This window comes from Agrobacterium sp. Ap1 (assembly GCF_017313375.1).
Lineage (GTDB): Bacteria > Pseudomonadota > Alphaproteobacteria > Rhizobiales > Rhizobiaceae > Neorhizobium > Neorhizobium cellulosilyticum.
In genome coordinates this window covers 1-54590 of record NZ_JAFLMY010000015.1, presented here as the reverse complement: position 1 = coordinate 54590, position 54590 = coordinate 1, and the positions used below count along the sequence as shown (strand labels likewise).

Annotated in this window: 62 protein-coding genes and 6 pseudogenes (1 of these 68 running past the window's edge); 26 read left to right on the top strand and 42 right to left on the bottom strand. The window is 57.7% G+C overall.

What is annotated here, in order from left to right; genetic code table 11:
* The 7 genes from iolD to iolG all read right to left on the bottom strand — a co-directional run.
* On the bottom strand, positions 1-370 hold the 5' end (the start) of the coding sequence (iolD, locus tag JZX87_RS23065) for a 3D-(3,5/4)-trihydroxycyclohexane-1,2-dione acylhydrolase (decyclizing) (protein WP_206828232.1). 1463 nt of this gene lie to the left of the window's left edge; the window shows 370 of its 1833 coding nt (coding positions 1-370); it begins with the start codon at positions 368-370; the stop codon falls past the left edge of the window.
* A complete protein-coding gene (locus JZX87_RS23060) occupies positions 367-2292 on the bottom strand; it encodes a bifunctional 5-dehydro-2-deoxygluconokinase/5-dehydro-2-deoxyphosphogluconate aldolase (RefSeq protein ID WP_206828231.1) in 1926 nt (641 codons plus the stop codon). Before JZX87_RS23060 ends, iolD begins: the two co-directional genes overlap by 4 nt.
* Before the next feature lie 5 nt (positions 2293-2297).
* On the bottom strand, positions 2298-3422 hold the full coding sequence (locus JZX87_RS23055) for a Gfo/Idh/MocA family protein (RefSeq protein ID WP_206828229.1): 1125 nt from the start codon (positions 3420-3422) through the stop codon (positions 2298-2300).
* Between the two features lie 10 nt (positions 3423-3432).
* Complete coding sequence (locus tag JZX87_RS23050) at positions 3433-4212, bottom strand: ATP-binding cassette domain-containing protein (RefSeq protein WP_148142969.1); 780 nt, start codon at positions 4210-4212, stop codon at positions 3433-3435.
* A 2-nt stretch (positions 4213-4214) separates the two neighbouring features.
* Positions 4215-5321, bottom strand: a complete 1107-nt coding sequence (locus JZX87_RS23045) for an ABC transporter permease (RefSeq protein WP_148142968.1) — start codon at positions 5319-5321, stop codon at positions 4215-4217.
* 67 nt (positions 5322-5388) lie between these two features.
* A complete protein-coding gene (locus tag JZX87_RS23040) occupies positions 5389-6312 on the bottom strand; it encodes a sugar ABC transporter substrate-binding protein (RefSeq protein ID WP_148142967.1) in 924 nt (307 codons plus the stop codon).
* A 144-nt stretch (positions 6313-6456) separates the two neighbouring features.
* Positions 6457-7446, bottom strand: coding sequence for an inositol 2-dehydrogenase (iolG, locus tag JZX87_RS23035; protein ID WP_206828227.1), 990 nt, complete (start codon positions 7444-7446; stop codon positions 6457-6459).
* 168 nt (positions 7447-7614) lie between these two features.
* Here iolG and JZX87_RS23030 point away from each other — a divergent pair, with 168 nt between their 5' ends.
* Entirely contained in the window at positions 7615-8637 is a 1023-nt protein-coding gene (locus JZX87_RS23030) for a LacI family DNA-binding transcriptional regulator (RefSeq protein ID WP_148142965.1), read from the top strand.
* A 990-nt stretch (positions 8638-9627) separates the two neighbouring features.
* Here the strand turns inward: JZX87_RS23030 and JZX87_RS23025 are convergent.
* On the bottom strand, positions 9628-9831 hold the full coding sequence (locus tag JZX87_RS23025; RefSeq protein WP_148142964.1) for a hypothetical protein: 204 nt from the start codon (positions 9829-9831) through the stop codon (positions 9628-9630).
* A 142-nt stretch (positions 9832-9973) separates the two neighbouring features.
* Between JZX87_RS23025 and JZX87_RS23020 the strand changes: the two genes are divergently transcribed.
* Positions 9974-10189 carry a hypothetical protein gene (locus JZX87_RS23020; protein ID WP_206828225.1) on the top strand — a complete coding sequence of 72 codons (216 nt, stop codon included), beginning with the start codon at positions 9974-9976 and terminating at the stop codon, positions 10187-10189.
* On the opposite strand, the gene JZX87_RS23015 is transcribed toward JZX87_RS23020, so the two are convergent.
* On the bottom strand, positions 10183-10374 hold the full coding sequence (locus JZX87_RS23015; protein WP_206828223.1) for a hypothetical protein: 192 nt from the start codon (positions 10372-10374) through the stop codon (positions 10183-10185). The two genes, JZX87_RS23020 and JZX87_RS23015, sit on opposite strands and share 7 nt — an antisense overlap.
* A 152-nt stretch (positions 10375-10526) precedes the next feature.
* On the opposite strand from JZX87_RS23015, the gene JZX87_RS31855 reads away from it, so the two are divergent.
* The 4 genes from JZX87_RS31855 to JZX87_RS23000 are packed head-to-tail and all read left to right on the top strand — an operon-like array spanning position 10527 to position 11763.
* Positions 10527-10712 carry a hypothetical protein gene (locus tag JZX87_RS31855; RefSeq protein ID WP_353654242.1) on the top strand — a complete coding sequence of 62 codons (186 nt, stop codon included), beginning with the start codon at positions 10527-10529 and terminating at the stop codon, positions 10710-10712.
* A gap of 59 nt (positions 10713-10771) precedes the next feature.
* Positions 10772-11014, top strand: a complete 243-nt coding sequence (locus JZX87_RS23010; RefSeq protein ID WP_206828222.1) for a hypothetical protein — start codon at positions 10772-10774, stop codon at positions 11012-11014.
* 18 nt (positions 11015-11032) lie between these two features.
* Complete coding sequence (locus tag JZX87_RS23005; protein WP_206828221.1) at positions 11033-11437, top strand: hypothetical protein; 405 nt, start codon at positions 11033-11035, stop codon at positions 11435-11437.
* Positions 11438-11487: 50 nt separating this feature from the next.
* Complete coding sequence (locus JZX87_RS23000; RefSeq protein WP_206828220.1) at positions 11488-11763, top strand: BON domain-containing protein; 276 nt, start codon at positions 11488-11490, stop codon at positions 11761-11763.
* 76 nt (positions 11764-11839) lie between these two features.
* Here JZX87_RS23000 and JZX87_RS22995 read toward each other — a convergent pair whose 3' ends face one another.
* Complete coding sequence (locus JZX87_RS22995; RefSeq protein ID WP_206828219.1) at positions 11840-12118, bottom strand: hypothetical protein; 279 nt, start codon at positions 12116-12118, stop codon at positions 11840-11842.
* Between the two features lie 324 nt (positions 12119-12442).
* Between JZX87_RS22995 and JZX87_RS22990 the strand changes: the two genes are divergently transcribed.
* Positions 12443-12598, top strand: coding sequence for a hypothetical protein (locus tag JZX87_RS22990; protein WP_183687111.1), 156 nt, complete (start codon positions 12443-12445; stop codon positions 12596-12598).
* Positions 12599-12780: 182 nt separating this feature from the next.
* On the opposite strand, the gene JZX87_RS22985 is transcribed toward JZX87_RS22990, so the two are convergent.
* The 3 genes from JZX87_RS22985 to JZX87_RS22975 all read right to left on the bottom strand — a co-directional run bounded on the left by JZX87_RS22985 (position 12781) and on the right by JZX87_RS22975 (position 14061).
* Positions 12781-12960, bottom strand: coding sequence for a hypothetical protein (locus JZX87_RS22985; protein ID WP_206828218.1), 180 nt, complete (start codon positions 12958-12960; stop codon positions 12781-12783).
* A gap of 352 nt (positions 12961-13312) precedes the next feature.
* Positions 13313-13780 carry a hypothetical protein gene (locus JZX87_RS22980; RefSeq protein WP_206828217.1) on the bottom strand — a complete coding sequence of 156 codons (468 nt, stop codon included), beginning with the start codon at positions 13778-13780 and terminating at the stop codon, positions 13313-13315.
* Between the two features lie 68 nt (positions 13781-13848).
* Complete coding sequence (locus JZX87_RS22975) at positions 13849-14061, bottom strand: hypothetical protein (RefSeq protein ID WP_148142956.1); 213 nt, start codon at positions 14059-14061, stop codon at positions 13849-13851.
* A 115-nt stretch (positions 14062-14176) separates the two neighbouring features.
* On the opposite strand from JZX87_RS22975, the gene JZX87_RS22970 reads away from it, so the two are divergent.
* A complete protein-coding gene (locus JZX87_RS22970; protein WP_148142955.1) occupies positions 14177-14515 on the top strand; it encodes a ribosome modulation factor in 339 nt (112 codons plus the stop codon).
* A 341-nt stretch (positions 14516-14856) separates the two neighbouring features.
* Here the strand turns inward: JZX87_RS22970 and JZX87_RS32060 are convergent, their stop codons facing one another.
* Together JZX87_RS32060 and JZX87_RS22965 are read right to left on the bottom strand one after the other, a co-directional pair.
* Positions 14857-15105 carry a lysozyme gene (locus tag JZX87_RS32060; protein WP_502711332.1) on the bottom strand — a complete coding sequence of 83 codons (249 nt, stop codon included), beginning with the start codon at positions 15103-15105 and terminating at the stop codon, positions 14857-14859.
* Positions 15106-15361: 256 nt separating this feature from the next.
* Positions 15362-16687, bottom strand: coding sequence for an aminotransferase-like domain-containing protein (locus JZX87_RS22965; RefSeq protein ID WP_206828215.1), 1326 nt, complete (start codon positions 16685-16687; stop codon positions 15362-15364).
* A gap of 103 nt (positions 16688-16790) precedes the next feature.
* Here JZX87_RS22965 and JZX87_RS22960 point away from each other — a divergent pair, with 103 nt between their 5' ends.
* The 5 genes from JZX87_RS22960 to JZX87_RS22940 all read left to right on the top strand — a co-directional run bounded on the left by JZX87_RS22960 (position 16791) and on the right by JZX87_RS22940 (position 21713).
* Positions 16791-17774, top strand: a complete 984-nt coding sequence (locus JZX87_RS22960; RefSeq protein ID WP_148142953.1) for a substrate-binding domain-containing protein — start codon at positions 16791-16793, stop codon at positions 17772-17774.
* 65 nt (positions 17775-17839) lie between these two features.
* Positions 17840-18727: an ABC transporter substrate-binding protein gene (locus JZX87_RS22955; protein ID WP_183687039.1), complete on the top strand. Its 888-nt coding sequence runs from the start codon at positions 17840-17842 to the stop codon at positions 18725-18727.
* Positions 18724-19650: an amino acid ABC transporter permease gene (locus JZX87_RS22950; RefSeq protein WP_206828213.1), complete on the top strand. Its 927-nt coding sequence runs from the start codon at positions 18724-18726 to the stop codon at positions 19648-19650. Before JZX87_RS22955 ends, JZX87_RS22950 begins: the two co-directional genes overlap by 4 nt.
* Positions 19647-20441 carry an amino acid ABC transporter ATP-binding protein gene (locus tag JZX87_RS22945; RefSeq protein ID WP_210298061.1) on the top strand — a complete coding sequence of 265 codons (795 nt, stop codon included), beginning with the start codon at positions 19647-19649 and terminating at the stop codon, positions 20439-20441. The genes JZX87_RS22950 and JZX87_RS22945 overlap by 4 nt, the downstream gene beginning before the upstream one ends.
* Before the next feature lie 72 nt (positions 20442-20513).
* Positions 20514-21713 (top strand): M20 aminoacylase family protein, encoded by a 1200-nt coding sequence (locus JZX87_RS22940; protein ID WP_206828211.1) that lies wholly within the window; start codon positions 20514-20516, stop codon positions 21711-21713.
* Between the two features lie 676 nt (positions 21714-22389).
* On the opposite strand, the gene JZX87_RS22935 is transcribed toward JZX87_RS22940, so the two are convergent.
* Positions 22390-23106, bottom strand: a complete 717-nt coding sequence (locus JZX87_RS22935; protein WP_206828209.1) for a pyridoxamine 5'-phosphate oxidase family protein — start codon at positions 23104-23106, stop codon at positions 22390-22392.
* An 80-nt stretch (positions 23107-23186) separates the two neighbouring features.
* Between JZX87_RS22935 and pdxR the strand changes: the two genes are divergently transcribed.
* Positions 23187-24632 (top strand): MocR-like pyridoxine biosynthesis transcription factor PdxR, encoded by a 1446-nt coding sequence (gene pdxR, locus JZX87_RS22930; protein WP_286195013.1) that lies wholly within the window; start codon positions 23187-23189, stop codon positions 24630-24632.
* A 215-nt stretch (positions 24633-24847) separates the two neighbouring features.
* Here pdxR and JZX87_RS31850 read toward each other — a convergent pair whose 3' ends face one another.
* Complete coding sequence (locus JZX87_RS31850; protein WP_353654241.1) at positions 24848-25228, bottom strand: hypothetical protein; 381 nt, start codon at positions 25226-25228, stop codon at positions 24848-24850.
* On the opposite strand from JZX87_RS31850, the gene JZX87_RS31465 reads away from it, so the two are divergent.
* On the top strand, positions 25124-25630 hold the full coding sequence (locus tag JZX87_RS31465) for a TetR/AcrR family transcriptional regulator (protein WP_286195012.1): 507 nt from the start codon (positions 25124-25126) through the stop codon (positions 25628-25630). The genes JZX87_RS31850 and JZX87_RS31465 overlap by 105 nt on opposite strands.
* A gap of 159 nt (positions 25631-25789) precedes the next feature.
* On the opposite strand, the gene JZX87_RS22920 is transcribed toward JZX87_RS31465, so the two are convergent.
* Complete coding sequence (locus tag JZX87_RS22920) at positions 25790-25987, bottom strand: hypothetical protein (RefSeq protein ID WP_206828206.1); 198 nt, start codon at positions 25985-25987, stop codon at positions 25790-25792.
* Between the two features lie 632 nt (positions 25988-26619).
* On the opposite strand from JZX87_RS22920, the gene JZX87_RS22915 reads away from it, so the two are divergent.
* From JZX87_RS22915 to JZX87_RS22905, 3 genes are all read left to right on the top strand, one after another.
* Positions 26620-27120, top strand: a complete 501-nt coding sequence (locus tag JZX87_RS22915) for a YciE/YciF ferroxidase family protein (protein ID WP_206828205.1) — start codon at positions 26620-26622, stop codon at positions 27118-27120.
* Between the two features lie 69 nt (positions 27121-27189).
* Complete coding sequence (gene katE, locus JZX87_RS22910) at positions 27190-29322, top strand: catalase (protein WP_206828204.1); 2133 nt, start codon at positions 27190-27192, stop codon at positions 29320-29322.
* A 367-nt stretch (positions 29323-29689) separates the two neighbouring features.
* A complete protein-coding gene (locus JZX87_RS22905) occupies positions 29690-29860 on the top strand; it encodes a DUF2934 domain-containing protein (RefSeq protein WP_148142945.1) in 171 nt (56 codons plus the stop codon).
* Between the two features lie 509 nt (positions 29861-30369).
* Here the strand turns inward: JZX87_RS22905 and JZX87_RS22900 are convergent.
* The 5 genes and pseudogenes from JZX87_RS22900 to JZX87_RS22880 form a co-directional block, all read right to left on the bottom strand.
* Positions 30370-31392, bottom strand: coding sequence for an IS110 family RNA-guided transposase (locus JZX87_RS22900; RefSeq protein ID WP_206828203.1), 1023 nt, complete (start codon positions 31390-31392; stop codon positions 30370-30372).
* Between the two features lie 144 nt (positions 31393-31536).
* A complete protein-coding gene (locus JZX87_RS22895; protein WP_206828202.1) occupies positions 31537-31890 on the bottom strand; it encodes a hypothetical protein in 354 nt (117 codons plus the stop codon).
* A gap of 30 nt (positions 31891-31920) precedes the next feature.
* The gene (locus tag JZX87_RS22890; RefSeq protein ID WP_206828200.1) at positions 31921-32484 is read right to left on the bottom strand and encodes a hypothetical protein; all 564 of its coding nucleotides are present in this window, start codon (positions 32482-32484) and stop codon (positions 31921-31923) included.
* 76 nt (positions 32485-32560) lie between these two features.
* Positions 32561-33495 (bottom strand): annotated as a pseudogene (locus JZX87_RS22885) (pirin family protein).
* Between the two features lie 89 nt (positions 33496-33584).
* Positions 33585-34244, bottom strand: coding sequence for a hydrolase (locus JZX87_RS22880; RefSeq protein ID WP_206828199.1), 660 nt, complete (start codon positions 34242-34244; stop codon positions 33585-33587).
* 138 nt (positions 34245-34382) lie between these two features.
* Between JZX87_RS22880 and JZX87_RS22875 the strand changes: the two genes are divergently transcribed.
* Positions 34383-35258 carry a LysR family transcriptional regulator gene (locus tag JZX87_RS22875; protein WP_206828198.1) on the top strand — a complete coding sequence of 292 codons (876 nt, stop codon included), beginning with the start codon at positions 34383-34385 and terminating at the stop codon, positions 35256-35258.
* A 14-nt stretch (positions 35259-35272) separates the two neighbouring features.
* Here the strand turns inward: JZX87_RS22875 and JZX87_RS22870 are convergent, their stop codons facing one another.
* Positions 35273-36067 carry an alpha/beta hydrolase gene (locus JZX87_RS22870; protein ID WP_353654240.1) on the bottom strand — a complete coding sequence of 265 codons (795 nt, stop codon included), beginning with the start codon at positions 36065-36067 and terminating at the stop codon, positions 35273-35275.
* A gap of 118 nt (positions 36068-36185) precedes the next feature.
* A complete protein-coding gene (locus tag JZX87_RS22865; RefSeq protein WP_206828197.1) occupies positions 36186-37169 on the bottom strand; it encodes a quinone oxidoreductase family protein in 984 nt (327 codons plus the stop codon).
* Positions 37170-37439: 270 nt separating this feature from the next.
* Here JZX87_RS22865 and JZX87_RS22860 point away from each other — a divergent pair, with 270 nt between their 5' ends.
* Together JZX87_RS22860 and JZX87_RS22855 are read left to right on the top strand one after the other, a co-directional pair.
* Positions 37440-38180: an SDR family NAD(P)-dependent oxidoreductase gene (locus JZX87_RS22860; protein WP_206828196.1), complete on the top strand. Its 741-nt coding sequence runs from the start codon at positions 37440-37442 to the stop codon at positions 38178-38180.
* 119 nt (positions 38181-38299) lie between these two features.
* Positions 38300-39195: pseudogene (locus JZX87_RS22855) on the top strand (LysR family transcriptional regulator).
* A gap of 108 nt (positions 39196-39303) precedes the next feature.
* Here JZX87_RS22855 and JZX87_RS22850 read toward each other — a convergent pair.
* The 6 genes and pseudogenes from JZX87_RS22850 to JZX87_RS22830 all read right to left on the bottom strand — a co-directional run.
* A complete protein-coding gene (locus tag JZX87_RS22850) occupies positions 39304-39705 on the bottom strand; it encodes a YybH family protein (RefSeq protein WP_206828195.1) in 402 nt (133 codons plus the stop codon).
* 202 nt (positions 39706-39907) lie between these two features.
* Positions 39908-40693, bottom strand: a complete 786-nt coding sequence (locus tag JZX87_RS22845) for an amidohydrolase family protein (protein ID WP_353654239.1) — start codon at positions 40691-40693, stop codon at positions 39908-39910.
* A gap of 100 nt (positions 40694-40793) precedes the next feature.
* On the bottom strand, positions 40794-41198 hold the full coding sequence (locus tag JZX87_RS22840) for an HD-GYP domain-containing protein (protein WP_353654247.1): 405 nt from the start codon (positions 41196-41198) through the stop codon (positions 40794-40796).
* Between the two features lie 208 nt (positions 41199-41406).
* On the bottom strand, positions 41407-41673 hold the full coding sequence (locus JZX87_RS22835; protein ID WP_183687024.1) for a hypothetical protein: 267 nt from the start codon (positions 41671-41673) through the stop codon (positions 41407-41409).
* Positions 41674-41816: 143 nt separating this feature from the next.
* Positions 41817-41945: pseudogene (locus JZX87_RS31460) on the bottom strand (anti-sigma factor); the annotation flags it as partial.
* A pseudogene (locus JZX87_RS22830) lies at positions 41942-42094 on the bottom strand (sigma-70 family RNA polymerase sigma factor); the annotation flags it as partial. The pseudogenes JZX87_RS22830 and JZX87_RS31460, both read right to left, overlap by 4 nt.
* A 69-nt stretch (positions 42095-42163) precedes the next feature.
* Here JZX87_RS22830 and JZX87_RS22825 point away from each other — a divergent pair.
* Positions 42164-42431 (top strand): annotated as a pseudogene (locus tag JZX87_RS22825) (DUF4394 domain-containing protein); the annotation flags it as partial.
* Positions 42432-42526: 95 nt separating this feature from the next.
* Here JZX87_RS22825 and JZX87_RS22820 read toward each other — a convergent pair.
* The 10 genes from JZX87_RS22820 to JZX87_RS22770 all read right to left on the bottom strand — a co-directional run bounded on the left by JZX87_RS22820 (position 42527) and on the right by JZX87_RS22770 (position 51368).
* Positions 42527-43084: a fasciclin domain-containing protein gene (locus tag JZX87_RS22820; protein ID WP_148142941.1), complete on the bottom strand. Its 558-nt coding sequence runs from the start codon at positions 43082-43084 to the stop codon at positions 42527-42529.
* Positions 43085-43612: 528 nt separating this feature from the next.
* A complete protein-coding gene (locus tag JZX87_RS22815; protein ID WP_206828194.1) occupies positions 43613-44620 on the bottom strand; it encodes an alpha/beta fold hydrolase in 1008 nt (335 codons plus the stop codon).
* Between the two features lie 3 nt (positions 44621-44623).
* On the bottom strand, positions 44624-45340 hold the full coding sequence (locus JZX87_RS22810; RefSeq protein WP_206828193.1) for an anti-sigma factor: 717 nt from the start codon (positions 45338-45340) through the stop codon (positions 44624-44626).
* Positions 45337-45879, bottom strand: coding sequence for a sigma-70 family RNA polymerase sigma factor (locus JZX87_RS22805; RefSeq protein ID WP_206828313.1), 543 nt, complete (start codon positions 45877-45879; stop codon positions 45337-45339). The genes JZX87_RS22810 and JZX87_RS22805 overlap by 4 nt, the downstream gene beginning before the upstream one ends.
* A gap of 585 nt (positions 45880-46464) precedes the next feature.
* Entirely contained in the window at positions 46465-46914 is a 450-nt protein-coding gene (locus JZX87_RS31455; RefSeq protein WP_286195010.1) for a DUF4172 domain-containing protein, read from the bottom strand.
* 250 nt (positions 46915-47164) lie between these two features.
* On the bottom strand, positions 47165-47488 hold the full coding sequence (locus JZX87_RS22790) for a hypothetical protein (protein WP_206828192.1): 324 nt from the start codon (positions 47486-47488) through the stop codon (positions 47165-47167).
* A 19-nt stretch (positions 47489-47507) separates the two neighbouring features.
* Entirely contained in the window at positions 47508-48749 is a 1242-nt protein-coding gene (locus JZX87_RS22785; RefSeq protein ID WP_148142938.1) for an FAD-dependent monooxygenase, read from the bottom strand.
* 53 nt (positions 48750-48802) lie between these two features.
* Positions 48803-49252, bottom strand: a complete 450-nt coding sequence (locus JZX87_RS22780) for a MarR family winged helix-turn-helix transcriptional regulator (protein WP_148142937.1) — start codon at positions 49250-49252, stop codon at positions 48803-48805.
* 1199 nt (positions 49253-50451) lie between these two features.
* Entirely contained in the window at positions 50452-50748 is a 297-nt protein-coding gene (locus JZX87_RS22775; protein WP_148142935.1) for a DUF982 domain-containing protein, read from the bottom strand.
* Between the two features lie 152 nt (positions 50749-50900).
* Complete coding sequence (locus JZX87_RS22770) at positions 50901-51368, bottom strand: Hsp20 family protein (protein WP_206828190.1); 468 nt, start codon at positions 51366-51368, stop codon at positions 50901-50903.
* Positions 51369-51824: 456 nt separating this feature from the next.
* Here JZX87_RS22770 and JZX87_RS22765 point away from each other — a divergent pair, with 456 nt between their 5' ends.
* On the top strand, positions 51825-51986 hold the full coding sequence (locus tag JZX87_RS22765; RefSeq protein WP_183687014.1) for a hypothetical protein: 162 nt from the start codon (positions 51825-51827) through the stop codon (positions 51984-51986).
* Positions 51987-52131: 145 nt separating this feature from the next.
* Here JZX87_RS22765 and JZX87_RS22760 read toward each other — a convergent pair whose 3' ends face one another.
* Positions 52132-53193, bottom strand: a complete 1062-nt coding sequence (locus JZX87_RS22760; RefSeq protein ID WP_206828188.1) for an SDR family oxidoreductase — start codon at positions 53191-53193, stop codon at positions 52132-52134.
* A 95-nt stretch (positions 53194-53288) separates the two neighbouring features.
* On the opposite strand from JZX87_RS22760, the gene JZX87_RS22755 reads away from it, so the two are divergent.
* The 3 genes and pseudogenes from JZX87_RS22755 to JZX87_RS22745 all read left to right on the top strand — a co-directional run.
* Entirely contained in the window at positions 53289-53702 is a 414-nt protein-coding gene (locus JZX87_RS22755; RefSeq protein WP_206828186.1) for a winged helix-turn-helix transcriptional regulator, read from the top strand.
* A gap of 485 nt (positions 53703-54187) precedes the next feature.
* Positions 54188-54415 (top strand): Fic family protein, encoded by a 228-nt coding sequence (locus tag JZX87_RS22750; protein ID WP_206828326.1) that lies wholly within the window; start codon positions 54188-54190, stop codon positions 54413-54415.
* Positions 54396-54539 (top strand): annotated as a pseudogene (locus JZX87_RS22745) (IS110 family transposase); the annotation flags it as partial. The gene JZX87_RS22750 and the pseudogene JZX87_RS22745, both read left to right, overlap by 20 nt.
* Positions 54540-54590: the final 51 nt, after the last annotated feature.

Here is a 54590-nt window from a genome sequence, read left to right as displayed (position 1 = left end):
GATCAGGTCGGCGATTGGCGAAAACGTCACCCGGGATCAGCAACACCGGCAACCGGTTGACATGCGCCAGCGCTGCCGCGGTCACCATGTTGGTGGCGCCCGGACCGATCGACGAGGTGACGGCCTGGACGCGCTGGCGTTTCTTCGCCTTTGCATAGGCGATCGCGGCATGCGCCATCGTCTGTTCGTTCTGGCCGCGCCATGTCGGCAACCCGTTACCGGCCTTCTGCAGCGCTTCGCCGAGCCCGGCGACATTGCCATGGCCGAAGATCGCCCAGATCCCGTCGACGAAACGTTCTCCCTCTTCGGTCATCTGTGCGGCCAGCCATTTCACCATGGCCTGCGCCGCCGTCAGTCTGAGCGTGCTCATGCCGCCTTCTCCCCTGCCTTTTGCCGCGCCGCGTCCCAGATCTGGCAGAGACGCTCGTAACGTCCGGCCATGTCCTCCACCGCTTGCGCATCCCTGATCTCATCCGCCAGCCAACGCCGTGCGGCATCGCCAAAAATCGTGCGGCCGACGGCAAATCCCTTGACCAGATCGAACCTTGCCGCGACCTCGAAACTCGCTGAAAGTTCGGCTTCCGGCGCATCAAGCCCCAGCACGACGATGCCGCGCGTGAACCGGTCATGCGCCTCGATGGCGGCAATCGCATTTTTCCAGCCGGCCGCAGTCTTCATCGGCTCCAGTTTCCACCAGTCGGGATAGATGCCGGCTGCATAGAACTGACGGATCAGCGTTGCGACCGTATGATCGTCGGTCGCCCCCACCTTTGAGGGAATGATTTCCAGCAGGAACTCCAGCCGGTTGCGCCGCGCCGCCTCGAACAGCCGCTTGACCGTCTGTTCCTGTGCCGCGCGTGTTTCTGCATCGTCATCCGGATGGCAGAAGCACAGAACCTTGACTACATCCTCACGCGCCCATTCCGATAGCGTGCCGCAATCCGTGCCAAGCTCGGGCTCCAGCGTCAGTGGCCGCGAACCCGGCCACTCAGCGGGACGTCCGATCCACAGGCCCGACCCTGAAGCGCGATGCAGCGCCGAACGGCCGATACGGCTGTCGCAGAGAATGCCGTAACCGGGTTTGCCCGCCTGCACGCGAAGCGCGGCCTGCAAGCACAATTCCTTGAATGCCGCTCCCTTCTGCAGCGTATAACCGGGCATCTGCTCCAACTGCACGCGGTGGTCGAAGGCGAATACCCGCATGGTCGACCAGTCGCCATCGACGCGCCTCTGCCGCGTGGTCGACCAGTGCAGCTGTTCGAGCTCGGGATCATTGCGCAGATCAGGTCGCAGGACACCGCGCTTGAGAAAGAAATGCAGTTCCTCGAGGCTAGGATAGGCGGGCGTGCAGCCATGGCGGCTAACCGCAAACGCACCGCAGGCATTAGCGAATTTGAGCGATGTCGGCCAGTCCTCACCCGTCATCCAACCGCGCAATAGCCCCGAGAAGAAGCCGTCACCGGCGCCCAGAACATTGAAGACCTCGATCGGGAACCCCTGCCCGCTCTGCCCTTCGTCGAGACTTGCGGGAACGGCGTGTTCGAAGGAGACCGCCCCGAGCGGGCCGCGCTTGCAGACCAGGGTCGCAGCGCTGACGGCCCGCACCGCCCGAAGCGCTTTGACCGTATCGGTCGAACCGCCGGCAATATGGAATTCCTCTTCCGTGCCCACGATCAGGTCGAACAGATTGAGCGTCGTCTGCAGCTTGGCCGTCACCTCGGCGCTTTCGACGAACCGGCTTTCCCCATCGCCGTGACCCGCAACACCCCACAGATTGGGGCGGTAATCGATATCGAGCGCGGTGCGCAATCCGTGCTTGCGCGCCAGCGTGAGCGCCTTGATCACGGCGGCTTCCGTACGGCTGTTGCTCAGATGCGTGCCGGTGACGACGACGGCACGCGCTGAGGCAATGAAATCCTCGTCGATATCGTCGTCGCAAAGCGCCATGTCGGCGCAGTTTTCCCGGTAGAAGATTAGCGGAAACTGCGTGTCGTCGCGAATGCCGAGGATGACGAGCGCCGTCAGCCGGTCGGGATCGGTCTTCACGCCTTCGGTCGAGACCCCCTCGCGCTTCAGCTGTTCGAGAATGAAACGCCCCATGTGCTCGTTTCCGACCCGGCTGATCAAGGCCGTCTTCAATCCGAGCCGAGCGCTCCCACAGGCGATGTTGGTGGGTGAGCCGCCGATATATTTCTCGAACGAGCCCATATCCTCCAACCGCCCGCCGATCTGCGCGCCATAAAGATCGACGCCGGCGCGGCCGATCGTGATAACATCGAATTTCTTCGTCACGGCTTTTACCTTTCGATACGGACAACGCTACCGTTGGAGGCCGCCATGGCGTGGATGATCCGTTCGATCTCCAGGCCGTGGGCGAAATCAGGTCCGGCATTCGCCCCGCCGGCGATGGCGCCGAGCAGGTCGCGCGCCTCAATGACCTTCTGTTCGTTGAAGCCGAAGTTGTGGCCCGGCGCCGGGCAGAAGGCGGCAAAGTCCGGCTGGTCAGGTCCGGTCAGGTGGCGCACGAAACCTGCTTCGCCTGCCTTGTGCACCCAGAGCTCGTTCATGTTCTCCTGATCGAACACGAGTGTGCCTTCGCCGCCGTGCACTTCCCATTGCAGCCGGCATTTGCGGCCGCGAGCGACGCGCGAGGTAGCGAACGAGCCATGCGCGCCGGAGGCGAAGCGCAGCATCGCGAGCGCGCTGTCCTCGTTTTCGACCGGCTTCGGCCCGTCCGGCGACGGACGCGTGGGAACGGCGACCTGGGTCTGGGCGACCAGTTCGGTCACCGGGCCCATCAGCGCCAGCATATGGCTCACGAGGTGGCATCCGAGGTCGCCGAGCGCGCCAAGACCACCGCCTTCGTGAGTCATCCGCCACGACCACGGGAGGTGCGGGTCGGCGGAATAATCCTCGTCATAGACCCCGCGGAAGGCAAGCGGGCTGCCGATCGCACCATCGGCGATCCACCTGCACGCCGCCTGGAATGCGGGACTTCTCAGATAGTTGTAGCCGAGCATGGTGGCCTGGCCCGGATAGGCTGCGGCGGTCGCCGCCATCGCTTGCGCATCGGCAAGCGTCAGTGCCATCGGCTTTTCCAGCCAGACATGTTTTCCGGCTTTCAATGCTGCCTCGGCCATCGGGCGGTGCATGCCGTTGGGGGCGGTGATCGACACCACGTCCACCTTCGGATCGGTGACAGCTTCCTCCCAATGAGCGCTGGCGCGGGCAAAACCGAACTGGTCCGCGAACTTTTGGGCGCTTTCCGTTGTGGCGTCGGAGAGGATTTCGAGCCGGTGATGCGCACCGCCGAAAACGGCGGCGACATTGCGCCAGGCCATTGCGTGGCATTTGCCCATAAAGCCGGTGCCGATCAAGGCGATGCCAAGCGGACGATCCGGCAGAGTTGCAGTCTGTACCATTAAAAACGCCTCAGATCGTACCGCCGAGCGAGCCTTCCAGCTCGGCCATTTCCTGTCCGCCTGCCATCATGTCCTGAAGCTGGGCGGGGTTGATCTCGCCCCGCGTGGCGGTGCCGAGTGTCTGGCCACGGTTCAGAACCGTAAACCGGTCCCCGACCGCCATCGCGTGACGGACATTGTGGGAGATGAAGACGACGCCGATACCCTGCTCACGCACGCGGTTGATCGTGGCAAGAACGTTGGCAGTCTGGCGCACGCCGAGCGCCGAGGTCGGCTCGTCGAGGATGAGCACTTTTGCCCCGAAATAGACAGCGCGGGCAATTGCAACAGTCTGCCGTTCGCCGCCCGAAAGCGTGCCGACAGCCTGGTCTGGACCACGCAGGTTGATGCCCATCTTGCGCATCTCCGCCATGGTGATCTCGTTGGCGGTATCGATATCGAACCGCTTGAAGATGCCCCTGCCCTTGGTCGGTTCGCGCCCCATGAAGAAATTGCGCGTCACCGACATCAGCGGGATCATGGCGAGATCCTGAAACACAGTGGCGATACCTGCTTCCATTGCATCGCGCGGGCTGCCGAAGGAAAGCGGTTTTCCTTCGAAGGTGATGGTTCCCTCCGTCGGCTTGTGCACGCCCGACATGGTCTTGATGAAGGTGGATTTGCCGGCGCCGTTATCGCCCAGAAGACAGTGGCACTCGCCGGCACGCACGTCAAAGGTGACACCGTTGAGTGCAATGACATTGCCATAGTGCTTCTTGATGTTTTCCATATGGATGATCGGTGCGGACATTTTTAACGCTCCCCGGTCACACGTCGACGGATGACGTTGTTGAAGATGACGGCGAGCAAAAGCATCGCGCCGAGGAAAACCTGGAACCAGTCCTGGTCGAACTTGGTGTAGGTCAGGCCGATCGTGACCATGCCAAAAATAATGGCGCCGAAGAATGCACCGATGGCTGAGCCGTACCCGCCGGTCAGCAGGCAGCCGCCGATAACGGCCGCTATAATCGCCTCGAACTCCTTCATGAAGCCGCGGCGAGCATCGGTGGAACCGGCATCTATGACGGTGATGATGGCGACGAGTGCGGCGGCCATGGCGGTCAGCATGAACAGCGAGATCTTCACACGACGGACAGGCACGCCGGAATTTTTAGCCGCGAGCGCATCGCCACCGGTTGCAAAGATCCAATTGCCGATGGGCGTGCGCAGGAGGATGTAGGTTGCGATCGCGGAAAAGGCGACGAACCAGATGATCTCGACCGGAATGCCCGGCACTTTCGGCACGCCCGACTTGAAGCTGTCGACGATGCCCGCTTCCACCAGCCAGCGCATAATGAAACCAAAGGCATCACCGGAGAAAATCGGCGCCAAAAAATCGCCTTCCACGGCTTCGCGAATGCCGCGCAGCTGGGTCGAACCGCCTGTGAAAAGTTTGAGGCCAACGAGCGCTGCCCCACGTAGCACGAAAAGGCCGGCCAAAGTGACGATGAAGGACGGCAGGCCGGTGCGCAGCACGATCATGCCGTTGGTGGCCCCGAGTGCGGCGGCCAGAGCGAGCGTCAGCGGGATGGCAATGATAAGCGGCATGCCGACATTGACGGTGAAAACGCCAAAGACCATACCGGCAAATGCTACCATGGAGCCGATCGACAGGTCGAATTCACCACCGATCATGAGCAGCGCCGCCGCGATGCCGAGAATGCCGAGCTGGGCGGCAGGCGTCATGAAATTCATCACGCCCGACAGGGTAAACATCGTCCTGTCGGCAGTGATCATGAAGAAGATTGTCACGAGGACCACGCCCCCGATTGCGCCAAGTTCCGGCCGTTTCATGAGTTTGGCGAGAAGAGGCTCGGATTTGATGCGCTCGTCACTATGCGCCAGCGTGTCTGTCGACATGGGTCTGTCTCCTGGAGGCGATGGCCGGGCCGCGGCGAAAGCTGCGGCGGCCCGGAGGAGGATGTGCTTAGCGGATGCCTTTGGAGGACAGGTCGATGACCTGCGCTGCGGTTTCCTTGGTCACGAGGTTCGGACCGGAAGCGACGTCACCACCGGGCATCAGCCCGTATTGCGCATGCAGCGCCAGGAAGGAGACTGGCAGGTAGCCCTGCAGATACTGCTGCTGGTCGATCGAAAATGCCGCCTTGCCGTCCGCGATATCCTTGAGGAAACCGGCAGACATATCGAAGGTAGAGATTAACACCTTGTCGCGACCGAGTGCCTGGGCCGCCTTGACGGCAGGTTCACCCACCAGAGAGGCATTGAGCGACAGAATGACATCGAGATCCTTGTCGGATTCCAGCGCCGCGCGCACCTTGGATTCGACCTCGGTCGGGTCATTGGTGGTCGGCAGTACCTTTACTTCCTTGCCGAAACCTTCGGCGAAACCAGCGCAACGCTGGTCGAGTGAGACGTTGCCGACCTCCTGGTTGACGCAGATAGCTTTCTTGCCGCCCATCTCCGCGAGCCTGCCTCCGGCAACCTTGCCGGCATCGAATTCCGACTGGCCGACGTGCAGTTTGGCGCCCAGCTTGTGGGCAACATCGGAGCCGGAATTCATCGAGATGACCGGAATGCCGGCATCGACGGCGCGCTTGATCGCCGGACCAAGCGCGTCGCCATCCGGTATCGAAACCACCAGACCATCGGGATCCTGATTGACGGCGGCGTCGATCAGTTGGCCCATGGCCACCATGTCAAAAGTTTCCGGCGAGCGGAACTCGACATTGACGCCGGTATCCTTGGCGGCCTTTTCGGCGCCATTCTTGACCACCGACCAGAACGGGTCGTTGGCCTGGCCGTGCGCGACGACGATGATATCGGTGGCGAGCACCGGGGTGGCGGCGGCAACGAGCGCAATCGTCGCTGCGGCTGCAAGCAATTTCTTCATGACTTCCTCCCAGTTGAATACCGGAACGCCACTCCCAGGCGTCCGTCATCCGGTCATGCGGGACCGGCACCGAAAGTCCGCGGCACACTCCCCTGCTCCGCAGCAATCCTTTTCGCGCCGGCATAGACCGGCGTATGTGACCAATCAGGCCAGCGAAACCGTCTGGCCGGATTTTGCCGATGCGGTCGCGGCCTCGGCCAGCGCCAGCGCGGCAACACCATCCTTGAGCGACACGGGAATGGCAGCCCCATCGAGAATGGCAGCGACAAACGCATCCCATTCTGCCGCATAGGCGCGCATATACCGTTCAAGGAAAAAGAATTCCGGTTTGGCGCTGATCACGCCCTGCTTCGTTGCCTTCGAGACCGTATTTTCAAGCACGTTCCCGGCAGAGAGCAGCCCTTCGGAGCCGAGGACCTCTACCCGCTGATCATATCCGTAAACTGCACGTCGGCTGTTCTTGATTACGGCAATGCGGCCATCGGCATAGGTGAGCGTCACCACGGCAGTATCCACATCACCAGCCTTGCCGATCTCGGGATCGACGATCGAGGTGCCGGCGGCGTGCACCGTCTTCGGCAGATCGCCCATCAAGAAATTCGCCATGTCGAAATCATGGATCATCATGTCGCGGAACAGACCCCCCGACACTTTGACATAGGCCACTGGCGGCGGGGCTGGATCGAAGGACGTGATTGACAGTAGTTCAGGCTTGCCGATCTCGCCTGATGCAATGGACGCCTTGATCGCGGAAAAATTCGGATCGAAACGACGATTGAAGCCGATCATGACAGGAACATTGCTCTTGATCACCGCATCGAGGCAACGCTGCGCCCGTTCCAGCGAAAGGTCGACAGGCTTTTCGCACAGCACGGCCTTGCCGGCGGCGGTCGCCTTTTCGATCATGTCCGAATGGGTATCCGTCGAGGTGGCGATCAGCACCGCATCGATCGAGGCATCCGACAGGATCGCCTCAGAACTGGTGGCCTTTGCGCCATAGGCATCCGCCAGCGAACGCGCCGCGACCTCGTTTACATCCGACACGGCAGCTAGCTGGCTGCGGCCGTTACCGACAATGTTTATGGCATGCACGCGACCGATGCGGCCCGCGCCGAGCAATCCGATTTTCAGCACTCTCATCCTCCCGAAAGGCGTCTCTCGACTGCCTTGGATTTGACCATTGCAATTTTTGCTCGCGCGAGCAATAGCAATTTGCACGCGGGGGCAAATTTATTTCCCGAGGGCTCAATAAAAACGCTATGTATGGGATGAACCGACCCACAGTGGATTCGGGAGAGAGCTATGGCCGACGGAAAGAACCCTGCATTTGCGGGAAACATCACTGCCGACGATGTGGCGGCCGAAGCCGGCGTTTCTCGCTGGACGGTCAACCGCGCCTTTCGCAAGGACGCGTCGATCTCGCCCAAGAGCCTCGAGAAGGTGCGGATCGCTGCTGAAAGGCTCGGCTATGTTCCGGATCTGCGAGCCTCCAGCTTGGCTTCAGATCGTTCCAATCTGGTGGCACTGCTGATCGATGATTTCGCCAATCCGCATAAACTCGTGATGATGGAACGACTGACGCGCATCCTGCGGCGCGAAGGCTGGGACATACTTCTTGTCAACACGCTGGATCGCGCAGATGCAGGCCATGCCCTTCTCAACGCAAGCCAGCGAAGGGTCGATGCCGTGATCCTGATCGGTATCCAGTTCGACGACGAGGTTCTGGATACGGCGCTGCATGCGCGGCGTTTTCGCAAGCTGATAATTTTTGCTCGCACGTCGCGCAATCCAAATACGATCTCGATTGCGGTCGATGATGTTCATGCCATGAAGGAAATCGCCAACTATGTGCATGCGCGTGGTTTCCGCAGCCCGCTTTTTCTCGCGGGCCCGCGAACATCTTCCGCGCATCTGCTGCGCAAGGAGACGTTTGTCGACTACTGGCGCCTGCATTTTGGCAACGAACCGGAAACCATTTCCGTGACGGCCTACGATCCAGCGCTTGCGGGAGGCATAGTCGAAAATGCGCTGGCCGGTCGCAACAAGGCGACGCTGCCGGATATCCTCGTTTGCGAGAACGATGCACTCGCTATCGGCGCCACAGATGTAATCCGCCATAGGCTAGGCTTGCGTATTCCTCAGGACATAGCAATTACCGGGTTCGACGACGTGCCGCAGGCGGAGGGCGCCAATTATCGCCTCACGACATACCGCCAACCGTTGACCGATATGGCCGAATATCTCGTAAAAGTTCTCGGCAGTGAGGAAAACCGCGATTTCGACAAGCTATTTCAAGGCAGATTGATGATCCGCGAGAGCGCGTGATACACGCTTTTTTGCTCAATCCCGAGATGCACGAACTGAATAGCCCCTAGCATCGAAATGTTCTACAACCCTAAACGCCAGCACGTCAGAAACGGAATGCCTCGCCCGTCGAGTTCGAGGAGTGGCAGTAAATCTAACCCGAGGGTATCTACGAAACTCGGGGCTATTCACGTATGCGTCTCCTGCATACATAGTGTTCGGCGGCCTTAGCTTACGGACCTTTTTGCGTTGAGGGAACCAATCGACGCAATCGCCGCTGTTGCTGCACGCTCTGGCTTCCCCCTCGCCCAGCGGCTCAAACTAGACCCCGCTGCACCCTTCCTCCCCGACATCGCGGCGGGGTTTTCATTTATCAAAATTTGCTCGGAACAAATCGCAAAAAGTCGTGGTTTCGCGGACAGCCGATGCCTTCGCATGGACGTCGGCTGTCCGTGTACTGCTCCCCTCACCGGCATAGTCCGGTCGGGTTGCGGCAACCAGAATACAAGAAAACAGCGAACCCGCATGGCATACAGCAGACTACGCACTCTAATCATGGCTCTTGGTCCACGCGCATTCAAAAGCTTGCCCGATGGTGTCGGGTTAAAGACAGCGATCCAAGCTGCGAACGAAGGTCTGGTCGAAGCTGATGGCGAATTCTCTGCCACCTCGAAATATCGACTGACGGCAGCTGGCATCGCTAAAAAGACCCTATATGGCGGACCTACAAAGCAAAGATCCACGTATCCGGTACAAAGCTGAGTTCCGCTCGGTTTCCCAATACCAAGGAGACCTCATGCCTATCTCGCTGGCGGCCAGCCGACCAAAGCCCAACAACCGCAAAAGCCTGTTACGAGATATCGCAGTTTGATCTTGGCAGTCATGTCAGTTGTGTTCGTTGCTGTTGGTGTGCTGAGCGTTTGCGTCCTGTCCGTCACAACGGCCTGACAAGCGTCACTCTGTTCGCATCGAGCACCCGCAACTGTTCGAGGACAGCTTCGATCGTTTCCATTATCCTTCTCGTTGAAACGATGGCGTCCAGCCACGAGCAGCACCATGGCTGAGATACAGGCTTGCCGTTTCAAGCTGCTCACACAGGAATTCAGCATCGGCGATGACCGATCGCAGAGCCGCCAGCGCATTGCCACCGAAGGCATCCAAAACTGCCTGAGCCTGATCGATCTCAACTTCTTCGACGCGGTGAACAGCGGACATAACAGCCTCCAAATAGGATTATGTTCCTGTTATGTTCTCATTATGCGATGGAGTCAACATCGATGAGGACAATCACTTGTAAGCTATTGCAACGTCTCGCATCTTTCCGCTTACGGTTCGCCATGGAAAACGGGGCAATTGCATGTACTCCACGGCTTTTGAAGCGCTAGAAACAGCCGATCTTGATCTGCTCAGGACGGTACTCGAAGATGTGCGCTTGGATCGCGGCATCGTGGCTCCTGATGGGAGCTTGGACGAATTGGCGTGCGATCTGGTGAATCTTTGGCTTGCCGGTTTTCGCGGCTCTGAAGAACTCAAAGCCATGCTGAAGCCAATCGACCTCCATCTCTGTCAGTGACGAATTCGGGACTTGATGCGGGCGTTCATCAGAAGCTCTTGCTTTGTAGCGAACATCCCGAATAGCTTGGTCAGACGCAATTGCTCATCGCTCGTCAGTTTATATTTTAGCGCAAAATCAGTGATCGTCATCACCTGTTGAGCGCCTTCTATTTTCAAATCAGCTTTATCAATATGCTTTGACAACTTACCACTCCCGCGTTCGCGTTGATAACGCGCGGACGCCCCCGGCGTTGCGGTACGATATCGTACCAAAGGCTTGCATCGGAGTGGAGATTGGCGGCGCTTACCGCGAATATTCGAAGAGCATACATTAGGCTTACTTATCAACGTGAATAATGGGGCGGGATAAAATATGCGTTTGGAGAAGACGCATATTGTGGACCTACCAAGGTGAGCCGTTCTCCAGCGCCGATATCGGCGATTACGTCGGGTTCGTTTACATAATCCGAGACCGGCACACCAACCGGGCCTACATCGGCAAAAAGACGTTCTCTGGTTCACGAAGATCCTGCCGCCTTTGAGGGGCCACACGCGGAAGCGGAAGAAATGGTCGTTCCTCACAACAGGCGATCTGACCGAAGTGGGCGACTTCATTGCGGGCGTATTCTCACCCCTCGCCCTAATCTGCCTCTTCTTTTATCTCGATGTGAAAAAGTCCAGTCTGCACGTCGATCCTGTCAAGGGCGGTGGACCGCCGATGGAAGAGCATTGCTTAGCGGTTCGCAATCACGCAATGTCACAAAAATCCGGTCTCGTCGCTTCTATCAGTGAAACGTCCTTGAAGGAGGTCATGTGGGACTCAATGCGCGTGAGCGATGAATGACATTGCCGCCACATAGGCATGTTCGCCCAATTCCACCTGTACGCAATCATAGCCCTTATCATCGCTGTCGTCGTCCTTGGTAGCGGCTGGTACATCTCTCACCGCGTCTCATCGGCTGAGATCAACAACCTCAGTCAACGCAATGTCGTTCTGACCAGCGCTGTCGAACAGAACGAACGCACGATCGCCACCTTGATTGCCGATGCGCAGGTTCTTGCTGCGTTAAATCAAAAGCTCACCAGCCGGATTGGTGCCGCCAGAATGGAGCATGTCGAAGCGTGGCACACGATCGATGCGCTGGACCTGGAGTTCGATACCGGCGATGCGGCTGTGCTAGAGGCGCGTGCCAACGACACTTTCGCCGCATCGATCGATGCACTCAGGATGCGACAAGAAAATAGTCTCATCGCGACAGGAACATAAACGTCGCACAACGGTTTGTTCATCGTGCATTCATGTTCGAGGACAACAAAATGTTTCTTTCGACCCTTCAGCCTTCCGCCACTTTCGAATTCGCCCGCGATCACGGCATCTCCATGGAGAAGACGGCGATCGAAACCGAACTCAGCTATCTCGCCAATTTTGACGGCAGAGATTTATCGGTCGAAGTGACAGGCGATTACATCGTGCTCGAAGGCGTTGTTCACTCATCCAGCGATCAGGCCCGCGCCCTCCGCGTCGCCCGTGAAATCGTCGGCTATGACCGCGTTCTGTCCCGCATCATCATCGTCGGCGAAGCTGCCGCCTAATCGGCGCTGTATTCGAATAAACGAAAGCCCGCCATAACGCGCGCGGGCTTTCTCGTTTCAGGCTGTGGCTCGATGATCAGCCGAGACGGCTCTCGATGATGTATTTCGCGATATCGGCGAGAATGGCGTGAGGCACATACTCATCTGTCATCAAGCCGTGCAGCGTCTTCAGAGCTTCGGTGCGGACTTCGGCATCATCGATCTGTTCAGCTTCTTCAGCCTTAACAGCGTCCGTGAAGACGGTGGAAATCGCGGCGGTGTTAGCTGTGGTCCGCTTCAGTTCGGTGGCATCAGCGTTCCTCGCAGCTATACCCCTCTCCAATGCCGTAAGTGCAGCCAGAATGCGTCCCGGCACGCGATAGTCTTGTTCCGCTCGAATGAGCGTTTGGCTTCGTCAGCTAGGAATTCACCTTTGTTCAGCCATTCGAGGGCGTTTGCATCGCGAACTAGCTTGCCCTCGGCTGGCGGGGTTTCAGATCAGATGGGTGGAGCGAAAGGATTTTGGGCCTTTGAAAAAATCTTCTGAAAATATGATTTTGTAGGGAAAAGGTTGGCTGACAGGCGGCTAATCTCGCCTGTCTCTGTGGCGTGTTGGTATTTATGAAATCGGCGGGCTAAGCTAGGCAACTAATATGGGCGTCGTCCGTTTTTGCGTCGTCAAAAACAGCAAGGATCAACGATGAGCACTGGAAGCCAAGCACGTTCGCGCATGTACATTTTCGTCGCTGCAATCTTTGTGTTGGGCCTCATGCTTGCGGGCTATTACACATTTTTCCAGACGCCCGGTGAGATCAACGATGCGCCCGCTTCAGAGGTGGTAAACCCGAAGTCGTAAAGCATTCTGAGAATTGGTTGCTGCTCACCCACGATCCGAAGATCATATATCGCCCGTCACCGGAGGCTCTATGCTAGGTCAGCTTAACGGAGCCATACGATGCGCCTGACGATCTACAACTTTGTAATGTATGCTTATTTGGTGCTCGTGGAGGCATACGTCTACGTCTTCGGAACCGCGTTTTAGCGGACGTCGTAGCCCCAAATCTTCAGGGTGGAAGTGTTGCCACCGGTGTAGGTGGTCGTTCCGGCTGTATCGTTAGACATTCTAACGAACAGGAACGGATCAGCTGGCATCGTCGCGTCATAAGCGATCCGGACCACCATGCGCCAAAATCCACCAGCATCTTGTGTCACCGTCATGCTTCGATGAACCTGTGCAGTGCCATCATCGCCGGTTGTGCGGGCACAGCGCCTGTCGCAAGGTTGATGCCGTATTTCATGGAAGCATAGTTGCCGCCATTCTTGCTAATCTCAACGACGCATTCCTTGTCTCTGTTCCGCGTGCGATGCTGACCGAGTATTCTTTTGCCATGCTCGCAAGGGAGATCGATGAAGTAATCAGGATTTGATGGCTTGGATCAGTGGACAGCTCACGGATTTCCGCCGCTTTTAGCTTATGTTCCGGAGAATAAACGCCTTGCGCTGTACGTGCGGTGCCAGCACCCAAGCTCCAACCGGCTTTTGTTCAGATAGATAGCACCAGTCGCAAGCATCACACCAGCATTGACCGCCGTCGCACCAGTGATCTTGGACGCGACGTTGAAGTTTGCACCGTTCGCGCCTTCTTGTCACTGGTCGCATTCGGGAAAGCGCTAGCTGAAGCGACGTTTGCACCGGCTTTGGTTTGAAGAACTGTGATCCTCTGGACACCGGTCGCATCGATCCACTTGATCGACGCATCGATCGTGGCGGTTCCGCCTGTAGAGCATTCGCCGTAACCAGCCGATGCGCCATAGTGCGGAAACCACAGTTGGAAGCTGCCATCCGTGATGTCTTCATATGCCACGCCGTGGACCGTGCCGCCGACAGCCGGTGAAGCTGCACCGAGACCCTGACCACCACTGTATTCATTGCCGAGTGCCTTGATGTAAGACAGCGGGCGAAGTCGCTCTAACGCAGCGCCAGCGGGCTTCAGAAACCGACGTTCGAGAAGCCGAAACCTAGACCGAAGTCCACCCATCAGGCTGATACGATCGTTTCTTTCACGGCTGAGCGAATGGAGAACGGGAACGATTGACCGGCAGCGATCTAGATGCGCGGAGTAACGGCGGCATTCGGGGCGGCTGCACCGCTCGAAAATGCGACGTAGATGTCAACCAATGCGGTGATGATCAGATACTTCTTAGATGTAGAGGCGAAGGTATAGCCCTGCCCTGCGTCCAATTCCTGGCTTTGAAAGTCGCAGGACATGACTGCGGCCTCGAATTTGATGATAGATAAAACGAGTTGGGCAACAGCCATAAATCGGGCCTCAATAGCTAGTGTTTTAGCTATTTAAGCCGCACAATCGATGCGATCGGCTGGAACGAAAGTCACTTTATTCGGTTAAGCTGCATCCTCAACGCGGATCGCTCAAATGTCGCAAGATGATGTGATTTACACGAAGTGCTTTGATGAAGGGCGCAGAGCCGGACGAATCGGCATGCCGCAAGCGACAAATCCTTATCGTGACGCCGGAACTGAGCGCAGCGCATGGCATGACGGTTATGCTGCAGTCGATTTTGACGATCTAATCGCTATCGAACGCATCCATCTCTTTCATCTTGGAAGAGAAGCTGGCGAACGCGGGGAAACGGCAACACGGTGTCCGTTCGTTCACGACCAGAACCCGGAGCGAATGGAAATATGGCTGCTGGGCTATGCGCCCCAAGCGGACGGGGAACCGATCCAGAATGACAACGTTCGATCTTCATGAAGTTTCTAGAACGCCGCCCACTCGTAACAACATTCCTTATTCTCAATCGCGATCTTTGCGTCGGTTTACGTCGTCCAGACTTGGATGACTGACCGCTTCGGCTATGTGGACGGAAAAGCCCCGATCACTGAACCGCCGACTTGAACAGATCATATTCCGCCTGACGGCGGATTGTCAGCCCTCGTGGCGGGGTCACGGCGCCATTAACACGGGCTTTGTTCCATTGAAGCCAACAGGCTCCAATGTCTTTCAGAGGCGCCCTCATATTGATCCGCTGTAGCAACGGAGACGATGCCAACGCTCCCGTCCTAGATTGTAGCGAAGGATACGAGCGCCCCGATTTAATCATCGGTGAGCGGGACTTTGACGAGTGTGGCAACATCCCGTCCGAAGCCAGCTAGATCGTCGCGCAATAGGCGTTCAGCTTCGGCTTTGGTGATGGTCTGCTTTCGCTGACCATCGACTTTAGTGACGGTCTCTGTGTTTCTAAACCCAATCGTCGGGACACCAGCGGGGCAGTAGTAGGCGGTCAGTTCTTCGCTGTTAGCCTTCTTTATGAAGGCTAAGGCTCTTGTTGATGCGGTAGGCACTAATTTCAGATCTTCGTTTAAAAACAACTCTTTATTTGAATGTCTTCATTGATATTTTCGGCGGATCTGATAAAATCAGGGTACCCTGTTTGATATGGTAGTACGACGCTAGTCGATGGGTTAGACTGGCTATTCAATCCATAGATGGCCCAACCCTTTTTTTGGCAAGAGGGAACGTCCCACAGCCGGCGCTAACTCTATAGGCCTCGGCAACGTAGGCCTAACCCCCCTTTGTTGAGGCGCCGTCAGCGCGCGCTTATGGACTACGCGCCAAAGCAATTGCATGGGCGACCTCATCAAACCCTTCTTTTAGCATCGAGGTTGCCACCCGAATGTTCGCGCTACTGCCCACGCAAAACTTGCTGCCCGAATTAACCGCGATATTACGAGCAGCAAGCGTCACCATCGCGAAGGGTTCCGATTCCACGGGCACCCATAGAGCCAGACCGTGCCCCACTTGGACCGTCAGACCACGCTCACGAAGAGCGTCTGCAAGCCTGTTTCGCCGTTCGTCATAGGTGATCCTGGCCGCGGCGATGCAGTCTGCGGTTTCAGGCTGACGCAAAAGCCATGTGCCGGCGGCTTGTAGAACCCGACTGGTCCAGGCAGCACTGAAACTGCGATAGGACTGCACCTGTTCGACGATTGCCTTGGTACTCGACAACACAGCCAGGCGCAGGTCCGGCCCAAGCGTTTTGGACAGCGAAAGGACATGAATAACCCTGTCGGGAAACTCCCGGCCAAGCGAATGACGTTCCGCGGACGAGATGTCGCCCATACCATCATCCTCGATGATCACCGCGTCGCTGTAGCGCAAGACGTCGGCAAGCTCACCAAGCCGCTCCGGAGTTACCGTCCTGCCGGTAACCGAATGCAATCTGGGTTGGAACAGGAAGACGACGGGCTTATAGAGCATAGCTTCGTTCAATGATGATGGCAGCGGCCCTTGCTCGTCGCATTTCACCGGAATGATGCGGGCGCCCTGATGTTCGAGAATATCGAGCAGACGCATGGCGGTCGGCTCCTCGATCGCCACCGGCGCGCCGGGCGTCACCAATGCGTGGATCGCAGTGTAGACCGCGTTATAGCCGCCATTCATCGCCAGAAATGCCTCCGCCTCATACGGCCAGGTCTTGCGGACCTCGGCCTCCAGTTCCGGCAGAATTCGGCTGCGTTCATAGCTGTTGAGGTTTTGCGCTAAAGCACCGTAGGCAAGCGCCCTTTCGAGCGGCGGCAGCAAGGCGGGGTCCGGCACGGCCATGGTGAGATCTAGAGCGCCGGCGCCGTAATGTCCCGAACTCGCCAGCCGTTCAGGCTTGGCGATGAAGCGATCGCCGCTCACCCAAGTACCGTTCCGCCCCCTGCCAGTGATGATCTTTTGCCTGCGAAGGTCGCTCCAGGCCTCGGAAATGGTTGCCGGGCTGACGCCGAGCGAAAATGCCAGGTCACGGATTGGAGGCAATTTCGCGCCAACCGGCAGAGCGCCGGCACGGATCAACGCACTGGTTTCCAAGGCAATTCCGCGAATTGTACGGTCGCTTAATTTTTCGGCAAACCAAGTCGAATTATAGGCGTCGCTCATTTTATCACCAGATTTAATGTTCAATAACGTAATAACATTTGATCATTTCAAAATGAACATTTTAATCTCAGTACATCAGCATTTTCTGACATGAGTAGCTCGAATGACACTGCGCCTTAGAATTGCACTGCGTGACTGGGACTACATGACGCCGCTGGTTCTCGGTGACGTCTCCTCCGATAAGCTCGACCTTGAGGTCGACCGCATCGGTACGCTGGTCTCGCATGTGGGCAAGGATCCCGACCACGATGCGGCCGAAATGTCGTTCAGCCGCTACTCGCAGCTGCGCCATGACGGCGATGACAGTGTCGTCGGCATACCCAATTTCATCATGCGCGGTTTCCGCCATCGCTGCATCATGACCATGGCCGATAGCGATATCACAACACTAGGCCAGCTCAAGGGCAAGCGCATCGGCGTGACCGGCTGGCGCGACAGCGGCAATACCTGGACACGCGCCGCCATTCGCCGTGAAGGTGTCGAGGTCACGGACGCCATGTGGTATGCTGGCCGCCTGACCGAGGCGCATCCGATCACCGACCGCCTCGATGGCTTTGGCCAGCCTGGCCTTATCGAAGCATGTCCCGGAGAGAAGCCGATGGTGGACCTTCTGCGTGACGGTGGTCTCGATGCGATCTTCACCCCGTTCATGCCGAACGGCTATTTCGAGCCGGGCTCGCCCTTCCGCCAGGTCCTGTCGGATTTCCGCGACGAGGAACAGCGCTATTTCGATGATGTCGGTTACGTCCCGGGCATGCACCTGATCGGCATCAAGGCCGGGATCGTTGCCGAGAACCCGTGGGCGATCGCCGAAGTCAGTCGCCTGATCGACGAGTCGCAGAAAATGTGGACCGAGAAGCGCCGCAAATATGCCGAGACCACACCTTGGATGTTCGACGAGGTGCTGAAAACCTCGCGCGATCTGCCAAAGGGCTGGGACGCCAGTGGCTTTGCCGTCAACCGTAAGATGATTGATGACTTCGCCGGCGAACTGCATGCCCAGGGCATCATGAAACGCCACATGACGCCTGAAGAGCTTTTTGCATACGACACCGACGGAAGCCGTATCGGTTTATCGATAACCTGAAACCGTAACACTGCAACAGACGTCACTTCATCAGATAAAAACGTCACCTAAAAAGGGGAATGAACATGTCGCATAAGAAACTCATCGCTCTGGCGCTCGCCGGCATTGCCTTTGCCGGCGTTGCGAAGGCGCAGGATGCTTCCATCAAGCTGGAAGTGAACAAGGAACTGCATGATCGCCTGCCGGAAGATATCAAGTCCGCCGGCAAGATGATTTCCGTCAACAACGGTTCGTTCCCTCCCTATGAAATCGTCACCGGCACGGTCATGACGGGTGCCAGCGCCGACCTGACCGACGCGCTCAGCCAGCTTCTCGGGGTCAAGATCGAACACGCAACCGTCGGTGGTCTGCCGGCTCTGCTTGCCGGCGTCAATTCGGGCCGTTACCAGTTCGCCTTCGGCCCGGTGGGTGACTACAAGGATCGCGAAGCCGCCAACGATTTCGTCGACTGGGTTCAGGAATTCGTCGTCTTCGCCACGCTGAAGGGCAACCCGAAGGGCATCACATCGCTCGATACCTCCTGCGGCCAGCGCGTCTCCGTCATGGCCGGCGGTTCGGCCGAACGCGTGATCAAGGTCCAGTCCGACAAATGCGTGGCCGACGGCAAGGCCGCCGTCGAAGTGCAGTCCTATACCGACCAGCCCGCCTCGATCCTCGCGGTCCGCTCGAAGCGTGCCGATGCGTTCTTCTCGTCTCAGGCACCGCTCACCTATTTCGTCTCCCAGGCCAACGGCCAGCTGGAACTGACCGGCGTCGGCCAGAGCAACGGCTTCAGCGATATCTTCCAGGGCGCCGTCGTGCCGAAGGGTTCGCCGCTCGGCCCGATCTTCGTCGACGCCTTCAAGGTGATGATGGCGGACGGCACCTATGCCAAGATCATGAAGAAGTGGGGCCTTGAGAACAACATGATCAAGGAACCCGGCATCAACCTCGGCGGACAGCTTCCGAAATGAGCACCAATATCACAACCAATGCAGCGCCTTCGGGCGCTGCTGACTTTCGCGATGTGGCAACCGCCCACACGCCGTTCCGCACCTGGCGCCTGCTTCTCTGGCTCGTGATCGCCATCGTCGTCGTCGACTTCGGCTGGATTGTCGCCAATAACGAGAATTTCGGCTGGCCGGTCGTCGCCCAGTATTTCTTCGACCCGACTGTCATCCAGGGGCTTTATGTCAGCCTTGGCTTGACTGTCGTCGGCATGATACTCGGCGTTATCGTCGGTCTCGTCATAGCCATCATGCGCATGTCGAGCGACCGGCTGGCGAGCGGTTTTGCCTCTCTGTTCATCTGGTTCTTTCGCGGCACGCCGCTGCTGGTCCAGCTAATCTTCTGGTACAACATGTCGACGCTGTTTCCGAACCTGTCGATTGCCATTCCTTTCGGTCCGACGCTTGCCAGCTGGGACACCAATTCGGTGATCACCCCGATGACGGCGGCGATTGTCGGCCTTGCGCTCAACGAAGCGGCCTATATGGCGGAAATCATCCGTGGCGGCCTCATCTCGGTCGATCGTGGACAAGCTGAAACCGCGGAAGCCTTCGGCATGACAAAGGCGCGTGCCCTGTGGCGGATCATTATTCCGCAGGCGATGCGCTCCATCGTACCGCCGACCGGCAACCAGCTGATCAGCATGATCAAGGCGACCTCGCTCGTCAGCGTTATCGCTATGGCCGACCTGCTCTACTCCGTACAGTCGATTTACAACCGCACCTTCGAGATCATCCCGATGCTGCTGGTGGCTGTTCTCTGGTACCTGCTGATCACCTCGATCCTCAATATCGGTCAGAACTATATCGAAGCTTACTACGGCCGTAGCGACCGTCGTAATGCCGGCGCCCCAAAACCGGTCGCAGTTACCGAGGAGGCAAGCCATTGACCGCATTTGTTCAATCAGATGGCATTAATACAAAGCCTCTCGTTCAGGCCCGCAACGTTCACAAGGCCTACGAGCATCTGGAAGTCCTGAAAGGGATCGATCTCGATGTCATGTCCGGAGAAGTCGTGGTGATCCTTGGGCCGTCCGGCTCGGGCAAGTCGACTTTTCTGCGCTGCATCAACCACCTCGAAGCCATCCAGAAGGGCTTTATCGAGGTGGATGGCGAGCAGATCGGCTACCGGGTCAAGAACGACCGACTGGAAAAGCTTTCCGCCAATGGTATCGCCAAGCAGCGCCGCAAGATCGGCATGGTGTTCCAGCAGTTCAACCTCTACCCGCACATGACGGTGCTGCAGAACATCATCGAGGCTCCGGTCGGCGTTCATGGCCATAACCGCAAGGAAGCCATCGAGACGGCGAAAGGCCTGCTGCAGCGCGTCGGCCTGTTGGAAAAGGCGGATAACTATCCGCGCCAGCTTTCCGGTGGCCAGCAGCAGCGTGTGGCGATTGCCCGTGCCTTGGCGATCAAGCCGAAACTGATGCTGTTCGACGAGCCGACCTCCGCACTCGATCCGGAACTCGTCGGCGAAGTGCTGGCGACGATGAAGGACTTGGCGAAACAGGGCCTGACCATGATCGTCGTTACCCACGAGATCGGCTTCGCCAGGGAGGCTGCCGACCGCGTGGTCTTCATGGATGGTGGCGTCATCGTCGAGCAGGGCAAGCCGGAAGAGGTGATCGGCAACCCGCAGCATCCACGCACGCAGGCCTTCCTGTCGCGTTTCCTTTAGAAGCTCCTCCCCGCCTAGCCCCGGCCGAAACGCCGGGGTCTTTTGTTTGATTTCGAAAAGTCTGGATAAGCGATGCCCACCCAAGACAATCTGCCCAAAGACAATCTATATGCCCGCGTTGCCGATTTCGACGCGATGGAAGCCGAACTGAAGGCAACCCGCCATCATCTGCACGCTCACCCTGAACTCTCCTTCGAGGAGGCACAGACGGCACGCTACGTGGCCGACAAGTTGGAAGGCTGGGGTTACGAAGTGAGTCGTAACGTCGGTGGCCACGGTGTTGTCGCCACCCTGAAAAACGGCACCGGCACGAAAAGCATCGGCATCCGCGCCGACATGGATGCGCTTCCTATTCTGGAAGAAACCGGCGCTTCATATGCAAGCACGATTTCCGGCAAAATGCATGCCTGCGGCCATGACGGCCACACGACCATGCTTCTGGGTGCTGCCGAATATTTGGCCCGCACCAGGCGTTTCAACGGCACGGTCACACTCATCTTCCAGCCGGCAGAAGAGGCAGGCAAGGAAAGCGGTGCGCAGAAAATGATCGCCGACGGGCTGTTCGCGCGCTTTCCGATCGATGCCATCTTCGGCCTGCACAACCATCCGGGCATGCCGGCGGGGGCGCTGTTGACACGGCCCGGTGCGATCATGGCGGGCGGCAACACGGTCAGGATCACCATAAACGGCAAGGGTGGCCATGCATCGCGTCCGCATCTGACGATAGACCCGGTTTTGATCGCATGCAATCTCGTCATGACGCTGCAGTCAGTCGTATCACGCAATGTCGATCCGACCGAGACAGCCGTTCTGACCGTCAGCACCATTCATGCGGGCGAAGCGTCCAACGTCATCCCGAACACTGCAAAGATCTCGATGAGCGTCCGCTATTTCGACCCAGCCGTGGCGGAGCTTATTGAGGAGCGCATTCGCAAGCTGACTGGAAGCGTGGCCGAAGGCCATGGCGCGACGGCAGACATCGAATATGAATACGGTTATCCGGTCGTCATCAACTCCGAAGCGGAAACCGCCTTTGCCAATGAAGTAGCGCAGGAACTGGTCGGCAGCGACAACGTGTCCATCTGCCCGCCGCTTCCAGGCAGCGAAGATTTTGCCTATTTCCTCCACCACCGCCCCGGCAGTTTCCTGCGTCTGGGCAACGGCAAAGGCTCACCGATCCTGCATTCGTCGAAATACGATTTCAACGATGAAAGCCTAACGATCGGCGCGGCCATGTGGGCAAGGCTGGCGGAACGTTATCTGAACGCGTGACGAATCAGGTGGCAGCGAATCCCAAGGCAGGCCGACATCGTTGGCCTGCTTTTTATGTAGGGAAGATCGGGGCTCATCCATTTGCTGATTTCGGTCGACGGCAACAGCGATGGGTCGAGCAGCTCCCATCTGCTTGCCCCGGTATTCAACACCATAAGAAGTACTGTCTGATCGCAGCTGGCGCATCGCTATTATATCTATCTGGAGTATCGCGCCGGGTGCATGCTATTCTTCGTGATCTACGTCAGGCACCGCAGGATGGGGCTCGCTTCCAGTAGCGTCACGTTCCCTCAGCTTCCATCAGATCATCACGGTGGTGCATAGTAATCGGCACGAGGAATACAAAGCTGCATTCTGCCATAAACCAATCCGGCCAACTTGACGTTTCAGCATACTCCAAGTTATTGATAACCACATGAAAATCATGGCGACGGGCAACAAGTTTTCTTTGATTTAGTCGATCAGGATCAAATTATTGCGCATCGATGAGACGCTGCGCAATGTTGCGGTAACCCATGTCCTCGTTCCGATGAGCCTCGGCCGAACATCGAGCAACAAGTCTTGCCGCCCTTCCTACGCTTAGGATCGGTCCCTGCGCCTGCGCTGGCGTCATCATTGCAAGTGAGCGTGCCACGTCACCGACGTCCATCTCAAGCTGATGGGGCCTTGCGGGGCTTTAGCCGTAGGTGAGCCCGTGGGCTTCTAGCAAAGCCTCTTCAAGAAGCCGCCCCTCACGATATGACCCAAGCGTCGTCGGGCGCTCAACACCAGGCCTAGTGCGGGGACAGGGCTCGGGGCCACCAATCACCGTGCGGATTGGCAGGCGTTCGGCATAGACAGGCAGGGCATAATCCTCCTCGTCATCAATAACGCCTTTCGCACGGATCTTGGCTGAAGCCTTTTCGATTTCCATTACGATCACCGCCGTCGCCTTCGTCTCTTGTCTAGTCGTCGCTCGGAGGCCAGCAGTCCTCTCTGGGAAGAACCGGTCCACCATCATCGTCAGTGCGCGATCCTTTTCGAGCGCATCTGTCACCAGGCGAGCCTTTCCGAAAGCCATCACCGCGCGGTAATCGGCGGAATGGTTGAAGCCCGAGCGCGCCAAGACGATACTGTCGAAATGTGTGACGGTAAGGCATGCAGGCTCCCCTTTTGAAAGATTGCGTAACATCCTGCTCGCACTGCTGCCATGCCAATAGAGACGCGTTTCCTCGCGCCAGAAGAGAGTTGGAGTGCAGAAGGGCTGCCCATCGATCACGTAGGAGACATGAGCAAGCGCGGCGGAATCCAGCAGTTGATGCACCGTGGCTTGATCGTAAAAGCCGCGATCATGGCGACGTTTGACCTTGTTTATGGGATCAACGGGGTAGTTTACTGAAGGCTGCTGGGGCATGAACCGGTTCCTCACAATGATTGTTGTGACCACCTCACACAGGTAGAGTGGTTTCATCTAGGTCCAGTTTGAGACAAAACATGCCAACCACCTCAAAGCTCGAAACTTTCGGACCGGTCATTGCGACCGGCCCGATGGAACAGCTTCGTCTCGATCCGTTAATCCGTAATCAAGCGCAGCGGGTGCATAGCGCGCTACGCATAGCAATACTCGACGGCCTCCTACCCTCCGGTACGGCTCTGCCGTCCAGCCGGGCTCTGTCGCGTCAGATCGGTATCGGCCGCAATACCATCGTAGCTGCATATGAGCTATTGGTGAGCGACGGACTTGCCGAAGCCCGCCACGGTTCCGGCACCTTTGTCGCCACCGTCCCGCCTCTGCAGGCAAACATTAACGTAACGCCCGTGATTGAGCCCCGCTCCCCTCCCGGTCCTAAGAAACCGTTTGCGCTTGGTCAGCCACGTGTGGAACCGGCGCTCCTTAACCGTCTGGCCGCAGCTAGTCGTCGGCGTATTTCTGACGCTGATCCCTTCGATCTCGGCTATGGGGATCCGCGTGGCAGCCTGCATTTACGCCGACAGATTGCCGCCGCCCTCGCGATCGACCGAGGCTTGCGCTGCGATCCTGATTGCATTGTTATAGTCAGCGGCACTCAGCACGGTTTACGTCTATGCATGGATGCACTGGTTGAGCCCGGAGACCGTGTCTGGATGGAAGAACCCGGGTATGCGGCTGCTCGTACCACACTCTTGGCTTCTGGTGCCGTTCCCGTTCCCATTAATGTAGATGAAGAAGGGCTAGATATTCGTGCTGGCCGCCAACGCGCACCTGATGCGAAGGCAGCGTATGTTACGCCTTCGCATCAGTTCCCGTCTGGGGTCAGGATGTCTATGAGCCGTCGCGTAGAACTTCTCGACTGGGCCGAAAATGCAAGCGCGTGGGTGTTGGAAGACGACTACGATAGCGAATTCCGGTATACCGGGAGACCGCTTACGGCGCTTGCCGGCCTTTCATCCACGAGGGTAATCTATCTCGGAACCTTTGCAAAAACCTTGTTTCCTGCATTACGGATTGGCTACGTCGTGGTGCCGCCGGACGTTCTCGGCCGAGTCCTGGCTGCCCGCGCCGCCATAGACCGGTTTCCGCCCGCGTTTATGCAGGACGCCCTCGCGGATCTAATGTCCAATGGCACCGTCTCGGCCCATCTGCGCCGAATGCGAAAGCAATACCGCCACTCGCGCGACCGGATTGCAAGGATCCTTATCGAGGAAGCTGCCGGTGTGCTCACACCCATTGTGCCTGAGCAGGGCTTGCATATGATTGTCCGCTTAGCTTCAAACCTTGCGAGTGGCGCTGGCCGCAAGATCCGCGCCGAGGCTGGGGTCGAGGCGTTGTTATTGTCTGAGACGCAAACCGTGACGACCGGCATCGAAGCATTCGTTCTCGGCTTCTCTGGTTTTGCGCCTGAAGTCCTATCGGAGGCTGCAAGTTCGTTAGCGCGAGCCGCAAGAAAATTGGTTGAGTAGAAAAGAAGCTGACTTTCTCAGCTCTGAGTTCCCGGAATCGCAAAAACAAAAAGTTAGGTGGGTCCATAGTTTATCCCGCATCAACCAACTCTCCCAGTCTCAACCATCGACCCGAAGCCTTCGCCGAGGGGATAGGAATTGGGCACCAGCGCATACGGTTGCTAGGGCATTCCACGGGTAGCCAGCATTCGTTTACAACTGATGATGCCCTCCAGTTATGGAACCGGCCAGCGCCCTAATAAGAACGTGATCTGGTCGTGAAGACGTGCTCCGGTATCGTTGCCATCGCGGACCGACTGTTCAACGAGCACAGGGTGATAGAATGGCGTGAACGCAGTCATTACGTTTCTAGCTTCACGCCTTGGATCCGCGGCTCGGAATTCGCCGGATTTCATCCCGTCCCTCACGATTGCCTCGATGATCCCGACATCCTCATTGGTATGCGCCTTGTTGATCTCCCAGTTTTTGCACGCCGCGGCAACTAACGAATCATGTACGGGCTTTTCTTCAACACACGTTGTCTTGGCATTGCTCCGCCGAGTCTCTACGCCGCGTTCTGCAGCAAAGCAGGACTGTACCGTGAGGCGCTGGACCACTATTTTGGGATACAGGGTGCACTGACCGATCTCGGCGTCGCGACAGATGTGCCACAAGCTGTCGAGAGCATGCTGCGCAACGCAGTGGCCGCGGTGACATCAACTGAGGGGGAACGAGGTTGTATGGTGTCGAGTGGAATGCTGCAGAGTGCGCCAGAACATTCCGAGCTAGTTGGAGAATTGACCGCGCGGCGAGACGATATGCGGCACGAAATCTCCCAAGCCCTGCTTCGCTGGATGGATACGGCTCGCGCTGAGACCCTCGCCCGCTATCTCGTGACCGTGCTGCAGGGGCTTTCCGTGCAGGCTAGAGACGGTGCGACGCGTGACGAATTAGAGCGGGTCGTCGACCAAGTCATAGCAGGGATTCGCGCGACGTTGCCACTCAAACCAGCTGTGTAAAACGCCGTCAAGTATCAGGGATGCATACCGCGAGCTAAGTGCGACCAGTCCAAAGTGGCTGGCCGCACTTAGCGGAGCTGCTATCCTTCGCAGCGGCGTTAGGCACGTTTACGTGGACCAAATCTGGTCAGTCCGCCACTGCAGAAATACAACTACAGCTCACACCAGTTCAGCAAGTGTGGCAGCGTCGAAGCCCTTAATCTCTGCCCAATCACCCGATCTTACCTTCTTGACCCAGGCAGGATCAGCAATGAGCGCTCGACCAACAGCTATGAGGTCAAACTCAGCACGCTCCATCCGCTCGAGAAGCTGGTCCAGTCCCGCACTGGTCGACCCCTTACCACTAAACGCGCCCATACCGTACGTCCGCAGAATGCCGCGTCAGCATGTGGAACAATTGTCAGCATCAGTGCTTAGCCTCTTTAGTCCAAGGCAGTGGATTAACGCCGCGGCGTCGCGAGGAGGAGAAGAGCGCTATGACACACGACCCTAATCTCAGCTCACCCGTACGAGTTGAGGATCTAGAAACGAAGGAGCCGGCCATTCCAGTATCGGCTGGTAGTCCCTCTACGCCAGTTCCCGGTCCGCTCCACACTTCGGATGCGCCACGAGTCGATCAGGCGCTGAATTCCGTTCTTGAACATCGTAACGACCCTTATGTTGAGCCGAAGGAGACACTGTCGGCACTGAGAGAAGAGGTCGATACTCTTCGGTACCGGGCGGCAGACGAAGTTCGCTTTCAAATCCGCAGGAATCCCTAGCAGGCAGTCGGGATTGGGGTCTTCGTCGGCTTTCTGATCGGGATCACACGATGATCTTGCGCCTCCGGCGCTCGCGCCGTTGGGAGGTAGCTGGCGAGACGCCGCAGGTCGGCGTTCATGGTACGGTGGCGTACGGGAACCGTTCATTCGTATGAGACATTCCACGCCGTCAGCGGCGGCGCCGCAGTCGGCGCCACACGCATCATTTCAAAATCGATGGAGTAAAATATGGCAAACGCCAAGACACTCGACGACTTGTTTCTTGACACGCTGAAAGACATTTACTTTGCAGAAAAGCAGATCCTGAAGGCGCTGCCGAAAATGGCGCGTGCTTCGCAGTCTGAGGAGGGGAAAGAAGGCTTCCTGCAGCATCGCGAAGAAACTCAGGGACAGATCGAGCGCCTTGAGCAGGTGTTCGAGCTTCTCGGCAAGTCGGCACGCGGCAAGACCTGCGAAGCCATCCAGGGCATCATCGCCGAAGGCGAAGAGATCATCGAGGAGTTCAAGGGATCGCCAGCGCTCGATGCCGGTCTCATCTCGTCTGCTCAGGCCGTCGAACATTATGAGATCGCGCGCTACGGCACCCTTATCGAATGGGCCGAACAGCTCGGCCTGAAGGATGCAGTGCCGCTACTCGAACAGAATTTGTCGGAAGAAGTGGCGACCGACAAGAAGTTGAAGGCACTGGCAAAAGCTTCCGCCAACGACAAGGGCAAGAAAGCTGCCTGATTGACCGGAATGACGAGAGGCCGCCCGCAAGGCGGCCTTTTTCTGTTTCTTAAACCTGAGGACGGGCAAATGGCCAAGAAGACACAATCATCAACGGATCGAGTCACCATCCACGATCAAACTCTCACGCGTGGCCAAGGTGGCGAGCTTCATCAGACGGCCGAAGATGGCTTCGAAGTGCTAACGACATCGCAAGGCGCTCCGGTCGCCGACGATCAGAACACATTGCGTGTAGGTCCTCGCGGACCCGCTTTGATGGAGGACTTCCATTTCAGAGAAAAAATCTTCCATTTCGATCACGAGCGAATTCCAGAGCGCGTCGTGCATGCGCGCGGGTATGGTGCGCACGGCTATTTCGAGACGTATCAGTCTCTTGCTAAGTACACCCGGGCAGACGTGTTCCAGCGGGCTGGTGAGACGACACCAGTTTTCGTCCGCTTTTCCACGGTCGCCGGCAACAAAGGCTCGGCCGATCTCGTGCGCGACGTCCGCGGTTTTGCCGTCAAGATGTACACCAAAGAAGGCAACTGGGATCTGGTCGGCAACAATATCCCGGTCTTCTTCATCCAGGACGCCATCAAGTTTCCTGATCTCATCCACGCGGCCAAGCAGGAGCCGGATCGCGCCTTCCCGCAGGCTCAAACGGCGCACGACAATTTTTGGGACTTCATCAGTCTGACACCTGAAAGCATGAACATGGTCATGTGGATCATGTCCGACCGGACCATACCAAGATCGCTGCGCTTCATGGAAGGATTTGGGGTTCATACGTTCCGCTTCATCAACGGCAAGGACCAGTCCACCTTTGTAAAGTTTCACTGGAAGCCGAAGCTCGGCCTTCAGTCGGTCGCCTGGAACGAGGCGGTTAAGATCAATGGCGCGGATCCTGACTTCCACCGTCGCGATCTCTGGCAGTCAGTCCAATCAGGCAATTTTCCGGAATGGGAGCTCGGGGTCCAGCTCTTCGATCAGGACTTCGCCGACAGTTTCGATTTCGACATCCTCGACCCGACCAAGATCATCCCGGAAGAGGTCTTGCCTGTACAGCCGATCGGGCGAATGGTGTTGGACCGCATGCCGGACAACTTCTTCGCCGAGACAGAGCAGGTCGCGTTCATGACGCAGAACGTTCCCCCGGGCATCGGTTTCAGCAATGACCCGCTCTTGCAGGGCCGTAACTTCTCCTATCTCGATACGCAACTGAAGCGGCTTGGCGGCCCAAACTTCACCCATCTGCCGATCAACGCCCCCAAGTGCCCCTTTGCGCATTTCCAGCAGGACGGTCACATGGCAATGCGCAATCCAGTCGGGCGGGTGAATTACGAACCGAACTCGTTCGGAGAAGGTCCGCGGGAAAGCAAATCGCGCGGCTATCGCCACTTCCCAGCGGAGGAGTCAGGCGCGAAGGTGCAACTTCGTCCCGAAAGTTTCGCGGATCACTACAGCCAGGCGCGACAGTTCTTCATCAGCCAAACACCGCCGGAACAGCGTCATATCATCATGGCGCTCACCTTCGAACTCAGCAAAGTCGAGACAGTTGCGATCCGCGAGCGCATGGTGTCCCATCTGATCAACATCGATGAGACGCTCGCTTCCGAGGTCGCTCATCGGTTGGGAATGGCCGCCATGCCAAAGGCAGCACCGGCGGCCGTGGCAACACGACAAGATCTTGAGCCGTCTCCGGCGCTCAGTATCGTCGATCGTGGGCCGAAGCGTTTCGAAGGACGCAAGCTGGGCATTCTCGTTACAGACGGTGTCGATGCAAAACTGTTGACGGCTCTGACGAGCGCTGTCTTGAAAGAAAAGGGCTTGGTCGAGCTCATCGCACCAAAGGTCGGCGGCGTGACAGCTTCCGACGGCAGCTTCATCGAGGCGCACCATATGATCGACGGTGGCCCCTCGGTGCTCTTTGATGCTGTCGCACTCCTTCCATCCGATCCAGGTTTGGAAGATTTGCTGAAGGAGGCGACAGCACGGGATTTCGTGGCAGACGCGTTCCAACATTGCAAGTTCATCGGCTACAGCGACGTTGCCCTGCCATTGCTCGAAAAGGCCGGGATCGCGGAGGACGTTGACGAGGGTGTTCTGGAGCTCTCCGGCGGCACGACTGTGGCAAGTTTTGTCGAAGAGCTTGGCAAGCTTCGCGTCTGGGGACGTGAGCCGTCAGTAAAGCTCGGCTCGGCATCGGCAACTGCAGCTTAAACACAATCATTCGGCGCGGGTCATAGGCTCGCGCCGATATCTTTGACGTCGACATCGCTACCGGGATGGCCGCCAGATTCGCCGTAAGACTCCCGGCGTCGCACTTCTCTAGCGATCGGCCCATACGCGAGCCACGTGCCGCGGAGAAAAATCTGTGGCCGCGTCGGTACGGCATCGTACCCTCGACCTGATTTTCTCTATCGTCAGGAACCCACCCAAAGACGCCAACGTTCTACGCCCGCTGTTCCTTTGGGAGGTGTCGCGCCGGGGTATAATAGCCTTCGCGGTTCTGATCGGATCAGCAGATTGAGGATGACAACAATTTGGTTGGCGAGGATAACCTCGTTTTTCCTGCAGGGAGGTTGAGATGGACGAAAATCGTGACGAATGGATTGCCCGTCGCGCCTACGATTTATGGGAGCAAGCTGGTCAGCCTGACGGCCAAGAGTGTGAGCATTGGTCCCAGGCTAGTGCCGAATGGGATGCTCGACCCAGGGGAACCGGACCTGAACACCTATCATGGGACGACGACGAGTAATCTATATGTAGATGACTAGGCGGGTGATGACCTCACCCGCCGTGGCATGTGAATTTCTTACTCAAGCTGAGTATGTTAAACCTCACTTCATCGACTGCAAAGCCAGATAGCGCAAGGCTCGCGCGCTGAAACCGATGTTGCATTGCTGATCATCCGGTGGACCAGCAGAGCGTCGCCCTAAACAGCAGAAAATATGAGTCAGAGCCAATTCTCAATGGAAATATCAGGCCGCGCCGGGCAGTACTCATGTTTGGATGCCCCGTTCGATGCAAGGACTTTTTTGACCGCTAGAGCGAGTGATCGGGTGCGTACATGTTTCAGACCTCATGTTGCGGCCATGACATGCCGCGGGCCGGTATGGTGATACGCGGACTGGACTCCAAATCAGTGGAACGAGCTAAAAGCTCCCTGAGAACTACTGGTTTGCCCAATCCCGATCTGTTCGATCATTTGCCCATGCGGATCATGTCCTCCTCACATCGCCGGCACTCCAATTAGAACGTCTACCTTCAGCAGACCGCTCCGCTTGGATCTCGGTATTCTTGATTGCGTGAGAGCATTGCCCAGACGATCCGCGACAGCTTGTTTGCCATCGCAATCGCCACCAGCATGCGTGGCTTTCGGCCCAGCATATTCGAGAGCCAAGAACCCGGTCTTCCACCGCCTCGGCCCTTCCAATGCACAACAGACATCGCGCCTATAATCAAAAGCCTTCTGATATCTCGTTGGCCCATCTTCGAGGTGCGGCCAAGCTTTTGCTTGCCTCCGCTCGAGTGCTGTCGCGGGACAAGGCCAAGCCAGGCTGCAAAATCGCGACCACTTCGGAATGCCTCCATAGGCGGTGCGAAGGCAGTGATTGCCATCGCGCAAATCGGTCCGATCCCTGGCACTTTCTGGAGCCGTCGAACGATATCGCTTTGTTTTGCTTCCGCTGCGATACGACGATCGATGTGATCAATCTCTTCGTGCAACTGAGTGATCTGGCTGAGATAAAGGCGTCCCATGGTCCGTACCAACTCAGGCAAATCGTCCGCCGCAATGAGCGTCGCGAGCCGCTCAACGTTGCCTAATCCTTTGCCCACGATGATACCGTGCTCTGCGAGGTGACCTCGTAGGGCGTTCACCATTTGCGTTCTCTGTCCGACGAGAAGATCGCGGGTCCGGAATAACATTGCACGAGCTTGCTGTTCAGACGTCTTTACAGCGACGGTCCGCATCGTCGGTCGCATTGCAGCCTCTGCTACGGCTTCCGCGTCAGCGACATCATTCTTTTGCCTTTTGACGAAGGCCTTCACATAAACTGGGGGGATCAGCCGAACGTCATCACCCATGCTTGCGAATTCTCGACCCCAATAATGTGCCGTACCACACGCCTCCATCGCAACCACACACGGCCGAAGTCCGGCCATAAATTTCGGAAATTGCGACCGCGACAGTTTCTTGCGAAACAAAACTCGGCCATCGGCAGTCGCGCCGTGCACTTGAAAAACCTGCTTTGCAAGGTCGACGCCGACGATACTGACTTCCTCCATAAATGCCTCCTACTGTGTTGGTGACTTTACGTATCACCATCTTGGCACATCGCGATGCCGGTGGGAGGGGCATCCAACCCATCAGTGGCAATCAACAGGCTGGGGCCGACATGTCCGGACTTAAAAGTCCTAGTTCAAGAGGCACTACGTGACCTTAAATTCCGGAGGATCAACGTCGATCTCCGCCGACCAATAGTGTTTGGCAATGTTCTGACTGTTGCGAATGACGTGGTAGGCCATTTCAGGATCCCCTCCGGCGAACGTGTCGGGATCAGCGCCGCACATAACGCAATACATGCGCTGATGGACGACCGCAGCGAAGTATTCCGGGGCCGGCGTCGCGTCCTCTTGTCCGATAGCCGCCATGTCTTCTGCGGCTTGATTTCTCGCATCCTGCAGAGCGGCGAAGATCGCTGTGGCCAACCTTTTGTCGGCACGCTCAATGACGTCGGCGATTTCCCTATCGGCGGAACTGCCAGCAGAATTGTCTCTCGTCATGCCTCTTTCCTTCGGCGGTAGGTACGGTCGTCAGCCGGTTGATTTGGTGAAGAGCGCTAGGTAGTTTCGCGCGGTTTCGATCAAAGCTAGCTCTGCTTCGGAGCCGTCGGCGAGTTCGGCCGCACGGGCGTCCACCGGCGCTTGTAGCCGAGCGTCGATCTGCGGATCGGTGGCACGCGCTTTCCCCATCAAGGCACGAAGGACCGTTCTCAAGGCAAAGGATTCCGCTGATCTAGCCAACTGTTGTCGTTCGCTTTGATTCTTCGCGATATCTTCTGCGCGTTCATTCTTCTGCCGCATCGACGCTGGCCTGCCTTGCTGCCTTTCCCACCTCCGAGCGACGTTGCGCCCGGCATAGAGAATCTTCCAGGCGACGTCGGGATCGCCATTCTCGAATGTTTGGGCATCGGCGCCGCAAAGGCGCATGAAGAGGTGGCGAAGCGCTCCATCGCTGAAGTAGTCGTGTGGCGCAGCGGAAACGCCGAGGGACTGGAGCTTGGCGCCGGCGGCTCGAACGGCTTGATCGATCGCTTCATCAACAGCTCGGAACAACTCCTCGTCCGCCTGATGCACCTCGTCTATTCTCTTTGGCATGAGCCTCTCCCACGAATTAGCTCCCTTCGTTACATGATATCGGGTCAAGCCCTCGCGTCCAGGCTTACATGAGGCATCAATCGGGCAAGGGGATGAACTCATCGCGGTCGTCAGCAGGAAGGTCGAAACGGCCCTCTCCCCACTTTCCGGCTCGCCATTCGGCCTTGGCTTCCTCAATACGTTCCATCGACGAGGCGACGAAGTTCCACCAGATGTATCTTGGCCCGGAGAACGTTGCGCCTCCGAGTATTATAATCCGGGCGCCGCGTTCGCGGCCGCGACGGTTATCCTGTCCCCGGGACGGAACACCATCATCTGCATCGTGCCGAATTCCTGCCCGGCGAGCGAGATCGAACCTTCAACGACGTAGATAGCGCGGTCTTCGTGTTCATCTGGGATCGGAAGACGGGCGAGCGGATCCAGCTTGACGTCGGCGTAGAAGGTCTCCGAAAACATCTTAGCGGGAGCGCGCTCGCCATAGGCGTTTCCGAGGATCAGCCGCGCCGAGACGCCTTTGTCTTCGATCATCGGAAGCGCGCTCCGGCCGTGGTGCTCGAAGGAAGGCGCCACGTCCTCGTGGCCGTCAGGCAGGGCGAGCCATGTCTGTATTCCGAAAAGGCTGTTCGGGCCGCTCCTTGCCGCGACACTCGTGCGCTCCGAGTGCGATACGCCTTTGCCCGCGACCATCCAGTTCAACTCGCCCGGCCTGATGATCTGGTCGGCGCCGGTACTGTCACGGTGATGAAAGTCTCCTTGGTAGAGGTAGGTCACGGTGCCGAGACCGATATGCGGGTGGGGCCGGATGTCGACGCCCTGCCCCGTCAGGAGTTCGGCGGGACCGGCCTGGTCGAAGAATATGAACGGGCCGACCATCTGTCGGTTCGGCGCGGGCAGCGCCCGTCGGACTTCGAAACCGCCAAGATCGCGAGCTCGCGGAACGATCAAGGACTCAATCGCCTCCACGCCGACCTCATCAGGGCATCCTGGTTCGATCGCAGGGTTCCAGCTCATGTGTTTCGTCCTCTGCTTCGGCCGATGATCATCCATTCATAGCGAGAAGCGGTGACGCGTGACGCATCCGCTCCTCTTTTTAAGCGTACTTACGCTCCAGCACCAGCCTTGGGCGCGGCAGTGTTGAGCAACTGCTGCTCCCACAGATATGCGATACCGCTCCCGCCAGAATGCTGGACGATGACGTCGGTGATCTTCTCAGCCTGTCCGGCACGGGCCCAGTCGCGCTGCCATTCGGCTGCGAGCGCCAGCCAGGTCATCATGTTGACCCCGGCTGCGATCATGCGCTGGATTGCGACCTGATGCGCCTCGGAGGAGACTGCTCCCGAGGCGTCCGTGATGACGGTTACGTCCCAGCCTTCGCCCGCGGCCTGGATCGCCGGCATGGCGACGCACACCTCGGTCCAAAGGCCGGCGATAATCAGTTGCTTGCGACCCGTCGCCTTGACCACGTCGACAACCTTCGAATCCTGCCAGGTGTTGATGAGCGTTCGGTCGATGATTTCCTGGCCGGGAAAAACGTCGGCGATCTGCGGGAACAGCTTGCCGCCGCGTTCCGCGATCACCGTGGTAAGGATAGTCGGAACGTCGAAGGCCTTGGCCGCTTTGGCCAGGCCGACCGTGTTGTTGACCACCATCGTCGGTTCATGGCTGTTCACGTTCGCGAGCTGATATGGCTGATGGTCGATGAGGACGAGAACGGAATCTTCGGGGCGGAGAAGCGAGGCGAGGCCGTTACGAAAGGTCATGAAACATCCTTGTTTGTTTGTTCGTCGACAGATGCGAACGCGTCCGTTGGACGTCGATCCACGAAAACCTTGTCAGTGCCAGCCCTGATGCGATAGCCCTCGAAAACGCAAGCTGTGTTGCACAAAGGGGAACGCAAGATGGAAATCAACGACCTTAGGACCTTCGTGGAAGTCGCCGACGCAGGAGGGGTGACACCCGCCGCGGAGCGACTAGGCGTCTCCAAGTCGATGGTCAGCCGACGTATCGCTCGTCTTGAGGCGGAGTTGGGCGTTCAGCTCGTCGCGCGAACGACCCGCGGCATCGCACTGACTGAGGAAGGCGCGACGTTCCGAGATTATGCGGCGAGGGTTTCGGCGGAGATCGATGCCGCCCGCGAGACGATATTGCCGGCGGGCGAGCTTCGCGGGCGCATCAGGGTCGCCGCCCCACTGTCGTTCGGGCCGACCCACCTAGCTCCTGTCCTGTCTCAGATGGCGCGCCGACACCCGCGCCTCCAGGTTACCTCGTGCTACACCGACCGCTTCGTCGATCTCATCACGGAAGGTTTCGACTGTGCGATCCGGATCGGATACCTGCCGGATTCCAATCTCGTTGCCAGGCGCGTTGGACCACTCTACGCGAAATTTGTTGCCAGCCCCGACTACATCACCCGGAATGGCTCGCCCGAGACGCCGGGCGAACTTCTCAAGCATGAGGCGCTCATGCAGGGAACTGAGACTTGGCAAGTCACAGATGGCGACCAGGTACTCAACACCCGGCCGCAAGGACGGTTCAAGGCCGACAATGGAGTAGCATTGCTCGCTGCCGCGCTGGAAGGGCTAGGCATCGCCAGACTTCCGAACGGTCTTACGGACCAACACATCGCCTCCGGTGCCCTTGTCGAAGTGATGCCGAAGTATCCGCCTCCCACCGCCGGCATCTTCGTGGTCAGGCCTCCTGGACAGCATCCTGCCAAGAAGGTGCGTGTGCTGACAGAGATGCTGATCGAGTGCTACGACTCAGGCTCGTCCTAGCAGCCCGTCGGGTCCTACGGCGCTAGATGTTCTGAAAAGAACTCGGCCAGCCGTGCGACCGCCGGGCCGACATATTCCGGCTTGTAGTACATGTCGTAGTGTCCCGCGCCTTCGACTTCGAAGAAGTGCTTCGCCCTCGACGAAAGGTCGAACAGACGCCTCCCCGCCTCGTATTGTCCGGTCGGCCCCCGGCGCCCGCCGACGATCACCTGCAGCGGCTGGGTCAGTAGCTCGTGCACAAGGCTGAACGCGTCGAAACCCAGCAAGGCGCCATAGCTGACGAACAGCAGGTGGTTCGTCGAATTCGGATGCCGATACGCCGACTCCCGATAGAACGTGACGGCCTCCAGCAATTCAGGATCGGTTATTCCTGCGGCCTTGGCGTCGGCTAGGCTATCAGGAATCCATGGATCTCTCCGTGCCGCGGCACCGCGCGCCTGCGCAGTGCGCTCCGCCGCGACGTCAAGGAGCGTCTGACCGGCGTCGGGAAGCAGGCGGCGCATCGCTTCGCCGATGTCATTGGCGACGACCGTGCCCACCGCCTTGACGCGCCGTTCGGTCAGTGCTGCCTTGATCGCGTAGCCGCCACCTGCGCAGATCCCAAGGAGGCCGATCCTCGCATCATTGACATAGGATAGCGTCGCCAGATGATCGACAGCGCAATGAATGTCTTCGACACGAACGGCCGGATCTTCGAGATCACGTGGTTCGCCGCCGCTCTCGCCCTGGTATGACGGGTCGAACGTAAGCGCAATGAAGCCCTTTGCGGAGAGTCGCTCGGCGTAGATCGCGCTGATCTGTTCCTTCACGCTGCTGCCCGGCGTCGCAAGGACAACCGCGGGATATGCGCCACCCTCTTCGAAGTGCGGCGGCAGGTGATATTACCCACGACCTCGATATCTCTGTTCCTGAACGTAACCCGCTTTATCATACGGTGGCCCTTCTTCCTTCTGTCCATGGGGTCATCACGACGCGCCCGAGGGGCCTGGCCGTTTCGGCGTACTCGTGCGCGTGCGCAGCGTCTTCGAGCGCGAAAGATCGGTCGATCACGACGTCGATCTTTCCGGCTGCGGCGGCAGCAAGGAGATCGTCGACGCTGCCGCGCACCGAAGGCCGTTCGAAGATGGATCCCATAAATACCCCGTGCAGCGTCAGATTGTTCTGCATCGGCTGCCATAGATCGACATCGAGCTTTCCGCCGCCAGCGTTGCCAAGGAAGACGAGACGCCCTTCCGGTGCGAGCGCCGAAAGCGAAGCTTGCAATGTGGAGCCGACCGGGTCGATGACCAGATCGACGCCCTTCCCATTGGTCAGTCGGCGCGCTTCTCCTACGACGTCATTCTGAAGGCGATCGACGACGAAGGTGGCACCGAGTTCGATCAGACGAGCCTGCCTTTCGCTCCCGCTCGCCACCGCGATCACGGTTGCCCCTGCCCGCTTGGCGAGCTGTACCGCCGCCAGCCCCACGCCTCCAGCCGCGGCGTGGATGAGGACGGTTTCGCGCTCCCCGACACCTCCTCGGGTGACCACGCTGTGATAGGCGGAGCCAAAGGAGATGGGCAGCACGGCGGCTTTTGCGATGTCCAGGCCCGCAGGAATCAGCCACGTTCGCGAAGCAACAACGGCCCAGAGTTCAGCGTGCGATCCCTGCATACTGAAGGCAGCGACCTTTTCGCCAACGGTACGGGTGGTTACGTCCTTGCCCACGCTCACGACCGTTCCAGCCGCTGCATATCCGACCACCCACCGGGGTACCTGGGACATCGATCTGCGATTGATCAGATCTCCGCCTTCGATAGAGATTACTTCCACATTTATGAGGACTTCGTTCGGCCCGCAGACCGGATCAGGTACGTCGGCGTATTTGAGCACAGACGGTGGTCCCGGATTGTCGTAGACGGCAGCCTTCATCTTCACTCCATTCTCAGAAGAAACTTGTGGAGACATGTAGGTAGTCCACGGTCCCGAGAAAGGGCTCCCTGTCGGGAACGCCATATTGCGCGACTTGCAACGGCGGGATGGAAAGCGGTTGCCGTTCCCCGCCGCGCAACAAGCTGTCGCATTCACCGCCACTTCAACCGCTGCGCTGGAGCCACGAAATAGGCCGGACACCCTGTCGGGCGCATCCGCAGAGCCGCGGCACTCCCGAATTCACGACTACGAAGAAAGGAACAGAATCCTATGATCGATTTGAGTGGAAAGCGCGCCTTGGTCACGGGCGGCTCGCGCGGCATCGGCGCGGCCATCGTGGAAGCGCTTGCGGAGAATGGTGCGGATGTGGCGTTCACCTATCAAAGTTCGAGCGAGAAGGCTGCGGCGGTTGCCCGGTCCGTCGAAAGCCACGGCCGTAGAGCCGTCGCCATCCAGGCCGACAGCGCCGATCCGCAGGCGATCGCGCGGGCGATCGAAGACGCCGTGGCCGCGCTAGGCGGGCTGGATATACTCGTCAACAGCGCAGCGATCGGCCATTCAGGAAACATCGCCGATCTGAACCTGGACGAATATCAAACCCTCATGGACGTCAACGTTCGGGCACCGGTGCTGTTTGCAAAGGCGGCCATCCCACATTTGCGAGACGGCGGCCGTATCATCACGATCGGTTCCGCTCTCGGCGAGCGGGTGCCCTTTCCCGGTATAACGCCTTATGCCATGTCGAAGGCGGCGCTCACGTCCTTCACGCGCGGCCTTTCGCGTGAGCTTGGACCAGCGGGCATCACCGTGAATCTGGTGCAGCCTGGGGCGACGGACACGGATGCCAACCCGGCCGACGGCGCGGCAGCAGACTTCCAGCGAAGCCTGACGTCGCTCGGGCGCTTTGGCGAGCCAAAGGAGATCGCCAACGCCGTTGTATTCCTGGCAAGCTCCGCCGCGAGCGTCATCACGGGCGCGACGATCACCGCGGATGGCGGCGCGATCGCCTGAGCCATATTCATCCCACGGACGGCCTTCGGACGAAGGGCCGTCCCCTTCGCTGTGCTCAGGTGGGCCGAGGGGTCCGACCCCCGAACCCACGGTACCTTCTACCAAGAAAGGATTCAGCCTTGGAAATAGAAGATCTGAGGATTTTCCTGGAGGTTGCAGAGTCCGGCGGCGTCTCCGCGGCCGCGCTCCGTCTGGGCATCTCGAAAACCATAATCAGCCGGCGGATTACCCAGTTGGAAGCCGATCTCGGCGCGCAACTGCTCGCGAGAAAAACGCGCGGCATGGTCGTTACCGAAACCGGAGTGACGTTCAGGGCGAATGCCGCCCGCATCTGCGCCGAAGTTGACATGGCTCTGGAGGCGGGCGAGTTGCAGGGGCGAATGAGGATCGCCGCTCCGCTATCATTCGGACCCACGCATTTCGCTCCTGTTCTCGCCAGCCTAGCGCGACGACATCCAAAGCTTCAGGTGCTTTCGTCGTACACCGATCGCTTCGTGGACCTCGTGGGAGAAGGCTTCGACTGTGCAATCCGGGTAGGTCATCTTCCAGATTCGAATCTCGTTGCAAAGCGGTCGGCCCCATGTTCGGAAGCTCGTCGCAAGCCCGAGCTACATCGATGCTGAAGGAGCGCCCCAGACGCCTCAGGAGATCGCGAACCATCGGGTTGTGATGCGGGAGGCAGAAGTTTGGAAATTCGTGGACGGAGACGACATCACTGCCGTGCGCCCCACCGGACGCTTCATCGCAGACAATGCACTGTCACTGGTTGCAGCCGCTGTGGAGGGGGTGGGTCTCGCTTATCTCCCGGAACCACTCGTCGCGGATCACATCGCTTCAGGAGCGCTGGTCGCCGTCATGAACCGATATCTTGTGCCCCCGGCGGGAATATTCGTCGTGCGGGCGCCCCAGTCCCTATCCGTCGGAGAAAGTGAAGACGCTCACGGAGATGCTTATTGAATGTTTCGATCGTCCACACCTGGACAGGCAGCCTTCGGGCGAGAGCGGCGCTATTTGATGCCGCTCTCTCATGTTCAAGGTGGCATTCTTGCCGCGACTCCAGAGGTCGATAGCGCAGCTTGAATTCAATGCGGCAGCGGATTGGTTGTCGCAAAGGAATAGCGGGCTATTCTCCACTGATTGCCAACGTCCTTTTGGAAAATGAACAGCTCGTGGTTGGCGTCTGGAACGCGTTGTTCGATGGCCTTGACGGTGACGAACCCTTTCGAATTCGTCCGTACGAAGGCCCACTCTGGAGCGGTCTGCACAACTTCCGCCACAGTGTCAGTTCCATGTCGAAGGTGATCGTCTGAAATATGCCGTCATAGGCCCTTTGGATCGCATCTAGGCCGATAGCGGAAGGATTGTTCGGCGCCATAAACGCGGCGTCGGCCACGAACATTTCAGCGACGGCGGTGGTGTCCGAAGCATTCAAGGCGGCCTCATATTGCGCGAGCGCCTTTTCGATTTCCAGTCGGGCCGAGGTGGCGGCTGCGTCTTCACCTGAAGGCTTGATAGAGGGTTTCATATAATCGATCTCCGTGAGTTGATGATGTGTGGTTTCGTGCCGGGACGAACGCTTTTTTGGGAGCTGCACGCATTTCCCCCCGATCATCGCTTCGTTCCGGAACTGGCGAAGTTGCCATCGTCCGTCATGTGAGTGCAGCCCTTGCGGGAATGCCTTCCAACCGTCGCGCCGCCATGTCAGCAATTCAAAGGAAGCTGCGAGCTCATTTCTCTCCGTAGTACGTTCCGAAATACTTGACCGGCGACCACGCAGGCAAAATCGGCGAAAGGGCGGCGTAGTCCTGTGCACCGAAGACCACCCTGCCGTCCATGACGGTGAGCACCGACGACACTGACTTGATCTGATCGTCGGGGACCGAGAAGTCGTCCCGGTCCAGGATGGCGAAATCTGCAAGGTTGCCAGGAGCAATTAAGCCCATCTCCGATTCCGTGTTCATGAACCAGGCGCCCCCCTTGGTGAAGAGTTTCAGGGCTTCGTCGCTGGTGAGCCTGTTTTCCGGAGCAAGCACCTCGGATCCCGACACAGACCTGCCGGTGACCATCCAGCTCAGACCGACCCAAGGATTGAACGTGGCGGCACGAAATGCATCGGTGCTCATTGCAAGCGGAATAACGCTATCGACAAGCTGGAGTAGACGCGTCGTCCGCAAGGCCTGATCCAGTCCACGGCTCTTTATAAAAACGTCGCCGTGAAGTGCCATTTTGTGGTCCAGCGCGATGCCTCCGCCCAGCTTCTTTACCCGTTCGATGTTTTCCGGGGTAATGGTCTCGGCATGCTCGAGGCTCCACCGCAGTCCATTGAAAGGGATCTCCCGGTTGAGGGCTTCCAATGCGTCGAGGAACGGCGTGATGTTCTCGTTGTAGCTGATATGCTCGCGAAACGGCATCCGCCTCTGGACGAGTTTCCTGATTTCGCGGTCAACCAGCCGATGCATTTGCTCGGGAGGAATGATGATGGCCGGACGCTCGAAGTTCTCATGATCGTGCACCTCCGCCTCCAGGACTTCGCCTGCGCCTCGCCGATCGGCTCCGACCAACCTTATCGGCCGATGCCGTCAATGACGGGTTGTGAAGGCGGACAGCGGCTTATCATGCCGCCTGTTTGAGAGCCGTTTTGGCAAAGGCCCGTTTGAGAGCCTCGATACAGATCGGATCGTGTGACTGGCCTTGGCCTTCCCATAGGATGGCGATTACCTTTTCGATCGGCAAGGCTGACCGATAAGGCCGGTCGGCTGTCAGAGCGTTGAATACGTCTGGAGTTGAAACGATCCTAACCTCTATGGATATCTCTTCGGCCAGCAGCCCGCGAGGATAGCCCTTTCCGTCCAGTCGCTCGTGATCTGCTCCACCGATGACAGCGGCGCTCGAAAAGGCACGGATCTTCGAAAGGATATGCTGGAAGAATTCGGAATGGCACTTCATCTGCATCGATACCAGATCGTCCAGCTTGCCGGGCTTGTCGAGTACGCTGTTACCGACACCGAGCTTTCCGATATCATGCGGCAGGGCCGCGCGTTTCAGGAACCTGCACCCCTCGGGCCTAACTTCATGCTTCTATGATTTGCGCCAGGCGGATGCGAATACCCGTCATGAAATCAGCCCCGCGGCACGCTTGCGGCGTTGCGGAAGGATTGCGTTCGGTGAGCGTCGAATTAAATGATGGTTATCGATATATAGCATAATCTAAATAGCGCGAAGCGGTTCACGCTTCCCCCCGCACGAAATTCCACAACGCTCTGTCAGGAGCAGCCGGTCTGATCAGGTCCGGCATCGATTCCAGGCTGGAAACGAGTTGTTCGAGACCATTGACGCTCGACAGCAAAGGCACGAGATCGGGCGATAGGTCTCCTGCAACATCCACACAGAACCCTTGGATCACACCGAGCTCGATTGAGTTTCTCGGTGTATAATCCCTTGCCATGGAGATGACCTGAGCCGTCAATTCGTCTAATGTCAACAAGCCGAGCATGATAACGTCCTCCCGCTTTACAGGGTTGATTTCCTGTGGCCGATCAAGCCGACCTGAGTCGGAACTGGCGGCTCATACTAGATGTACGGAGGACGCAAACTTTCAGTTTCAGATTACCGCAGAAATAGTGGCCAGCTCCTCGCTTAACGCGGCAACTTCGCTAGGCCCTTGGCGAGGATCGGCCCGGTCGGACGCTCGGTCGGCTTTCCGCCGGCCTGTTCCAGCGTGATCACGTGGAGCTGATCGTTTCTTGGAGTTGGTAATGTCGGACCTCTTCGGCAAGCTCGCGGCGCTTGACGATGCGCTCGGCGACCGCAATCAGACGCCCCGGCTTACGATCGAAGACCAAGCATAGCGCATTGCGATCACCCTTGGCGCAGGCGGCAAGTGCCGTATCGAGATCGTCTGGCCCAGAGCCCATCAGCGTCAATACCTTCTCCCAATACCGATAGCGGAGACTGTCTCCTTTGAAACCTATACCTGGACGGGAAACATCGACGCCACCATCGCTCTAATCCAGCAGACCAAAGCGAATGACGGTGCACTGAAGGCGATCGGCAAGCTCGGCACCAATGAAATGCCGGCCACCTATGCCTTTGACATCCACGGCGAGGAAGGCGGTAAGAACACGGGCTTACCATGCTGCAAACAAGACGCTCTACACCGTCAACCTCGAGACCGGCGCGGCCACCGAAATAGGCCCGGTCACCGGGCTCGACAACGAGGTCCGCGATATCGCCATCCTGCCGGCAATGTAAATCCGGAGAGTACTAAGCAGGCCACCACCTGTGAACAGTGAAAAGGCCGGCGTCCATTGAAGGGCCGGCCTTTCTCATGACGCAATCGAGCCAGCTCACATCTTGGGCAAAAGAACCTTGTCGATGACATGAATGACGCCGTTGGACTGTTTGACGTCAGCGATCGTCACATGGGCCACGCCGCCCATTTCGTCCGTAAGCGTAATCTTGCCCATGCTTTCCTTGGCTTTCAGGATGCATCCGCCGACCGTCTTGACGTCATGGGTACCCTTGTCGTCCTTGATCATCTTCGCGATGGTCTTGGACATGGCGTCTGCGGCAACGACGTGGCAGGTGAGAACCTTGGTAAGCTGGGCCTTGTTTTCCGGCTTCAGAAGCGTGTCTACAGTGCCCTTTGGGAGGGCTGCGAAAGCTTCGTTGGTCGGCGCGAATACGGTGAACGGACCCTTACCTTGAAGGGTTTCGACAAGGCCGGCGGCCTTCACTGCGGCGACGAGCGTTGTATGATCCTTGGAATTCATCGCGTTTTCGACGACGTTCTTGTTTTCGTACATAGCCGCGCCGCCGACTTTCGGATTGGCGGCATAGGCGCTGATGGCCGTTGCGGATACGATGGTCGCGACTGCAATCGCGCGAAGTGCGAACTTCACCATGATGGTTTCCTCTTCCTCTAAACGCCCCGGCGCGAATGGGCGCCTTCCAAGGCCGTCCCCTGATGGGTGACGCATCAAGAGACGAGCGCATGACGAAAAGAGTTTCAGCCAAAATGCGGTTTTTTCGAATTTTCCTCAAACGATCGCAGAGCTATGTCTTGGCTCGCCTGAATAGCCAGTTGAGGACTTTGGCTACGAAGAGCGCCATCCAGACCAAAAGAGGCGGTAAGGGCAATCGGATGAGGTGGTAGAGCCACTGCGACAGGTTGATAGCTTGCTTGATATCGGCCGGAAATACGCAGACGGCATAGAGCGCCAAGGCCAATGCAGGCAGCTTTCCGCAGCCGTGGCACAAAAAGCGCAACCGCACCGGCGATCTAGTGCAGCCCAGTCAGGAAAATGACGGTTTCTGGATCGGGAACCCAGGCACCGGTAATGCGAACAAATGGTTTGGGCAGGGCGATATGCAGAATGCCCGCGAGACCGTAAAAAGCGTATAATCCCCAACGGCAACGTCGTTGCCAGACATCAGTTCTTTCCATCACGCGCGATCCGCCCTTCGACATCCCGCCTTGCGCCAGCCAGATTCACCTTGCGGCCAGCGACTGTCTCGATCGCCGCAATTGCCAGATCGCTGGCGACGAAATCGGATTTGTGCCCGAGATTGTGTACGACGATGAGACGTGCACCGGGTATATCGCGAGCAAGGTGCCTGGAATGAACCTCTGGTGAGACAACCCCGTCCGTATCCCCAGTGATGATAACTGTCGGCGCTGTGATCTTGCGGTAATCTACGGAAGCGGCTCTGGCCCAATCGCTCAAGGCGGCTACTTCTTTCGCATTGTGCCGGAACGCGACTGGTCGTAGCGCCTGCCTTGCTTTGGTCTTTTCGACATAGCCGGGCGGAATCCGGTTCGGCGCAAAGACACCTTTCGTCGCGCGATCGATCGCTACAATGCCGATGGGTGGCACGATCAGGGTACTAAATAAAGCCCCTGTCACCGGGGCACTTGCAGCCTCGTAGTACCAGGCGATCCCGCCGTTCCATGGATAGACGGCCGGAGACAGGAAAACGAGGCCAGAGACCATTTCCGGATGGCGAACCGCGAAGGACGCAGCGATGGCCCCTCCAAAGGAATGGCCGACGAAGATCGCTTTTGCGATACCCCGCTTCTTCATCAGGACGGCGATGGCGTCTGCTTGACCATCGGGCAAAATGTTCTGGTCGCCGCCGATGTCGGATTTGCCATGGCCCGGACGATCGACGAAGAGCAGCTCTGCCCGACCCTGCAGCTTCGCGCGAAACGAAAACATTGGGTCGTAGAGGCTGGCGCTGGCGCCATGGATGAAGATAATCGGTGGAAGGTCTGCCCTCCTGCTCGGCTCAACCAAGACGCTATTGAGCTTGAAGCCGCCGACATCGATACGGACCGGTCGGTCGTCATGGCTTGGCGCAGCAACTGCGCGCGACGTCACGAAAGCGACGGAACCTATGGTCAGGAATGCGGCGATCAGACAAAAAAATCGAACCGGCATGGGTTAAAGTTGCCGCGCTATGCCGCTGGCAACGATTGGACCGGTCGGCAGCCCGGTCGGCGAACCGCCGAATGGCTCCACGCTGACGGCAAGCGTGGAACCGGCGCCGATGGTCTGGCGCAAATCCGCCGGGATCAGCAATTCACCCTCTGTATTCGGCTGAACGACGCCGAGCGACTGTGGATTGCCACTTCCCGGCACCAGCCAAAGCTGCAGGGATTTCTCTCGGGCTCCGCCGGCCGCGACGGGGACGATCCTCAAGCGACCGCTGGTCGCATCGAATGAAGTCAGCAGACTGACGGGATTGTCGGGGGCTGAAAGCTGCGCCACCACCAGTGCGCGCGACGAGGATGGCTGGAATACGCCGGATGCGTAGACAAGTGCTGCAACAGCTATGGCTGACGTTCCGAGAGACATCCAGCGCCAGAAGCTTGCGGCGTTCCAAAGCCTGGCCGAAATAGGCGACGATTGCGCACCAAACAGTCGTCCTTCGATCTGCGCAAAAACTGCCGCTCCTGGCGTTGCCTCCCGATAATCCTCGTTGAAAGAGGAGAGGTCCGACTGCCAACGTTCGACCAGCAGCGCGAAAGACCAGTCCCTCGAAATCCGTTGCTCGACGCGCCTGCGGGCTTCTTCGGACAGCACACCCAAGACATATTCGCCCGCAATGATTTCGTCCTGCGCCCGGCCGCCGTCTTGAATGTGATCGCCTGGTGTCATCGCTGCATGCACTCCCTGAGCTTCAACAGGCTTCGGCGCAGCCAAGTTCTAACGGTGTTCAAGGGAACATCCAGGTGATCGGCCAATTCGAGATAGCTAAACCCTTCCACGTAAGCACGCCTGACGGCTTTGGCATGGGTTTCGTCCAGTTCGCGCATGCAGATGTCGATGCGGCGTCCCTCGTCGGCAATCAGAATGTGCTGCTCTGGTGTCGCGATAGTCTCGTCTGCGAGATCGTATGCCTCATCGATATCATCGGTTACCGGTTTACGGGCACGGATGACGTCGATCGCGTGGTTTCGGGCAATCGCGGAAAGCCAGGTTAGTGGCGAACCCGAACCGGTGGCAAAGGTTTTGCTTCGTTGCCAGACCTTGATATAGACTTCCTGTAGCGCTTCTTCCGCGTCTGGTCTGTGCTTCAGGATCCGAAGGCAGACCGCGAACAATCTCGGATTGGTGGCCTGGTAGAGAGACGCAAATGCGGATCGATCTCCGATGGCGACCCTATTGATCAAATCTGCGATGTCACTGGTTTGCATCCGGTAAAACCTTGTCGCCGACCTTTTATAGAGATCGTGGAGTTGGAAAGACAAGGAGGCTCGGTCAATAAATCTTGGCAGCGACCGATCAAGACGAAACGAGATGGTCCTAAGCGGGCGATCGTCGATTATCAGGATAGTCCTGACACCGGGCCATTGCCCCAAAATGCGCACATTGCGATTAAGCAAACTATCGAGACAACTTCCTCCGAAAAGAACTGTTGCCCAAAGGAAATCCGCAAGAACGACATCAATGTCTTTGTCGCGATATACCATATTTCCTCCGGCTGACGTGGAGCTCAAGTTTCCAACATAGAAGCAAGGACGGTTCGTCGAATGATAAAGTTTCTGCACCGCGCACATTATTTTCAGGCTGTGCGGACGGATTTGAACCCAAATCCCACACAAGCGCTTTGGCCAAACATCTGAAACTTTGTAACATCTTGTGCAGATTGGCCAGACAGCGGATATAGACATCCGGCGATGTTCCGCTGTCGCTTGACGCCTCAACTTATAGCGAGCTGCCCCATCAGCGGGTGACGATCGGCGGGTTCTGATAAACTATTGTCGGATAGCTTCGGGTGGCTAGAGATTGCGCCATTGAGATACCAGTGACCTGCAGCTTGGCAGAACGGAATTCCGTACGTTGAGCGTATCGAAGAGTTCGGCAAACAGGCTCAGACGGTCCCTGCCCAAACGATTATTGGCAAGATTACGTTCCAGTTCGGATATGCGGGCACGATTTCGGCCAAGTCGCTCAGCCAGTGCCGGTTGGCTCAAGTTACGCTTTTTCCGAACGGCGAGGAGTTGTGCACCCAATGACTGAAAAACAGTAGAGATCATGCGGAATTCCGCTGTCATTGTGAAGACAATGCGGAAATCCGTGCGAAGTTGATTGCTGTCATCCTCATTGAAATGCCGGACGGCACCAATGACCTCGCCGGCAGACTGCAGGAATTTCTGTTCCAACGGTATCACGCTTGCTGCGTCATACCTGAAATTTGGCCATTTGGAATTCTGCCAGTTCCATTTCATGAGCTATAGGCAGCCTTTCTATAGCTCATGGTTATTGCCATAAATGAGTTATTGCAAGTCCACCTATCGCTCAGCACCGCATCTGTATCCTCGATCCAAGCAGCAGTGATCGAAAGGCTATTCGCGAAGAGGCCCGCATCGTTGAACGCGCTATCGGTATTGGGCCGAGCGCGCTTACCGGAATGGTGGCAATGCTCCAGCAGAATCGCGACATCAAATCCGCGTGACTCAAGCGTACGAAAACCCCTTCTCAGCCATCCGGAATATTCGCAACAGAACCGTCGAGGCAGCCTTCGAGCCCATCCAGCAAGACGAACGAAAGATGTGTCGCTGCTTGCCTTGGATTCAATCGATCCCGGTCTTTTCCGAATTGGGTAATGGGCTTCATCGGCACATCGGACATCCTCGCCAAGCGCTTTGCCGGCTTTGGCGCCTCCAGTGGTTTTGTGGTTTTGACCCTTCTCGCCTGAGTGGCGACGAGATCCATGCCCTGCTGAGAGAACTTGCGATCGAGGAGGAGGCCGCCTGACTCGATCGCGATAGATGATGGAGAGTTATCAGGCGCTTTGCCCAACGATCAGCGCATTTCAAATCTACAGAATTTCGACGCCTTGATTGTTTGAGTCCATTTGTTGGTTGCGCACCATTAGCTCATCATAACGCGAAAGGTCGGGTGTCTTCGGTTCGTTTGCAAACAGTTTAGTAGCAAGGCCGCGGATAGCTGGCATGCTCGCGATGTCGAGGACGCTGTGCAGGAGGTTGATGCCAAGTCTGGTATGGGGGTTCATCAGGCGAGGAGCAATCTTTGGTACGCCCTGTCCCTTTTCGATCATTGGCCGCATGGCTTCCTCGTAAGCCGAGAAAGACTGCCCAATATCGCTGCTGCACATCAATTCGCTGGCGAGCACGTAGCCGCCGGTCACCGCGAGCGTAGCGCCTATGCCTGCAAGCGGTGTCGCGCACCAGGCGGCGTCGCCTGTCAGAACGACGCGCCCCTTCGACCATCGCTTCATTCGCACCTGGCGTAGCACGTCGAAGTAGAAGTCTTTGGTTTCCTCCATGGCAGCCAACACCCTATGCGCCTCCCAGCCAGCGTCCAAAAAGCGTTCATGCAAATAGGCTTTCTGCCGTTCGACGCTCCATTCCTGCTCGCCATTTGGTGGCTGTTGCAGCGTCAGCATGGCCCGCGTCGTTCCATGCGTGTCAGGTCGCAGCGATATGCTCCGGCCATCTGTCGCGTGGTACCAGCGCCACATCCGATCGTCGTCGGCCTGCCGCGGTATGGTGAAATATGCAGTCGTGAGGTCCATCCATCGCGGCACGTTTTCTTGAGGGAAAACGAGCTCGCGTGTCGATGAGCCTACGCCCTCCGCTATGACGACCGCATCATAATGTTCAGTCTCCCCACTGGTGAAGGTGACAGAGACAGCATCTGCACCATCTTCAATCCGATCTATGGAATCGCCGAAGCGAAACGTCGCGCGTTCACGGGCTGGCTCGTAGAGTAGGCGAGCGAGATCTCCACGCAGGATTTCCATCTCCGCTGTTGGGCCGTCACTACCGAGCTCGGAGGTAACAAATTTGGCAACCTCTCCGCCCTGCTCATCGATCCAGACGGTTCCCTCTTCCCCTGTCCCATGATCGATCGCCATCTGTTCAAGTCCCATCCGGTGAAGCACTTCACGGCCGACACCTCGAATGTCAATGTTCTGACCGCCATCTCGAAATTCGGGGCTGCGTTCGACGACGGTCACATCGAAGCCATAGCGGCCGAGCCACCAGGCAGAGGTGTTGCCGGCGACGCTTGCACCGGTGATGAGGATGCGACGGGACATACAACGATCTCCTTTTCGCAAAGAACATCACTGATGATATATTTGTTCCGTCGTTAGCTTTCGAAATTGTCGATCAGCCGTTGTAAGAGCTGTATCAACGTCGCCGCGTCTTTCGACGAAAAGCCTTCAAGCCCTTTGGCATTCGCAGCCAAGAGCGCGTCGCGTCCGCGCAAGGCCGCCTCCTGCCCCTTGCTCGTCAACTCCACCATTGCCGCCCTGCGATCGGTAAACGAAGGTGATCTGCGGATCAGGGCCATTGCTTCCAGCTTGTCCAGAAGCGCGACCATCGCCGGTTGTTTGACGGCAGAGGAACGCACGAGGTCGCGCTGGAGCATCGGCCCTTTCCACGACAGGAGCATGATCGGAGCAATCAGAGAAAGTGACAGCCCGTACGGCCGAAGGGCAGTATCTATCAAACGGTTGAACACCCGGGCAGCGTGGTTAGCAAGATAGCCGGGAGCGACGGTTGCGTCTGGGTGGATATGGTCGTCCTGTTCTGGCATAGGTCTTTCCTTAGGCCAAGGACGACTAGGTTGCCAGAACAAGATTTTTGATGCACGACCCGTTGAGCTCGAAATCATAAAGCAACTAACTCAAAGACTGAGCTTTGCCGAAGCAACTTCGCTACGCTTGTTTCTCTAAGGCGCCATCAACGTCATTGTGGAAATCTTCCGCCCCTCAGTTGGTGATGATTGGCGATGGAGGTTAAAAGCCTAGAAGCCCAGGTCACCGAATGAAATGGATCCTTTCTCGTCTGCGCGCGAAGCATGGGAAGAATTCATATACGTCGTCAATACGGAATGTCTCGCGGTCTTTCTTTAGACGCCTTCATGACGGGAGATACGGTCTGGTGATCGACAGCGACAGACGGTGAATGATTTTCGAACAGGTTCGCACCAAAGCGGCGTTGCGGGGAACGGCCATTGACGACGCCCCCCGAGTTCCTGGGATGGGTCGTGCTATGGATCAGCGGCGAGTACGACATTTCTGATTTAAGCTCTCGATACAACGACCTAACTGCCCGCCGGGCGCAACGACTGCGGTCTGTCGCTGGCGCAGTGGACCCGAACGTACCCGATGCAAAACCAACCGACATCCCTGACGCCGATGGTGGTTCTATCAACCCATCGTCAGGAATGCCTACTGAAACCTGACGGCGTCTCTTCCGGCCGCCCTCGCATTATAAAGAAGCGCGGCGGCCTCCTCGAGGAGCTGTGTCACATCGCGCTTTGCGTTCGTCCAGGTTCCGCCAATGCTCGCACGGACGTCAGCGACTCGACCAGCAATTGCAATCGGCTCCCGCACCCGCTCGAGAATAATGCTTGCAGCCGCCTCACCTGCGGATCGGTCACCTGCGATACCCTCGGCATCGCGCATCGCGGCGCCGTGGACCAGATCCGCTTCAAGATCCTCTGGATAAGTGAAGTCTCTGAAATGTGTTCCAAGAACCTTATAGGAAGCGAAAGACGCTTGGCGAAAGCAGCGTGCCGCGGATAATGCAGCCCTCAAGATCAACGAGTGCGAGCGGCGCGTTCTCGAAGGCAAAGTCGAAGAGCGCCAGACGAGTTTCGGGATCGTCGGCCGTACAGGGTTCCGCTACCGTTTTCCTCCAAAGACAAGAGCTTCACCGCGATAGGTCCGTTTTAGGAGATGATAATCAGGGTGCCGGTTTGATTCCGGCACCAAGGAGCTAGGCCGGCACTTACATTCCGCCGATCTTGGCACCGGTGTCGCGCCGGAGGTGCGGTGGGACGTCCTCGAGTTCGGCAAGTTTGCCATTCTGCTTAAGAAACACTCGAAAGTTCTCGCGAACCGCGTCGATTGGCCAGCGACCGTTTGCCGCCTCGCGGCAATAACGGACAAGCGTGTCATAAGCGAGGTTGCGCTTCTCGTGTGGCCACTCGTCGAGGAAATCGAACACATCATCCAGCCCGGTGATTTCTTGCACGAAATACCGACGCTGCGCATAGAGCGGTTTATCGAACAGAGCGAGTAACATCGGAACCTCCTTCTTTGCTCTGCATGAAAGGGGAAGCCGGCCCCGATGAGGCCGGCCGAGCTGTAGGTTATACGAGACCTTCGGTCGGATGTGACCCGATCACGATCAGAGGCCTATCAACCGAATGCCCCCGCGGGCTGCCGCCTTCTCGTTCAGGCAACTTGACGGTCAGTTCCCAAGCGAAGCCGTTCGTTAGACGGTGCAACACCGATCTCGATCTTACGGGGCTTCATAGCTTCCGGCACCTCGCGCTTCAAAGTAATCGTCAGCAGGCCGTGCCTGAGATCAGCACCGTCTACCCTTACGTGATCCGCAAGCTCAAACTTACGCTCGAACGAGCGACCGGCAATGCCGCGGTGGAGATATTCGCCCTGGAGCTCTTCAGCTTTGCCGCCTTTGATCACCATGACGTTGCGCTCCTGGGTGATATCCAGATCGCCCTCGCCAAAGCCGGCCACGGCCATTGTGATGCGATAGTCGTCTTCTCCGGTCTTGACGATGTCGTAGGCAGGCCAGGTATCGATAGCATTGAGGCGCTGCCTATTGCTCAGCAGGTTGAACACACGGTCGAAGCCAATGCTCGAGCGGTACAGCGGTGCAAAATCAAGCTCAGTTCTCATAACCATATCCTCCGCAAAGCAACATGGAAGGAGGCGATGTGTCCGCTTCCTTGGTCAACCGACTCCCTCATTGGGCCGTCGGTGCCGAACGATTTGGTTTCTCGGATTTCTCCGTTCAAGACCTCATCGGAAAATTTTTCCAGTGAATTTGACGGCTCTTGTTCGTCGCAAATCTCATCCTATTTCGATGCTCAATCCTCGACTTGGGAGCATCGAGATGGACGGCTCAGCAATTCACACGTATTCAGACGCAGACTTGGAAATCCTAGCGCCGGAGCAAACCACTGAAGGCGAAACGTCCATCTGCGCTTGTTGTTGTCGCCAGCGCCTAAGCTCGATGATGGACGAAGATGGCTGCGGCATTTGCGACGAATGTCTGGCGCCTTGACGACCCCACGAGAAAACCAATGTTGAACCTCCAGCGTCCGCCTGCGACTGCGGACGAAAGGAAACGGCATGGCTAGTATCGCCGATTGGCTTGCTATTGAGGAAGCAGAGGATCTGGCTGCTCGGCATGCCGGCGTCGTCCTTTGGAACCGGGAGGGAGATCCGGTCGTCGGAGAGGAAGGTGATTCTGAAATCGTCTTCCGATCAGGCACGATAGGCGACTTCGACTAGGAAGTTACCTTATAGTAGCAGTAACAGCCATCCTTCGGATAGCGGAGATTGCAGGCGATCGTAGGTAGGCCTACTGCCAATCCAACACGACGAGGATAGGACGCCCTCGCCTGACAAGTGGGTGTCCTATCCCGTTACGCCTGCGTTACGGAATAATGCGATCAAAACGCAGCCGCTCGAACAGATCAAAAAACGCGTCGTCTGTTGCCTGGTAATCGAGAAAGCCTAGTTTCCGGCTCCTCGACATATCCGTCAACACCTCGATCGGTCGCCCGAGGTCCGCATCTGTATGCCAGGGAGAGGTTAGGCGGGACAGATCGCTTTCCACCAGCTCATACCGGCCGGCGATATCGCGCCAGATTTCGGAGTCATTGGCCATTTGCTCCTGCAATGGTCTTATCTGTCCATCGAATGCTATAGGCTCGATTCCGAACCACTTCGCGATCCGCGTCCACATCCAGCTCCACCGAAAAACATCGCCGTTTACGACATTGAAGTCCTTGTTGGTCGCATCCGACGTCGTTGATGCCCAGAGCATATGTCGACCCAGCAGACGTGCGTCTGTCATGTCGGTAAGACTGTCCCATTGGGCTGCCACTCCCGGGAAACGGAACGGCCGGCCTGTCTCTTTGCAGATCGTTGCGTAGACGGCCAACGTGGTGCCCATGTTCATGGCATTGCCAACCGCTTTGCCAACGACCGTATGGGGGCGATGGATACTCCAGTTGAAACCATCCTTCTCGGCCGCAGCAAAAACCTCGTCTTCCTGGGCGTAGTAAAAATTGTCGACGTCGAGCCTGCCCTGCTCTTCCCGAAATGGCGTTTGCGGCAGCGCGCCTTTTCCGTAAGCTTCGAATGGGCCGAGATAGTGCTTCAGACCGGTGACGAGCGCGACGTGGCGGACTGATCCTACGGGGCGCAGGGCATCGAGGAGGTTTCGCACCATCGCCGAATTGACGCGGATGTTTTCCGCCTCAGTTGGCTGCCGCAGCCAGCTTGAGATAAAAACGTGTGTCGGATCGAGGCCAGCGAGCGCATTTACCAAGCCAGCGGAATCCAGAAGATCTGCTGGGACAGGAACTGCATTCCCTTGCTGCGATGGCTTGCGAGCCAGACCCCAAACCTTCCAGCCGTCATTGTGCAGGACATCCGCCGTTGCGCTGCCGATAATACCGCTCGCGCCAACGATCAGTGCTTTCTTCGTCATGTTTGCTCCTTTGCGTCAGCCTCTGATCTAGGCTGAGAGGCCGAGATGCGCTAGAAGGCACCCTAACGGGACATAGACACCCAGAGGTAACCACTATGCGGGCAGGATCACCGGACAGCGAATGGCGCGAGGACTGCGCCCCCCGCCGTGTGCTTGAAATTTTCTCGAGCAAATGGACAAGCATGATCCTGCATGTGCTCGATACGAGACACGGGGGCCGCGCCCGCACTGGCGTACTCCAGCGTAGCCTTCCAGGGATATCGAAGAAGATGCTCACGCAAACGCTGCGCGACATGGAAGCGGACGGGCTGGTAACACGGCGCGTTTACGGGACAGTGCCGCCGGCAGTCGATTATACGCTGAGCCCACTAGGTAAGCGATTTGTGGAGCCGCTGGAGCTACTCTATGGCTGGGGTCGAGCAAATTCCGAGGCTTTGGACCAGCTCGCATTCAATCGGGGGATGGAGAGACCACCCCGCGAGAGCTCAACGCGCGATACTTCGCCTTGAAGGTATCCGGACCTGAAACCTGATCTTGCTTCGCTTCCATTCCCGATTTTTCAAGAAAGGCAAGAACTTAAACCCCAGTTCTTGGTCGCCATCTCAATCCCTGTGAATTCTAAAGACGGTTTCAGCTTCTGGCGGCAACCATTCTCAAACATCTTCTTTTGTCTGGCTGCCGAAGTCTGGATCCGCTCTATTGTAGACTTGCGAACCGTCTGAATCACAACCAGCGGCTAGATGGACCAAGCGCCTGATCGAAATTGGATGGAAACGGATGAAAGAACGGAAACTCTAAATACTACGACCGTCCGCATCACCCCCGAAATCCTCTCCTTGATTGCCGAAATCGACGAATTAAAAGCGCTTGGCGCGCGATCGGCCGGATCGCGCCAGAGCGGTTATCCAGCCTCCGGCGCGTCGCGACAATTGAGAGTGTCGGTTCCTCCACACGTATCGAAGGAGCGCGCCTCACCGATCGAGAGGTCGAAAGGTTGCTTGCAAACATTCGCCTGGGGTCCTTTACGACGCGCGACGAACAAGAGGTTGCCGGCTACGCGGAAGTGATGGAGACAATCTTCAGTGCTTACGACGCAATCTCGTTCACTGAGAACCATATCCGTCAGCTCCACCGCGACCTTCTTGCAGATTCGACCAAGGATGAACGGCATCGCGGCGCCTACAAAAAACTCTCCAACAACGTTAAAGTCCTGGGGGCTTAAACTGCGTGAGCGGCTGGGCTTCAAACGTGCCGCGGTTGCTGTTGCGCGAAAACTTGCTGTCATCATGCATAGGATGCTCAAAACCCGAGAAGCGTTTCATCCATTGGCCGGTGCTACCGCATAGGCGAAAAGCCGGCCTACCTGCCTCAGTGCCTCAACCCAATTGAGATACTGG

What these genes read in the sequence shown, in the direction of transcription:
- JZX87_RS22960 (WP_148142953.1), top strand. Translation starts at nt 16,791, where the DNA reads ATGACACTGCGCCTTAGAATTGCACTGCGTGACTGGGACTACATGACG.
- pdxR (WP_286195013.1), top strand. Translation starts at nt 23,187, where the DNA reads ATGCCAACCACCTCAAAGCTCGAAACTTTCGGACCGGTCATTGCGACC.
- JZX87_RS23005 (WP_206828221.1), top strand. Translation starts at nt 11,033, where the DNA reads ATGTTCGCCCAATTCCACCTGTACGCAATCATAGCCCTTATCATCGCT.
- katE (WP_206828204.1), top strand. Translation starts at nt 27,190, where the DNA reads ATGGCCAAGAAGACACAATCATCAACGGATCGAGTCACCATCCACGAT.
- JZX87_RS22970 (WP_148142955.1), top strand. Translation starts at nt 14,177, where the DNA reads ATGTCGCAAGATGATGTGATTTACACGAAGTGCTTTGATGAAGGGCGC.
- JZX87_RS22760 (WP_206828188.1), bottom strand. Translation starts at nt 53,193, where the DNA reads ATGACGAAGAAAGCACTGATCGTTGGCGCGAGCGGTATTATCGGCAGC.
- JZX87_RS22940 (WP_206828211.1), top strand. Translation starts at nt 20,514, where the DNA reads ATGCCCACCCAAGACAATCTGCCCAAAGACAATCTATATGCCCGCGTT.
- JZX87_RS31465 (WP_286195012.1), top strand. Translation starts at nt 25,124, where the DNA reads ATGTACGGGCTTTTCTTCAACACACGTTGTCTTGGCATTGCTCCGCCG.
- JZX87_RS31855 (WP_353654242.1), top strand. Translation starts at nt 10,527, where the DNA reads ATGGGGCGGGATAAAATATGCGTTTGGAGAAGACGCATATTGTGGACC.
- JZX87_RS22955 (WP_183687039.1), top strand. Translation starts at nt 17,840, where the DNA reads ATGTCGCATAAGAAACTCATCGCTCTGGCGCTCGCCGGCATTGCCTTT.
- JZX87_RS23030 (WP_148142965.1), top strand. Translation starts at nt 7,615, where the DNA reads ATGGCCGACGGAAAGAACCCTGCATTTGCGGGAAACATCACTGCCGAC.
- JZX87_RS22810 (WP_206828193.1), bottom strand. Translation starts at nt 45,340, where the DNA reads ATGACACCAGGCGATCACATTCAAGACGGCGGCCGGGCGCAGGACGAA.
- JZX87_RS23020 (WP_206828225.1), top strand. Translation starts at nt 9,974, where the DNA reads ATGTACTCCACGGCTTTTGAAGCGCTAGAAACAGCCGATCTTGATCTG.
- JZX87_RS22875 (WP_206828198.1), top strand. Translation starts at nt 34,383, where the DNA reads ATGGAAATCAACGACCTTAGGACCTTCGTGGAAGTCGCCGACGCAGGA.
- JZX87_RS22920 (WP_206828206.1), bottom strand. Translation starts at nt 25,987, where the DNA reads ATGGGCGCGTTTAGTGGTAAGGGGTCGACCAGTGCGGGACTGGACCAG.
- JZX87_RS23025 (WP_148142964.1), bottom strand. Translation starts at nt 9,831, where the DNA reads ATGTCCGCTGTTCACCGCGTCGAAGAAGTTGAGATCGATCAGGCTCAG.
- JZX87_RS23000 (WP_206828220.1), top strand. Translation starts at nt 11,488, where the DNA reads ATGTTTCTTTCGACCCTTCAGCCTTCCGCCACTTTCGAATTCGCCCGC.
- JZX87_RS22900 (WP_206828203.1), bottom strand. Translation starts at nt 31,392, where the DNA reads ATGGAGGAAGTCAGTATCGTCGGCGTCGACCTTGCAAAGCAGGTTTTT.
- JZX87_RS22935 (WP_206828209.1), bottom strand. Translation starts at nt 23,106, where the DNA reads ATGCCCCAGCAGCCTTCAGTAAACTACCCCGTTGATCCCATAAACAAG.
- JZX87_RS22860 (WP_206828196.1), top strand. Translation starts at nt 37,440, where the DNA reads ATGATCGATTTGAGTGGAAAGCGCGCCTTGGTCACGGGCGGCTCGCGC.
- JZX87_RS22785 (WP_148142938.1), bottom strand. Translation starts at nt 48,749, where the DNA reads ATGTCCCGTCGCATCCTCATCACCGGTGCAAGCGTCGCCGGCAACACC.
- JZX87_RS31455 (WP_286195010.1), bottom strand. Translation starts at nt 46,914, where the DNA reads ATGAAATGGAACTGGCAGAATTCCAAATGGCCAAATTTCAGGTATGAC.
- JZX87_RS23040 (WP_148142967.1), bottom strand. Translation starts at nt 6,312, where the DNA reads ATGAAGAAATTGCTTGCAGCCGCAGCGACGATTGCGCTCGTTGCCGCC.
- JZX87_RS22865 (WP_206828197.1), bottom strand. Translation starts at nt 37,169, where the DNA reads ATGAAGGCTGCCGTCTACGACAATCCGGGACCACCGTCTGTGCTCAAA.
- JZX87_RS22905 (WP_148142945.1), top strand. Translation starts at nt 29,690, where the DNA reads ATGGACGAAAATCGTGACGAATGGATTGCCCGTCGCGCCTACGATTTA.
- JZX87_RS22985 (WP_206828218.1), bottom strand. Translation starts at nt 12,960, where the DNA reads ATGACGGTGACACAAGATGCTGGTGGATTTTGGCGCATGGTGGTCCGG.
- JZX87_RS22815 (WP_206828194.1), bottom strand. Translation starts at nt 44,620, where the DNA reads ATGCCGGTTCGATTTTTTTGTCTGATCGCCGCATTCCTGACCATAGGT.
- JZX87_RS22850 (WP_206828195.1), bottom strand. Translation starts at nt 39,705, where the DNA reads ATGAAACCCTCTATCAAGCCTTCAGGTGAAGACGCAGCCGCCACCTCG.
- JZX87_RS22755 (WP_206828186.1), top strand. Translation starts at nt 53,289, where the DNA reads ATGCGGGCAGGATCACCGGACAGCGAATGGCGCGAGGACTGCGCCCCC.
- JZX87_RS23050 (WP_148142969.1), bottom strand. Translation starts at nt 4,212, where the DNA reads ATGTCCGCACCGATCATCCATATGGAAAACATCAAGAAGCACTATGGC.
- JZX87_RS22980 (WP_206828217.1), bottom strand. Translation starts at nt 13,780, where the DNA reads ATGGGTGGACTTCGGTCTAGGTTTCGGCTTCTCGAACGTCGGTTTCTG.
- JZX87_RS22890 (WP_206828200.1), bottom strand. Translation starts at nt 32,484, where the DNA reads ATGCCAAAGAGAATAGACGAGGTGCATCAGGCGGACGAGGAGTTGTTC.
- JZX87_RS22835 (WP_183687024.1), bottom strand. Translation starts at nt 41,673, where the DNA reads ATGCTCGGCTTGTTGACATTAGACGAATTGACGGCTCAGGTCATCTCC.
- JZX87_RS22915 (WP_206828205.1), top strand. Translation starts at nt 26,620, where the DNA reads ATGGCAAACGCCAAGACACTCGACGACTTGTTTCTTGACACGCTGAAA.
- JZX87_RS22975 (WP_148142956.1), bottom strand. Translation starts at nt 14,061, where the DNA reads ATGGCTGTTGCCCAACTCGTTTTATCTATCATCAAATTCGAGGCCGCA.
- JZX87_RS22950 (WP_206828213.1), top strand. Translation starts at nt 18,724, where the DNA reads ATGAGCACCAATATCACAACCAATGCAGCGCCTTCGGGCGCTGCTGAC.
- JZX87_RS22990 (WP_183687111.1), top strand. Translation starts at nt 12,443, where the DNA reads ATGAGCACTGGAAGCCAAGCACGTTCGCGCATGTACATTTTCGTCGCT.
- JZX87_RS22780 (WP_148142937.1), bottom strand. Translation starts at nt 49,252, where the DNA reads ATGCCAGAACAGGACGACCATATCCACCCAGACGCAACCGTCGCTCCC.
- JZX87_RS22820 (WP_148142941.1), bottom strand. Translation starts at nt 43,084, where the DNA reads ATGGTGAAGTTCGCACTTCGCGCGATTGCAGTCGCGACCATCGTATCC.
- JZX87_RS23055 (WP_206828229.1), bottom strand. Translation starts at nt 3,422, where the DNA reads ATGGTACAGACTGCAACTCTGCCGGATCGTCCGCTTGGCATCGCCTTG.
- JZX87_RS22880 (WP_206828199.1), bottom strand. Translation starts at nt 34,244, where the DNA reads ATGACCTTTCGTAACGGCCTCGCCTCGCTTCTCCGCCCCGAAGATTCC.
- JZX87_RS22965 (WP_206828215.1), bottom strand. Translation starts at nt 16,687, where the DNA reads ATGAGCGACGCCTATAATTCGACTTGGTTTGCCGAAAAATTAAGCGAC.
- JZX87_RS22765 (WP_183687014.1), top strand. Translation starts at nt 51,825, where the DNA reads ATGGCTAGTATCGCCGATTGGCTTGCTATTGAGGAAGCAGAGGATCTG.
- JZX87_RS23045 (WP_148142968.1), bottom strand. Translation starts at nt 5,321, where the DNA reads ATGTCGACAGACACGCTGGCGCATAGTGACGAGCGCATCAAATCCGAG.
- JZX87_RS22805 (WP_206828313.1), bottom strand. Translation starts at nt 45,879, where the DNA reads ATGCAAACCAGTGACATCGCAGATTTGATCAATAGGGTCGCCATCGGA.
- JZX87_RS22775 (WP_148142935.1), bottom strand. Translation starts at nt 50,748, where the DNA reads ATGTTACTCGCTCTGTTCGATAAACCGCTCTATGCGCAGCGTCGGTAT.
- JZX87_RS22770 (WP_206828190.1), bottom strand. Translation starts at nt 51,368, where the DNA reads ATGAGAACTGAGCTTGATTTTGCACCGCTGTACCGCTCGAGCATTGGC.
- JZX87_RS22895 (WP_206828202.1), bottom strand. Translation starts at nt 31,890, where the DNA reads ATGACGAGAGACAATTCTGCTGGCAGTTCCGCCGATAGGGAAATCGCC.